General features: G+C 73.6%; 44 protein-coding genes (1 of these 44 only partly in view). 11 read left to right on the top strand and 33 right to left on the bottom strand.

The features are described 5' to 3' along the window. Positions 1-164: 164 nt before the first annotated feature. Entirely contained in the window at positions 165-452 is a 288-nt protein-coding gene (rpsO, locus tag ACFYYT_RS08070) for a 30S ribosomal protein S15 (protein ID WP_008737721.1), read from the bottom strand. 174 nt (positions 453-626) lie between these two features. Continuing rightward, a complete protein-coding gene (gene eccD / locus ACFYYT_RS08065) occupies positions 627-2,141 on the bottom strand; it encodes a type VII secretion integral membrane protein EccD (RefSeq protein WP_351829110.1) in 1,515 nt (504 codons plus the stop codon). A gap of 196 nt (positions 2,142-2,337) precedes the next feature. On the opposite strand from eccD, the gene eccCa reads away from it, so the two are divergent. Together eccCa and ACFYYT_RS08055 are read left to right on the top strand one after the other, a co-directional pair. Next, positions 2,338-6,291, top strand: coding sequence for a type VII secretion protein EccCa (eccCa, locus tag ACFYYT_RS08060; RefSeq protein ID WP_351829113.1), 3,954 nt, complete (start codon positions 2,338-2,340; stop codon positions 6,289-6,291). Between the two features lie 114 nt (positions 6,292-6,405). Then, a complete protein-coding gene (locus ACFYYT_RS08055; protein ID WP_351829116.1) occupies positions 6,406-6,639 on the top strand; it encodes a DUF397 domain-containing protein in 234 nt (77 codons plus the stop codon). Between the two features lie 81 nt (positions 6,640-6,720). Here the strand turns inward: ACFYYT_RS08055 and ACFYYT_RS08050 are convergent, their stop codons facing one another. The 4 genes from ACFYYT_RS08050 to eccB form a co-directional block, all read right to left on the bottom strand. Beyond that, the gene (locus tag ACFYYT_RS08050) at positions 6,721-7,029 is read right to left on the bottom strand and encodes a WXG100 family type VII secretion target (protein WP_351829118.1); all 309 of its coding nucleotides are present in this window, start codon (positions 7,027-7,029) and stop codon (positions 6,721-6,723) included. A 42-nt stretch (positions 7,030-7,071) separates the two neighbouring features. Next, on the bottom strand, positions 7,072-7,407 hold the full coding sequence (locus ACFYYT_RS08045) for a WXG100 family type VII secretion target (RefSeq protein WP_351829119.1): 336 nt from the start codon (positions 7,405-7,407) through the stop codon (positions 7,072-7,074). A 212-nt stretch (positions 7,408-7,619) separates the two neighbouring features. Further along, entirely contained in the window at positions 7,620-8,843 is a 1,224-nt protein-coding gene (gene mycP, locus ACFYYT_RS08040) for a type VII secretion-associated serine protease mycosin (protein ID WP_351829122.1), read from the bottom strand. An 11-nt stretch (positions 8,844-8,854) separates the two neighbouring features. Beyond that, positions 8,855-10,435, bottom strand: coding sequence for a type VII secretion protein EccB (gene eccB / locus ACFYYT_RS08035; protein ID WP_351829124.1), 1,581 nt, complete (start codon positions 10,433-10,435; stop codon positions 8,855-8,857). A gap of 252 nt (positions 10,436-10,687) precedes the next feature. Between eccB and eccE the strand changes: the two genes are divergently transcribed. The 3 genes from eccE to ACFYYT_RS08020 all read left to right on the top strand — a co-directional run bounded on the left by eccE (position 10,688) and on the right by ACFYYT_RS08020 (position 15,418). Next, on the top strand, positions 10,688-11,962 hold the full coding sequence (gene eccE / locus ACFYYT_RS08030) for a type VII secretion protein EccE (RefSeq protein WP_351829127.1): 1,275 nt from the start codon (positions 10,688-10,690) through the stop codon (positions 11,960-11,962). Continuing rightward, the gene (locus ACFYYT_RS08025; protein WP_351829130.1) at positions 11,959-12,681 is read left to right on the top strand and encodes a hypothetical protein; all 723 of its coding nucleotides are present in this window, start codon (positions 11,959-11,961) and stop codon (positions 12,679-12,681) included. The genes eccE and ACFYYT_RS08025 overlap by 4 nt, the downstream gene beginning before the upstream one ends. Positions 12,682-12,880: 199 nt before the next feature. Then, positions 12,881-15,418, top strand: coding sequence for an SCO5717 family growth-regulating ATPase (locus ACFYYT_RS08020; protein ID WP_388607134.1), 2,538 nt, complete (start codon positions 12,881-12,883; stop codon positions 15,416-15,418). 84 nt (positions 15,419-15,502) lie between these two features. Here the strand turns inward: ACFYYT_RS08020 and ACFYYT_RS08015 are convergent, their stop codons facing one another. From ACFYYT_RS08015 to rimP, 9 genes are all read right to left on the bottom strand, one after another. Then, on the bottom strand, positions 15,503-16,462 hold the full coding sequence (locus ACFYYT_RS08015; protein ID WP_351831556.1) for a bifunctional riboflavin kinase/FAD synthetase: 960 nt from the start codon (positions 16,460-16,462) through the stop codon (positions 15,503-15,505). A gap of 130 nt (positions 16,463-16,592) precedes the next feature. After that, positions 16,593-20,228, bottom strand: coding sequence for a serine protease (locus tag ACFYYT_RS08010; RefSeq protein WP_388607132.1), 3,636 nt, complete (start codon positions 20,226-20,228; stop codon positions 16,593-16,595). A gap of 284 nt (positions 20,229-20,512) precedes the next feature. Further along, complete coding sequence (gene truB / locus ACFYYT_RS08005; protein ID WP_351818429.1) at positions 20,513-21,421, bottom strand: tRNA pseudouridine(55) synthase TruB; 909 nt, start codon at positions 21,419-21,421, stop codon at positions 20,513-20,515. Further along, complete coding sequence (gene rbfA, locus ACFYYT_RS08000; RefSeq protein ID WP_351818426.1) at positions 21,418-21,876, bottom strand: 30S ribosome-binding factor RbfA; 459 nt, start codon at positions 21,874-21,876, stop codon at positions 21,418-21,420. Before rbfA ends, truB begins: the two co-directional genes overlap by 4 nt. Before the next feature lie 40 nt (positions 21,877-21,916). Then, the gene (locus ACFYYT_RS07995) at positions 21,917-22,210 is read right to left on the bottom strand and encodes a DUF503 domain-containing protein (RefSeq protein WP_351818423.1); all 294 of its coding nucleotides are present in this window, start codon (positions 22,208-22,210) and stop codon (positions 21,917-21,919) included. Positions 22,211-22,398: 188 nt separating this feature from the next. Beyond that, positions 22,399-25,524, bottom strand: a complete 3,126-nt coding sequence (gene infB, locus ACFYYT_RS07990) for a translation initiation factor IF-2 (RefSeq protein WP_351818420.1) — start codon at positions 25,522-25,524, stop codon at positions 22,399-22,401. Between the two features lie 148 nt (positions 25,525-25,672). Beyond that, entirely contained in the window at positions 25,673-25,960 is a 288-nt protein-coding gene (locus tag ACFYYT_RS07985) for a YlxR family protein (protein WP_351818417.1), read from the bottom strand. 133 nt (positions 25,961-26,093) lie between these two features. Then, positions 26,094-27,254 (bottom strand): transcription termination factor NusA, encoded by a 1,161-nt coding sequence (nusA, locus tag ACFYYT_RS07980; RefSeq protein ID WP_351818414.1) that lies wholly within the window; start codon positions 27,252-27,254, stop codon positions 26,094-26,096. Positions 27,255-27,256: 2 nt separating this feature from the next. Continuing rightward, positions 27,257-27,754: a ribosome maturation factor RimP gene (gene rimP / locus ACFYYT_RS07975; RefSeq protein WP_351818412.1), complete on the bottom strand. Its 498-nt coding sequence runs from the start codon at positions 27,752-27,754 to the stop codon at positions 27,257-27,259. 156 nt (positions 27,755-27,910) lie between these two features. Here rimP and ACFYYT_RS07970 point away from each other — a divergent pair, with 156 nt between their 5' ends. The 4 genes from ACFYYT_RS07970 to ACFYYT_RS07955 are packed head-to-tail and all read left to right on the top strand — an operon-like array spanning position 27,911 to position 30,794. Further along, on the top strand, positions 27,911-28,468 hold the full coding sequence (locus tag ACFYYT_RS07970; protein WP_351818409.1) for a hypothetical protein: 558 nt from the start codon (positions 27,911-27,913) through the stop codon (positions 28,466-28,468). Next, a complete protein-coding gene (locus tag ACFYYT_RS07965) occupies positions 28,465-28,923 on the top strand; it encodes a DUF4439 domain-containing protein (protein WP_351818406.1) in 459 nt (152 codons plus the stop codon). The genes ACFYYT_RS07970 and ACFYYT_RS07965 overlap by 4 nt, the downstream gene beginning before the upstream one ends. 16 nt (positions 28,924-28,939) lie before the next feature. After that, entirely contained in the window at positions 28,940-29,842 is a 903-nt protein-coding gene (locus ACFYYT_RS07960) for an aminoglycoside phosphotransferase family protein (RefSeq protein WP_351818403.1), read from the top strand. 43 nt (positions 29,843-29,885) lie between these two features. Beyond that, positions 29,886-30,794 carry a slipin family protein gene (locus tag ACFYYT_RS07955; RefSeq protein ID WP_351818400.1) on the top strand — a complete coding sequence of 303 codons (909 nt, stop codon included), beginning with the start codon at positions 29,886-29,888 and terminating at the stop codon, positions 30,792-30,794. An 11-nt stretch (positions 30,795-30,805) separates the two neighbouring features. Here the strand turns inward: ACFYYT_RS07955 and ACFYYT_RS07950 are convergent, their stop codons facing one another. The 11 genes from ACFYYT_RS07950 to ACFYYT_RS07900 form a co-directional block, all read right to left on the bottom strand. Further along, a complete protein-coding gene (locus ACFYYT_RS07950; protein ID WP_351818397.1) occupies positions 30,806-32,509 on the bottom strand; it encodes a proline--tRNA ligase in 1,704 nt (567 codons plus the stop codon). A gap of 42 nt (positions 32,510-32,551) precedes the next feature. Next, a complete protein-coding gene (locus ACFYYT_RS07945) occupies positions 32,552-33,124 on the bottom strand; it encodes a GNAT family N-acetyltransferase (RefSeq protein ID WP_351818394.1) in 573 nt (190 codons plus the stop codon). A 134-nt stretch (positions 33,125-33,258) separates the two neighbouring features. Further along, on the bottom strand, positions 33,259-34,104 hold the full coding sequence (locus ACFYYT_RS07940) for a GNAT family N-acetyltransferase (RefSeq protein WP_351818391.1): 846 nt from the start codon (positions 34,102-34,104) through the stop codon (positions 33,259-33,261). A 147-nt stretch (positions 34,105-34,251) separates the two neighbouring features. Further along, complete coding sequence (gene ispG / locus ACFYYT_RS07935; protein WP_351818388.1) at positions 34,252-35,409, bottom strand: flavodoxin-dependent (E)-4-hydroxy-3-methylbut-2-enyl-diphosphate synthase; 1,158 nt, start codon at positions 35,407-35,409, stop codon at positions 34,252-34,254. Between the two features lie 175 nt (positions 35,410-35,584). Continuing rightward, complete coding sequence (locus ACFYYT_RS07930) at positions 35,585-36,886, bottom strand: site-2 protease family protein (RefSeq protein WP_351818384.1); 1,302 nt, start codon at positions 36,884-36,886, stop codon at positions 35,585-35,587. Further along, the gene (gene dxr, locus ACFYYT_RS07925; protein ID WP_351818381.1) at positions 36,883-38,145 is read right to left on the bottom strand and encodes a 1-deoxy-D-xylulose-5-phosphate reductoisomerase; all 1,263 of its coding nucleotides are present in this window, start codon (positions 38,143-38,145) and stop codon (positions 36,883-36,885) included. The genes ACFYYT_RS07930 and dxr overlap by 4 nt, the downstream gene beginning before the upstream one ends. A 12-nt stretch (positions 38,146-38,157) precedes the next feature. Then, entirely contained in the window at positions 38,158-39,474 is a 1,317-nt protein-coding gene (locus ACFYYT_RS07920; protein WP_351818378.1) for a hypothetical protein, read from the bottom strand. 65 nt (positions 39,475-39,539) lie between these two features. After that, positions 39,540-41,492, bottom strand: a complete 1,953-nt coding sequence (locus ACFYYT_RS07915; protein WP_351818375.1) for an acyl-CoA dehydrogenase family protein — start codon at positions 41,490-41,492, stop codon at positions 39,540-39,542. 252 nt (positions 41,493-41,744) lie between these two features. Then, positions 41,745-43,190, bottom strand: a complete 1,446-nt coding sequence (locus ACFYYT_RS07910) for an aldehyde dehydrogenase family protein (protein WP_351818372.1) — start codon at positions 43,188-43,190, stop codon at positions 41,745-41,747. Between the two features lie 197 nt (positions 43,191-43,387). After that, entirely contained in the window at positions 43,388-44,968 is a 1,581-nt protein-coding gene (locus ACFYYT_RS07905) for a PucR family transcriptional regulator (protein WP_351818369.1), read from the bottom strand. A gap of 86 nt (positions 44,969-45,054) precedes the next feature. Beyond that, entirely contained in the window at positions 45,055-47,379 is a 2,325-nt protein-coding gene (locus ACFYYT_RS07900) for an ATP/GTP-binding protein (protein WP_351818366.1), read from the bottom strand. 242 nt (positions 47,380-47,621) lie between these two features. On the opposite strand from ACFYYT_RS07900, the gene gabT reads away from it, so the two are divergent. Together gabT and ACFYYT_RS07890 are read left to right on the top strand one after the other, a co-directional pair. Next, positions 47,622-48,956: a 4-aminobutyrate--2-oxoglutarate transaminase gene (gene gabT / locus ACFYYT_RS07895; protein ID WP_351818363.1), complete on the top strand. Its 1,335-nt coding sequence runs from the start codon at positions 47,622-47,624 to the stop codon at positions 48,954-48,956. 442 nt (positions 48,957-49,398) lie between these two features. Beyond that, positions 49,399-49,968, top strand: a complete 570-nt coding sequence (locus tag ACFYYT_RS07890; protein ID WP_351818360.1) for a phosphatase PAP2 family protein — start codon at positions 49,399-49,401, stop codon at positions 49,966-49,968. Here the strand turns inward: ACFYYT_RS07890 and ACFYYT_RS07885 are convergent. The 7 genes from ACFYYT_RS07885 to ACFYYT_RS07855 all read right to left on the bottom strand — a co-directional run. Further along, positions 49,953-51,767, bottom strand: a complete 1,815-nt coding sequence (locus tag ACFYYT_RS07885; RefSeq protein ID WP_351818357.1) for a glycoside hydrolase family 18 protein — start codon at positions 51,765-51,767, stop codon at positions 49,953-49,955. The genes ACFYYT_RS07890 and ACFYYT_RS07885 overlap by 16 nt on opposite strands. A gap of 99 nt (positions 51,768-51,866) precedes the next feature. Further along, positions 51,867-52,331: a hypothetical protein gene (locus ACFYYT_RS07880; protein WP_351818354.1), complete on the bottom strand. Its 465-nt coding sequence runs from the start codon at positions 52,329-52,331 to the stop codon at positions 51,867-51,869. Positions 52,332-52,498: 167 nt separating this feature from the next. Continuing rightward, on the bottom strand, positions 52,499-53,917 hold the full coding sequence (locus ACFYYT_RS07875) for an FAD-dependent oxidoreductase (RefSeq protein WP_351818352.1): 1,419 nt from the start codon (positions 53,915-53,917) through the stop codon (positions 52,499-52,501). Between the two features lie 30 nt (positions 53,918-53,947). After that, positions 53,948-54,754 carry an ABC transporter permease gene (locus tag ACFYYT_RS07870; RefSeq protein ID WP_351818350.1) on the bottom strand — a complete coding sequence of 269 codons (807 nt, stop codon included), beginning with the start codon at positions 54,752-54,754 and terminating at the stop codon, positions 53,948-53,950. Next, complete coding sequence (locus tag ACFYYT_RS07865) at positions 54,754-55,683, bottom strand: ABC transporter permease (protein ID WP_351818348.1); 930 nt, start codon at positions 55,681-55,683, stop codon at positions 54,754-54,756. Before ACFYYT_RS07865 ends, ACFYYT_RS07870 begins: the two co-directional genes overlap by 1 nt. Continuing rightward, positions 55,680-56,831 carry an ABC transporter ATP-binding protein gene (locus ACFYYT_RS07860; protein WP_351818345.1) on the bottom strand — a complete coding sequence of 384 codons (1,152 nt, stop codon included), beginning with the start codon at positions 56,829-56,831 and terminating at the stop codon, positions 55,680-55,682. The genes ACFYYT_RS07865 and ACFYYT_RS07860 overlap by 4 nt, the downstream gene beginning before the upstream one ends. Positions 56,832-56,928: 97 nt before the next feature. Beyond that, positions 56,929-57,671, bottom strand: partial view of a spermidine/putrescine ABC transporter substrate-binding protein gene (locus tag ACFYYT_RS07855; protein ID WP_351818342.1) — the 3' portion only. Its footprint extends 511 nt past the window's final position; 743 of the gene's 1,254 nt are visible here — the last part of the coding sequence; its start codon lies off the right edge, out of view; its stop codon occupies positions 56,929-56,931.

Below are 57,671 nucleotides of genomic sequence, written 5' to 3'. Positions count from 1 at the left end.
CGGGGCTTTCCGGATGCCACTACCGAGGACCGGCGGCGTAGGGAGGGCGCTCCTCCTCTTCTGTTGTGCGCTGTGTCCCAGCCTACAAAGCGTCGGGCAGGTCGCGCACGTACAGCAAAGGGAGCGGTCCCATCGGTGTGGGAACCGCTCCCTTCACAGCGTCTTTACTTGGCGCCGGCCGCACCGCGACGGATGCCGAGGCGCTCGACCAGCGTACGGAAGCGCTGGATGTCCTTCTTGGCCAGGTACTGCAGCAGGCGGCGACGCTGGCCGACCAGGATCAGCAGACCACGACGGGAGTGGTGGTCGTGCTTGTGGGTCTTGAGGTGCTCGGTCAGGTCCGAGATGCGGCGGGACAGCATGGCGACCTGGACCTCGGGGGAGCCGGTGTCGCCCTCCTTGGCACCAAACTCTGCGATGAGCTGCTTCTTCGTTGCGGCGTCGAGCGGCACGCGTACTCCTCGTAATAGGTCTTCGTTGCCACCGAGTGCCCCAGGTCGAATTCTCTGGGGATCTTCCGTTACTCGGGAGGCGGGGTCCGCTGAGCGCAGCCTCCAGAGGATCTCCGGGGGCGCGTACACAAACGGCCGTCACACAGCGTACCAGGCTGCCGGGTCCCGGCAGTCTCAGCTGGTGAGAGAGCGGGCGCGGACGTAGACGTCGAGCACGGCCAGGGCCAGCGGGGCCAGGCTGAGCAGCACCGCGGCCTCGGTGAGGTCGAGCAGCCTTCCCCAGAAGGGTGACAGGCCCTTGCGGGGGATGACAAGCGCAATTCCCGCGAGGAGGGCCGCGCCGGCGGCGACGGCGGCGGAGAGCCAGATCGTACGGAGGTCCAGGCCGGCGCGGTCGTGGTGCTCGACGAGCTCGGCGGGCACGTGCAGGGCGAGGCCGAGGACCAGCAGGGCGACGGCGGCCAGACCGGCGGCCAGCGCGCAGACCACCTGCGAGGTGTAGCGGAAGAGCCGGGCCCGCAGCAGCATCGCCAGCCCGGCGGCCAGCGCCAGCAGCCGGCCCCAGGTGTTGTCGGAGAAGCCGAGGACGGCGGCGGAGCCCACGACCACGGCGGCGCAGCCCCCGACCAGGCCGAGGAGCATCTCGTGGCCCCGGCGGGCCTGGGCCGCGATCTGTTCGGCGTCCAGCTGGGCGGCCGGGTCGTGGCCGGGGTCGGCGCCGGGGGTGCCGTCGGCGCCGTCGGGGTCCCGGCGGGCCGCGCCCTCGTACCGGTCCGGGGTCTCGTACTCGTCGACGGCGCTGCGCGGGGCCGCGTACCCGATGGGCAGCCGGGCGAAGCGGGCCGAGAGGCCGGGCAGGAAGGCGACGAGCCCGATGGCGACGGGGGCGCAGACGGCGGCGGTCGCGGTGGCGGAGCCGTCGGCGGTGATGGCGGCGAAGGTGGCCAGGGTGCCGGTGGCGGCGAGGAAGGTGGCCGCGACGAAGGGGGCGTCGCCGTGTGGGGTGAGCGCGACCAGGGCGACGGAGGCGACGAGGACGCAGACGCAGCCGAGCAGGAACTGCAGGCGGCCCGGCCCCTGGCCCGCGCCGGCGGCGACGATGCCGGAGCCGGCGATCAGCAGGTGCGGGAGGGCGCCGAGGCCGAGGGCCACGGCGGAGCCGCGGTCGCGGTAGACGCGGGCGCGCACTCCGGCGGCGGCGGTGAGCAGGACGCCGACGGCCCCGGCGATGATCCCGGGCAGGCCGTGCATGTCGTGGCGGACGGGGTCGGCGTACCAGAGGACGAAGCCGAGCAGCACGAGCAGCAGGGCGGCCGCGGCCAGGCCGGCTCCGCGCAGCATGTCGTCGCTCCAGCGGTGCCGGTCGCGCACGACGGCCGCGGCGACGGCGTCGGAGACGTCGTCGAAGACCGCGGGCGGCAGGGACTCGGCGAAGGGGCGCAGGCTGAGCACCTCGCCGTCGAGGACCTGCTGGGCGGCGAGGGTGCGGGCGCCGTCCAGGACGGCGCCGGAGCGGCGTACGAGGTGGAAGCCGGTGGGGGCGCCGACGGGCTGGGTCTGGCCGGTGAGGCGCAGCAGCTCGGGGTAGACGTCCGCGACGGCGATGTCCTCGGGGAGGGCGACGTCGATGCGGCTGTCGGGAGCCACGACGGTGACCCTGCAGAATCCCGTCGCCTCGGCCGTACTCACCTGTGTGACCCCCCTGGTTGGCGCCGGTGGCGGCGGCCGATTCGCGGATGCGCATGCTGCGCGGCGTCACCCTACCCGGCGGGGGTGCGACTGTCGGCAAGTAGGATCACCGGGCGCGGTGGAGACCCCCTCCGCGCCCGGGACTTGGGGGCGCCGGTTGCGATGTCCCGTCCGTTTTCGAGGGATTGATGCTCCGGTGAGCCAGATCGTCGTCAAGCGCCCGCCCCGGTCCCTGCCGCCCGAAGTGCCTTCGGACGAGCTGAGGCTGGAGGCTCCGCCGGAACTCCCCCGGGGTCAGCAGGAGGGCATGCTGATGCAGCTCCTGCCGATGCTCGGCATGGGTTCGTCGGTCGTCTTCTTCTTCATGCCGGGCGCCGCGCCGTTCATGCGCATCATGGGCGTGCTGATGCTGGCGTCGACGGTGGGCATGGTCATCGCGCAGCTGGTGCGCTTCCGGCGCGGTACGCAGGGGCAAATGGCGGACGTGCGCCGGGACTACCTCAAGTACCTGTCGCAGACGCGCCGTCAGGTGCGCAGGACGGCGCGGGCGCAGCGTGACGCGCAGCTCTATCTGCACCCGGCTCCCGAGCAGTTGTGGTCGGTGGTGGCGGAGGGTTCGCGGCTGTGGGAGCGGCGGGTCGGCGACGCGGACTTCGGGCAGGCCCGGCTGGGTCTGGGCGCGCAGCGTCTGGCGACGCCGCTGGTGGCTCCTGACACGGCGCCCGTGGACGAGCTGGAGCCGCTGACGGCGGGTGCGATGCAGCGCTTCCTGAGGGTGCACTCCTCGCTGGACGGGCTGCCGGTGGCGGTGTCGGTCCGGGCGTTCTACCACGTGACGGTGTCCGGGGAGCCGGAGTCGGCGCGCGGTGCGGCGCGGGCGCTGGTGGCGCAGCTGGCGACGCTGCACTCGCCCGAGGACCTGCTGGTCGCGGTGGTGGCGGCGCCGGGTGCGGTGCCTTCGTGGGACTGGGTGAAGTGGCTGCCGCACACGCAGGTGCCGGGGCAGGTCGACGGGGCCGGTACGAAGCGGCTGTTCGGCGATGACCTGGGTGAGCTGGAGGGGCTGCTGGGGTCCCGGCTGGAGGGGCGGCCGCGGTTCAGCCGCGAGGTGTCCCCGGTGCTGGACCAGCCGCACCTGGTGGTGGTGCTGGACGGCGGGATGGTGCCGCCGGATTCGGTGTTCGCGGCGGCGGAGGGCTTGCAGGGCGTGACCGTCGTGGAGGTGGTCGCGGGCGAGCTGGACGATCCGCGCGGGGGGCTGTCGGTCGTGGTGCGGCCGGGCCGGCTGCGGCTGGAGTCGGGTGCGGGGGTCGTGTACGAGGGCGTCCCGGACAGCCTGTCGCTGCCGGCGGCGGAGGCGCTGGCGCGGCAGCTGGCGCCGCTGCGCACGGGCGGCGGTGACGACGACGAGCCGCTGCTGGCGAACCTGGACTTCACCGATCTGCTGAACCTGGGCGACGCGGCGGCCGTCGACGTGTCGCGGACCTGGCGGCCGCGGTCGGCCGGGGAGCGGCTGCGCGTGCCGATCGGCGTGGGCGAGGACGGCTCGCCGGTGATGCTGGACCTGAAGGAGGCCGCGCAGGAGGGCATGGGCCCGCACGGGCTGTGCGTGGGCGCGACGGGTTCGGGCAAGTCGGAGCTGCTGCGCACGCTGGTGCTGGGGCTGGCGGTCACGCACACCTCGGAGACGCTGAACTTCGTGCTGGCCGACTTCAAGGGCGGTGCGACCTTCACCGGCATGGGGCAGATGCCGCACGTCGCGGCGGTGATCACCAACCTGGCGGACGACCTGACGCTGGTGGACCGGATGGGCGACTCGATCCGCGGCGAGCTCCAGCGCCGCCAGGAGCTGCTGCGTTCGGCGGGCAACTACGCGAACATCCACGACTACGAGAAGGCGCGCGCGGCGGGCGCCCCGCTGGAGCCGCTGGCCTCGCTGGTGCTGGTGATCGACGAGTTCAGCGAGCTGCTGACGGCGAAGCCCGACTTCATCGACATGTTCATCCAGATCGGCCGCATCGGCCGTTCGCTGGGCGTGCACCTGCTGCTGGCCTCGCAGCGGCTGGAGGAGGGCAAGCTGCGCGGGCTGGACACGTACCTGTCGTACCGGATCGGTCTGCGGACGTTCTCCGCGGCGGAGTCGCGGACGGCGATCGGCGTGCCGGACGCGTACCACCTGCCGTCGGTGCCCGGTTCGGGCTATCTGAAGTTCGGTACGGACGAGATGACCCGCTTCAAGGCGGCGTACGTTTCGGGCACCTACCGTTCGGGCGGCCCGGAGCTGTCGGCGGGCCCGTTCCCGGTCGAGCGGCGGCCGGTGCTGTTCACGGCGGCGCCGGTGCCGGTGGTGTACGCGGCCCCGGACCCGGCGTACCTGGCGGCGCGGCCGGCCCGGGAGGACGAGGCGCTCGCGGACACGGTGCTGGACGTGATCGTGGGCCGGCTGGAGGGGCAGGGCGTGCCCGCGCACCAGGTGTGGCTGCCGCCGCTGGACCAGGCCCCGCCGCTGGACCAGCTGCTGCCGGCGCTGGCGACGGGCGCGGAGCGCGGGCTGCACGCGGAGGGGTACACGCGGCCCGGGGGGCTGATCGTGCCGCTGGGTCTGATCGACAAGCCCTTCGAGCAGCGGCGCGAGGTGCTGTACCGGGACTTCTCGGGTGCGGCGGGCCACATGATGGTGGTCGGCGGTCCGCAGTCGGGCAAGTCGACGCTGATGCGGACGCTGATCTCCTCGTTCGCGCTCACGCACACCCCGCGCGAGGTGCAGTTCTACGGTCTGGACTTCGGCGGTGGCGCTCTGTCGTCGCTGGCGGAGCTGCCGCACGTGGGCGGGATCGCCTCGCGGCTGGATCCGGAGCGGGTGCGGCGTACGGTCGCGGAGGTGGCGGGGGTCCTGACCCGTCGCGAGGAGTTCTTCCGGGCGAACGGCATCGACTCCATCGGCACCTACCGGCGGCGGCGGGCGGCGGGCGAGCTGCCGGGCGAGGCCTGGGGGGACGTGTTCCTGGTCGTCGACGGCTGGGGCGGTTTCCGGGGCGAGTACGAGGGCCTGGAGCCGGTGGTGACGGACATCGCGGCCCGGGGTCTGGGCTACGGCATCCACGTGGTGATCACGGCGGCCCGGTACATGGAGGTGCGGGCGGCGCTGAAGGACCAGATGCTGAGCCGGCTGGAGCTGCGGCTGGGCGACGTCATGGACTCCGAGTTCGACCGGCGGGTGGCGGCCAACGTACCGACGGGGATGCCGGGGCGCGGGCAGGTCCCGGAGAAGCTGCACTTCCTGGGCGCGCTGCCGCGCGTGGACGGCTCGCACGACCCGGAGAGCCTCTCGGAGGCCACGGCGGCGTTCGTGGCGGCGGTGCGCGCGGGCTGGGCGGGGCCGGCGGCTCCCGGCGTACGGCTGCTGCCGCGGCTGCTGCACGCGGACCAGCTGCCCAAGGGCGGGGAGTTCCCGGAGCGCGGGATCGCGATCGGCATCGACGAGACGGCGCTGGAGCCGGTGTTCGTCGACTTCGAGACGGACCCGTTCTTCATGATCTTCGGCGAGAGCGAGTCGGGCAAGACCAACCTGCTGCGGCTCATCGCCCGGCAGATCGCCGAGCGCTACACCCCGGACCAGGCCAAGCTGGTCGTCGGCGACTACCGGCGCGGGCTGCTCGGGGCGCTGCCGGAGGAGTACCTGCTGGAGTACGCGCCGATGGCGAGCTCGCTGCAGATGCACATGGAGGCGCTGGGCGGGGTGTTCTCGCGGCGCCAGCCGCCCACGGACGTCACGCCGCAGCAGCTGCGGGACCGCAGCTGGTGGACGGGCCCGGACGTGTTCATCGTGATCGACGACTACGACCTGGTCGCCACCAGTCAGGGCAATCCGCTGGCGCAGCTCGTGGAGTTCCTGCCCTTCGCCCGGGACACGGGGGTGCGCTTCATCGTGGCGCGCAGTTCGGCGGGTGCCTCGCGCGCGCTGTACGAGCCGTTCATGCAGCGGTTCAAGGAGCTGGGCGCCCAGGGCGTGGTGCTGTCGGGCGATCCGTCCGAGGGCGATCTGCTCGGTACGGTCCGGCCGCGGCCGATGCCGCCGGGCCGCGGCTACTTCGTCTCGCGCCGGCGGGGCACCTCGCTGGTGCAGCTCGGCAGGATGCCGGGCCTGTAGGCGCCGCCCGCCCCGGGGGCCGTTTCCCGCGGAAAGGGCCCCCGGGGCGCGCGTTGTGCCGATAATCGGCAGCGAAGACCGAGCAGCACCGCACGACCGAGGGAAGGGCCGCACATGGGCACCCAGCAGGAGAAGGACGAGCTGTACGCGCTCGACATCAGCGGCGTCGAGTGGCAGGGGCCGCCCGGGACCAGCCCGGACGAGGAGCGGGTGGAGATCGCCCGGCTGCCCGAGGGCGCGGTGGCGATGCGGTCCTCGCTGGACCGCGAGACGGTGCTGCGGTACACGGCCGCCGAGTGGGAGGCCTTCGTGCTCGGCGCCAGGGACGGGGAGTTCGACCTCACCTGAGGCGGCCCGTCCGCATGCGCGAAGGGGGCGCGCCCGGTGCGGGCGCGCCCCCTTCGCGCGTCCGCGCGGGTGAGCCGGTGCTCAGTAGGCCTCGGTGAACAGGCGCGAGGCCTTCACGTCGGTGGCGCGGTAGTCGCCCTTGCCCTGCTCGATGATCCGGGCGACCTTTTCGAGCTCCTGCTGCATGTGGTCGGCGCGGCGGTGGTACTTGGTCTGGAGGTTGACGTACTCCATGTGCGCCTCACCGTCCCAGGTGTCGGTGACGACCTTCACGGCCGCCTCCATCTCGTCGAGGTCCTTGAGGATGTTCTTCGAGACGACGCGGATGCGGTCCGCCATCTGCTGGACGCTCTCGTACCGTACCCGGGTGTGGCCGTCGTTGCCGGACATGTTCTTCTCCTTCGCGCTGGGTTGCTGGGGACTACGCCGCGATCAGACGCCGTCGAGGGCGGAACGGCCCCCGCCGCCGGCGCCGATCGAGTTGAACGCGGCGCGCACCTCGTCGTCCTGGGCGTTGGTCAGGTTCTTGGTCTGCGAGACGGCGTTGTGCAGGACGCCGAGCAGCCGGCGGATCTCGTCGTGGTCGATGTTGAGGTCCGACTGGGCCTTCGCGAAGCCGTCGGCGCCGACACCGGTCCAGCCCGCGCTGACGGTGGCCAGGATGTCGGCCAGCTCGCGGGCCTGGGTGGTGACGGCGCTCGCCGTCTCGGAGATCTTGTTGGCCGCCTTGACGACCGGATCGTCCGCAAGTCCGAAATTGTTCGTCATCCGAAGCTCCTCACTTCTCAATTCCCCGGCAGAGCCGGGGGATCGCGCGGCGGAGCGGAGCTGCGCGGCGCGGACCGAAGCCACACGCGCCGCAATTCCCCCTCCGCTTCACGCGTCCCCCGATCACAGTCGTGAAGCCTGCGGTCACTCTAGTCAGTTCGGGTCACACGCCCAACACCGGTGGGCCGCCACCGTCGATGAACCGTGACCGTTCACTGCAAAGGCCGGCGGCGGGAGCGGGCGTCGCGGACCACGGTCGCGGTGGCGGCGATCACCGCGATGAGCACGGCGCCGATGCCCAGAGCGTACGTGCCGATCCGCTCCTCGCGTTCCTGGGCGGTCTCGGAGAGCGCCAGCTCGGCGGCGCGCGGCGCGGCCGCCGGGGGCGGGCCCGGGTCCGGGACGGGGGCCCGGGGCGGCTCGCCGTCCTGGGTGACCGCGCGGACCGGGTCCACCACGCCCCAACCGACGTAGTCGTCACGGCCCTTGACGGAGCGCTCGGCGGTGTTCTGGATCTGCCAGACCACCTCCTGCGGGGTCCACTGCGGGTGCTCGGCGCGCAGCAGGGCCGCCACCCCGGCGACGTAGGGCGCGGAGAAGCTGGTGCCGTTGTCCACGCACTGCCCGAAGCCGGGGACGGTGGAGACCATGTCGACCCCGGGGGCGGCGACGCCGATGAAGTCGCCCGGCTGGGAGAACGCGGCCCGCTCGTTGTTGCGGTCGGAGGAGGCCACGGCGAGGACGCCCGGGAAGGCCGCCGGGTAGGTCCGGTGCTTCTGCCCGGAGAGCCCGTCGTTGCCCGCGGAGGCGACGACCACCACCTTGGCGTCCAGGGCCCGTTGGACGGCCTTGGCGAGTTCGGAGTCGGGGGTCAGCGGGGCGTCGGTGTCCTGGGAGATGTTGATGACCTGGGCGCCCTTGGCCACGGCGTGGTCGATGGCCTGGGCGAGGGTGGCCGCTTTGCCGTTGCCCTGGCCGTCGTTCTGCCGGATGGGGATGACGGTGGCCTCCGGGGCCAGGCCGACGAAGCCGGTGCCCTCCTGGGGGCGGGCCGCGATCAGCCCGGCGACCTTGGTGCCGTGGCCGACGGTGTCGTTGGTGCCGTCGCCGCCCTTGGCGTCGAGGAAGTCCCGCCCGGCGCCGGTGTCGAGGGCGCCGGAGAGCTGCGGGTTGGCGCGGTCGACTCCGGTGTCGATGACGGCGACCCGTACGCCCTTGCCCTTGGTCCGCGCCCACAGGGCGTCGAGCATCAGCCGCTGGAGGGCCCAGGGGCGGTCGGCGATCTGCTTCTTCATGGGGAACGTGCACTCCCCCGCCCCGTCGAGCCCCAGCCCGTACGGGGACCCGGGCGCGGGGACGGCCGAGGCGGGGGCGCCGCTCAGCGCGACGAGGGCGAACGCGGTGCTCACCAGCACGGCGCGGGAAGTCCGGGACACGGCCGCTCTCCTCACGAACCCTGGGGCTGACGCGCCGAGTTGGTGTCGAGCCGGGGCCCCTTGGAGAGGAACTCCGACCAGGCGATGGGCACCCGGACGGGGACGACGCCGCCGTAGCCGAGCCGGATCTGCGCCTGGCTGGCCTCGGGACGGCCGTCCCCGGCGCCGCCGGGCGCCTGCGGGTCGGGAGCCCCGATCTTCGACTGCGCGGCGTCACTGTCGCCGTTGGCCTGGACGGCGTAGCGCAGGCCGGTGTCGGTGACCAGGAACAGCGCGCCGCCGGCGGTGCTCTGGCGGCCCTGGACCTGCGTGTAGAGCAGGCCGGTGCCGGGGGTGACGTAGGAGCTGGTGCCGCTGGCGGCGATGTCCACGGGGAAGCCGGTCCCGGCCCAGGTGCTCAGCGTCTGGCCGCCCTGCCCGTCGACGGAACGCAGCACGTTGCACACCGTGTCGCGGTGCTCGGCGCCCTGCGGGGCCCCGGGGACGTCGGCCACCCGGTTGACCTGCGGGCCGCGCCGGCGCGGCCAGCGGGCGTCGTCCGCGAACGGGGTGGCGTCGGGGTTCAGGGACTGCAGGTCGGTCTCGTGGGGCTTGCCGTGCATGTTGAGGCTGTCGGTGGCGGGCGCGGAGATCAGCAGCCAGGCCACGAACTCCGAGACGGGCGCGACCCGGTCGGGCAGGACGACGTAGTGCTGCGTGCCGGTGCCGGTCTGGGCGGTCAGCACCATGCCGACCTTGGCGTCGGCGCTGCCCAGGCCCTGCACGGCGGCGTTCGCGCCCGGCGTGCCGGGCAGGTGCGGGAAGGCCAGGTCGTCGCCGGCGTTCAGGGTGGCCAGCCATTCCTCGGTGACCGGCTGGGGGGTGGCGCCGGTGCCGACCAGGGCGGTGGTGAGCGTCCCGGAGTCCGGCTTGCCCTCCGGGAAGCGGTACTTGGTGCCCGCCGCGTCGACCAGGTACCGCTCCTTGGCGCCGCCCGTGCTCTGCACGTACAGCACCTGGCCGTCGGTGGTGCGGCGCCCGTCGTCGAGCAGCCCCGCCTCGCGGTCGGCGAGGACGAACGCGGCGGTCTGCACACCGCGCCCGTTGCCGCCGGGCTGCTGGCAGACGGCCCAGCGCTTGGCCTTGCCCGCGTCCTGCCGGGCGGGGAGCCGGTCGGGGGCGTAGGGGATGCCGATGATGGGGCCGCGCGGCGGCTCGCCCGCGTCCAGGACCTTGTCCTCGACCTGGATGACCTTGAACTTCTGCGGGTCGAGGAGGAGCCGCGCGGAGGCCAGGTTGAGCACCGGGTGCAGCCGCGTCTGCTCCTTGCCGCCGGTCTTCGTGGTCAGCACCACGTACCGGGTCGTCGACTGCTTGCCGACGATGACGGCGGTGCCCGGCTCGGCCCAGCCCTTGGGGGCCTGCGGTTTGAACATGCCCCACGCCCCGAAGCCCGCCACCACCAGCGCCGCGATCACCACGGAGGGGACCACGGCGCGCAGCGGCCTGGGCGCGCCTTCCTCGGATCCGGTGGCCGAGGGCTGGAGGAACGCGGCCACCGTGCGCCGCTTCGCGAAGGTGTACGCGTTGAGCTCATCACGTCGTGATGCCATGACCGCCTGCTTCTCCCCGCCCGGCCCGGTCGGTGGGGCCGCTCCCCGGGCCTTCGTCGTCGGACCGGGGACCTACTATGCCTCTTGACGGAGGGTCGGCAGGGGGCGGGTGGGCTGGGACAGCCGCCGGGCGCCTGCCGAGACCGGGAATTCAGGGCGTGCCGGGGTGGATCGGGGAGGTTCCGGAGCCGGGCGGCGGCTGCCGCGCGGCCCCGGGAGCGACGGTCCGCCCCCGAGAGGGGAGGGGCGCGAATGAGTGCCACCGCGACGGAGCCGCGGGCGGCCGCGGCCGCACCCGCGCGCGGCGGTGTGACGCCGCATCCGAAGTCGGGCCCGGGCCGCTTCGGTCCGTTCCGATTGCAACAGCTCGTCCTCCTCCAGCTCGCCGCGGGCGCGCTGCTCGTGGCGTGGGTGGTGCAGCCGCTGCTGCTGGTGCCCGCAGGCGTGCTGGCGCTGGTCCTGGTGCTGCTGGCCCTCGTACGCCGCCACCAGCGCTCCCTGCCGGAGTGGATCGGCGGCGCGCTCGCCCTGCGCGCCCGGCGGCGCAGGGCCGCCGCGCTCGCCGTGCCCGCCGGGACCGAGCCGGGGCTGGCGCCGCTGGTCGAGGCCGATCCGGCGCTGCGGACCCTGACGTTCAACGACCGCGACCGGCGCCCGGTCGGGATGGTCGGGGACGGCACCTTCCTGACGGCGGTGGTCCAGGTGGACACCGACGCCACCGCGCTGCGCCCCGGGCGGACGGACCGGCCCCTGCCGCTGTCCGCCGTACGGGACGTCCTCGAAGTGGACGGGATCCGGCTGGAGTCGGCGCAGTTGGTGCAGCACACCCAGCCCGCCCCGGCCCCGCACCTGCCGGAGCGGTCGATGGCGGCCCGCAATTACGCCCCGCTCCAGGCGCAGACCGGCGCTCCCGCGGTCCGGCTCACGTGGATCGCCCTCAAGCTCGACCCGGAACTGTGCCCGGAGGCCGTCGCCGCGCGCGGGGGCGGTCTGCCGGGGGCGCAGCGCTGCCTGGTGCGGGTGGCGGACCAGCTGGCGAGCCGGCTCGCCGGGGCCGGTTTCCGGGCCACCGTGCTGACGGAGCAGGAGCTGACGGGCGCGCTGGCGACCTCCTCCTGCGCGAACCCGATGGCCATCACGCAGGCCGGGCGGGCGGCGAGCACGGGGCGGCGCACGGAGGAGACCCCGCGGACCTGGCGCTGCGACGACCGGCGGCACACCACGTACTGGATAGCCCGCTGGCCGCAACTGGGCGGCACGGGCGCCGGGCTGCCGCAGTTCGTGGCCCTGCTGACGTCCCTGCCGACCCTGGCGACCAACTTCAGCCTGACCATGGCCCCGGCCGAACGCCAGGGCGTGACGCTGACCGGGCACGTACGGGTGACCGGGCGCAGCGACGAGGAGCTCGTCGCGGCCCGGCGGGAACTGGAGCGCACGGCGCGGGGCGTGAAGACCGGACTGGTCCGGCTCGACCGGGAACAGGTGCCGGGGCTGCTGGCCTCGCTGCCGTTGGGAGGAGCCCGATGAGGGGCGGGGTACGCGGCGGCGTCAGGGGCGGTTTCGGGCTCGTCGGCCCGCGCCGGGAGCGGCACGTGGTGGCGGCGGCCGATCTGGACGGGCTGGCGCTGCCCGTCGGGGACGACGGGGTCGTCATCGGCGTGGACGCGGAGGGCCGCCCGGCGGTGCTCGGCGTGAACCGGCCGACGCCGTACGAGGTCACGCTGATCGGCGGTCTGTGGACGGCCCAGGTGCTGGCGCTGCGCGCGGCCGCGACGGGGGCCCGGGTCGCGGTGGAGACCGGACGCGGGCAGGTGTGGTCCGCGCTGGCCCAGGCGGCCGGCGGCGGACAGCAGTGCGTGACCCTGCACGATGTGGGGCGGGTGCCGCCGCAGGGCGCGTCGGCGGGCAGCCCCGTCCTGGTGATCCGGGACTGCGGGATGCGGCCGCCGCGCGGGCGGGTGGTGGCGGGGCCGTGGCAGTCGGTGCTGACCCTGCTGCCGTACCTGAGCCCGACGGCGCCGCGGCTGCTGCGCAACTCCTCGCTGGTGGGGGTGCAGCGGGTGTCCCCCGACGAGGCGGAGCGGATCGGCGCGCTGATGGCGCTCCCGGGGGCGGCGGTGGAGTCCCTGCCGACCCTCGGGGACGGGGTGACGCTGTGGTGCACGCGGCGGGACCGCAAGTTCGTGATGACGCGGGGTACGGAGACGGAAACGGGCCTGCTGGGGGCCGCGCGGCGGATCGACTGAGGGGGCGGGAGGCGGCGCCGGCGGGTTCGGCGGGCCGGTGGTGGGCCATGACGGTTGCTCAGGGGCCGGGCGGCCTGTAGGCAGGAGTGCGGGGGCGCGACCTCGGGGCTTTCGGAGCGCGGGGCGCGATTAGGCTGAGCGCGGGCGCGGCGTCGAGGTGGGCGCCGACCGGTGTTCGACAGACCAGGAGGACGGACCAGTGAGCGGCGATCGGAACGAGAGGCGCGGCGGGACGTGGGACGTCCCGACGGACGATCAGTCCGACGCGGAGCCCGATGTGACGGGCGAGTTCACCATCGACTACACCCCGCCGGCCTGGTACACGCAGGGCGCGCCCGCGCAGGCCGCGCCGGTGCCGGGGGTTCCCGGGCTGCCCGGGCTGCCCGAGGGCAGCGGCTTCGAGCCCCACCGCCCGTCGGACGTGGTGTCCCCGCCGACGATGCGCATCGCCCCGCCGGCCCCGCGCCCCCCGTCCGACACCCCGGCCCCGGCGCCGGCCCCGGCCGACGCGGCGCCGTCCCCGGAACCGGCCGAGGCCCCCGCGCCGCAGCCCGGCCACGCGCCGGCCCCGGGCCAGGGCGACGCCCCCGCGCCGTACCCGGGCCAGGCCCAGAGCCCCGCCGACGCGGTGGCGTTCCCGGGCCCGGGCGAGGCTCCCGCGCCGCAGTCCGGCCAGGCGCCGGCCCCGGCGGGCGCGGTGGCGTTCCCGGGCCCGGCCCACGCCCCGGCTGACGCGGCACCCTTCCCGCCCGCCGCCGAGGCGCCGTCGCCTTACCCGGGCCAGGGCGAAGCCCCCGGCCGGACTCCGGCCGACGCGCCGCAGTTCCCGAGCCAGGCCCTGAGCCCGACGGACGCGGCGCCGGTCCCGCCCTCCGCCGAGGCGCCGTCGCCGAACCCGGCACAGACCCCGGCCGGCGCGCCGCAGTTCCCGAGCCCGGCCCAGGCCCCGGCCGACGCGGCGCCGGTCCCGCCCTCCGCCGGAGCCCCCGCGCCGTTCCCGGGCCAGGCTCCGGCCGACGCGGCGCCGTCCCCGGCCCCCGCCGAGGCCCCGTCGCCGTACCCGGCGCAGGGCGAAGCCCCCGCGCAGCAGCCCGGCCAGGCCCCGGCGTCGCCCCACCCGGGTCAGGGCGAAGCCCCCGGAGCGGGCCCGGCACCGGTCGACGGTCCGCCCGCCTTCCCCGGCCAGGCACCGGCGCCGTACCCGGCGGCCCCCGGCCCCGTGGCGCCGCCCGCCGCTCCCCCGGAAGGGACCCCGCAGGGGCCGTACGCCCCCGCGCCCGCCCCCGCGGATCCTCCGTTCGGGGGACCCGGGGGTGAACTGCCGCCGCTGCCGCCCGCGTTCCCGTCCTCGGGGCCGCCGCCCCAGGGGTACGGGTTCCCGCCCCTCGGCCGGCAGCAGCAACCCCCGCAGGGCTACGGCTTCCCCCCGCAGCAGGCCCCCGCCGACCCCCGCGCCGCCGCCTGGGCCCCGCAGCCGCAGGCCGCCCAGCAGCCGCCCCAGGCCCAGGTCCAGCCGCAGCCGCAGCCGCAGCCGCAGCCGCAGCCGCAGCCGGGCCCGTACCAGCAGCAGCCCGGCCAGGGCCCCGGCGCACCGCTCGGCTACACCGCCGCCGTCGAGCTGTCCTCGGACCGCCTGCTGCGCGCCAAGCAGAAGCCCAAGCCCACCCGCTCCGGCTTCCGCTTCGGCGGCAAGGCCGCCGAGGCCGACCGCCAGCGCAAGCTCGAACTGATCCGCACCCCGGTGATGTCCTGCTACCGCATCGCGGTCATCAGCCTCAAGGGCGGTGTCGGCAAGACCACGACCACCACCGCCCTCGGCGCGACCCTGGCCACCGAGCGCCAGGACAAGATCCTGGCCATCGACGCGAACCCCGACGCCGGCACCCTCGGCCGCCGCGTCCGCCGCGAGACCGGCGCCACGATTCGGGACCTGGTCCAGGCGATCCCGTACCTGCACTCGTACATGGACATCCGGCGGTTCACCTCCCAGGCCCCCTCCGGCCTGGAGATCATCGCCAACGACGTGGACCCGGCGGTCTCGACGACCTTCAACGACGAGGACTACCGCCGCGTCATCGAGACGCTCGGCCGCCAGTACCCGATCATCCTCACCGACTCGGGCACGGGGCTCCTCTACTCCGCCATGCGCGGCGTGCTGGACCTGGCCGATCAGCTGATCATCATCTCGACCCCGTCGGTGGACGGCGCGAGCAGCGCCAGCACCACCCTCGACTGGCTCTCCGCCCACGGTTACGCGGACCTCGTCTCGCGCTCCATCACCGTGATCTCCGGGGTCCGCGAGACCGCCAAGATGATCAAGGTCGAGGACATCGTGCAGCACTTCGAGACCCGCTGCCGCGGCGTCGTCGTGGTGCCGTTCGACGAGCACCTGGCAGCGGGGGCCGAGGTGGACCTCGACCTGATGCGCCCGAAGACGCGGGAGGCATACTTCACCCTCTCCGCCCTGGTCGCCGAGGACTTCGGACGCGCCCAGCAGCAGGCGGCGCAGGCCCACTGGGGCGCGCCCCAGCAGCCGCAGCCCTACCCGCAGCAGGCGCCCCAGCAGCCCCAGCAGCCACAGGCCTACCCCCAGCAGGCTCCGCAGGCCCCGCAGGCCCCCGGCCCCTACCAGCAGCCGCAGCAGCCCCCGTACGGCGGCGGCCAGCCCTACCCGCAGCCCGGACAGCCCTGGCCGCAGCCCCCGGGCCAGCCCCCGCGCGACCCGCGCCTCGGCTGAGGCCCGCGCCGGCCGGCGCGGCCGCGCACGCGAGAGGGCCCGTACCGTCTCCAGGACGGTACGGGCCCTCTCGTACGCGTGGTCTCAGCGCTCGGCGTCGTCGTACGTCTCCGTCAGCACCCGCGCACGCTTCACGTCGTCCGCGATGGCCTCCAGCAGCCCGTCGAGCGACTCGAACTTCGCCATGCCCCGCACGTAGGCGAGGAAGTCGACCGACACGTGCATCCCGTACAGGTCCAGCCCCACGCGGTCGATCGCGTACGCCTCCACGGTCCGCTCGGTGGCGTCGAACTGCACGTTCGTGCCGACCGAGATCGCCGCGGGCATCCGCTCGCCGTCCGCCGTCAGCCAGCCCGCGTACACCCCGTCGGCCGGGATCGCGGTGTGCGGCTGCGTCTCGACGTTCGCCGTCGGGTAGCCGAGCTCGCGCCCGCGCTGCGCGCCGCGCACCACGATGCCTTCGACCCGGTGCGGGCGGCCGAGGATCTCGGCCGCGCCGTCCATGTCGCCCTCGGCGACGAGCTTGCGGGCGAGGGTGGACGAGAACGGCACGCCGCCGCCCGCCTCGCCGCGCTCCACCAGGTCCACGACCTCGACCTCGTAGTCGTACGTGGCGCCCAGCTCGCGCAGGAAGTCGACGTTCCCGGCGGCCCGGTGGCCGAAGCGGAAGTTCGGGCCCTCGATGACGGCGCGCGCGTGCAGCTTGTCGACCAGCACCTTCACGATGAAGTCGGCCGGGGACAGCTGCGAGAACTCCGCCGTGAAGGGCAGGATCAGCAGCGCGTCCACCCCGAGGCCGGCCATCAGCTCGGCGCGGCGGTCGTAGGGGGCCAGGATCGGCGGGTGGCTGCCCGGCCGGACGACCTCGCTGGGGTGCGGGCTGAAGGTGACGACGACCGAGGGCACGCCGAGCGCCCGCGCCTTCGCCACGGCCCGTCCGATGATCAGCTGGTGTCCCCGGTGCACACCGTCGTACGAGCCGATGGTGACGACGCTGCGTCCCCAGTCCTGGGGGATGTCCTCCAAGCCACGCCAGCGCTGCACTGTGACCGCTCCTCGCCCGAACCCGTTGAGTCCCTGAACTGCTTGCCGATTGCAGGTCTAAGACTGCCATGTCCGTGGCCGGGGCCCCGCATCGGCGTCGGGCTGGGCCGCCGGGGGGACGCCGGAGGGGTCATGTGACGTCCGGTGCGGCCCTGCTGAGGGTCTCCAGCGTGCGCCGGGCTCCGGGTCCGAGGAGCGCCGCGGCCTCCGCCGCCGCGTCCGCGAGCCAGCGGCCGAGGAGCGCCCCGAAGGCCGGCTCGGCCCGGGCCAGCCCGACCGTGCGGTGCTCGAAGACGGCGGGCCCGCCGGGGACGCACAGCAGCCGCCGGCCGGTGCGGCGCAGCAGCTCGCGCGTACGGTCCTCCGGGCGGCCGGACGCCGCCGCGGCGAGCGCCTCCAGGAAGGCGCCCAGGACCGCCGGATCGGGCTCCTCGCGCAGCAGTACGCCGGCCAGCTCGCCCCGCAGCGTCCGCGACGGTTCGCCGCCCGGTGCGGCCAGGACCCGGGCCAGCTCGGCCCGGACCGGCGGCGGGGCGGTGCGCAGCCAGTCCAGTACGAGGGGCCGCAGGACCGGTCCGGCCCCCGGGCCCTGCTCCAGGCGCCGGTCGACGAACGCGGCGGCGTGCGGGGCGTCCTCGGGGCGGGCCGCGAGGTGCTCGCGTACGAGGTCGGCGGCGCGGCGGGCCAGGCCGGGGGTGGTCAGCGCGGCCAGCGCGCGGAGCACCTCCCCGTCGGCCCGGGCCCGCAGCGCGGCGAACACCGCGTCCTGGTCGGGCAGTACGGGCAGCGCGGCGACCAGCGCGGCGGCGGGCAGCCGGGTGCCGTGCTCGGGGTCGCGGAAGCGGTCGAGGGCCTCGGGCAGGTAGCGGGCCCGGACCTGGGGGTCGCGGAGCAGCACGGCGAGGGCGCTGCCGTGCAGGGTGACGTCCCCGGGGCGGGCGAGGAGCGCCTGGGCGGCGTAGCGCAGCAGCTCACGGTCGGCGGGGGTGCGCACGTGCGGGGCGGTGGCGAGCCCGTACGCGGCCGCGGCCACGCGCCGGCCGGGGCGTTCGTCGTGGGCCCAGCGGTCGACGGCGCGGGACAGGGCGGAGGGCTCGTCCTCGGCGAGGACGGCGAGCAGCTCGTCGGCCCGGGGGTGCGCGGCGCTCACGAGGGCCTCGGTGAGGTCGTCGACGGCGAGGGCGCGGTGGGTGTGCAGGAGCGCTTGGGCGGCGGTGGCGACGGTGGCTCCGGGGCGGCCGCGGAGCCGGCGTTCATCGGTGAACCAGGCGCAGATCAGGGGCAGCGCGAGCTGCGGGGCGCGGGCGAGGCGGCGGGCCGCGGCCTCCAGGTAGTGGTGGTCGGAGGGCAGCAGGCGGCGCAGCAGGTCGAGGCGGTCGGACTCGGGCAGCCGGAGCCGGTTCCAGAACCGGCCGTCGAACTCGCCGGGTCCGGCGTGGGCCACGTGCTCGGCGAGGGCGTGCAGGACGGGCAGCTGGGGGGCGGCGTCGGCGGCGCCGAGCAGGGTGCCGCGCAGCAGCCGTGAGGCCCACCAGACGCGGTCGGGGTGGACGGGGCCGTGTTCCGTGAAGGCGTTCAGGGCGCCGACCAGGCGGGTCAGGCAGCTGCGGATCTCGGGGGCCGGCAGCCGCCGCAGGGCTTCCAGGACGGGCCCGGCGCGGTGCCGGGGCACGGGCGGGCCGGGCGTGGCCGGGCCGTGGTGCACGAGGGCGTCGAGGGCGGTGGGGACGTCGAGGTGGCCGGCCTGGAGCCAGTCGGCGAACTCTTCGTGGGCGAAGCGGTAGCCGGAGCCGGCGGGGACGAGCAGGCCCTCGGTGAGGACGGCGGAGGCCCAGCCGGTGCGCCAGGGGAACAGTTCCTCGAAGGCGGCCCGGTCCAGCTGCCCCTGCCCGGGGCCGAGGCACCGCCGCGCGGCCTCGTGCACCCGCCCGGCCACCCGTGCCGCCAGCCGCCCCACCCCGGGCCCGTGAACCCGCCCGCCCCCCGGGCCCGCGCCTGCGTACCCGACCCCACCCGCAGCCGCGAACCCCCCACCCCCGGGCTCCCCCACCCCGGGCTCCCCGCCCCCCGCGCCTCCGGGACCCGACGGGCCCGCCCACCCCGCGCCGCTTTCGCCCCCGCACCCCGCACGCCCGGTGCCCAGGGCGGCCCCGGCGCCGCCGGACTCCCCGCCGCTCCCGGCATCCCGGGGACCGTACGGGTCCCCGGGAGCAGTGTCGGCGGCGATGCGGACGGCCACGCGGAGGGCCACCAGGTCCAGGTGCGCCGCGAAGACCTCGTCACGGCCGGGGCGTCCCGCGGTGACCTCGGCGGCGCGGATCCCGGCGAGCAGGCTCAGGGTGAGGGGGTGCCGGGCGTCGGCCTCGCGCACGGCGTCGTCCGGGATCCCCAGGCGGGCCCGGGCGGCCGCCGCCTCGGCCCGCGTCAGGTCGCCGACGGGCAGCGCGGGCGGCAGCCGCCGCGCGGGGCGGCCGGGGGTGTGCAGCGCCCCGGGCGGGTACAGCGCCCCGGCCCGCTCCCAGTACTCGGGCCGGGCCGCCACGACCAGCCTGGCGCCGGTCCCGCGCAGCCACCCGGCGGTGGCCGCGGTCCACGGCGCGAGGCGGTGCGCGAGCTCCGGCGGCATCTCCTCGGGGCTGTCCAGCACCACCAGCAGCGCCCGCCCGGCGGCGCCCGCGAGCCCGGCGACCCGCTCGGCCGTGCTCCGGTCCACCGGCCCCCCTCCCCCGGCGCCGGCGATCCGGGCCGCCGCCGCGAGCGCCCGCGTCACGGCGTCGGCCAGCGAGGCGTCGTCCCCGCGCAGGTCCGCCCCGCGCAGCCAGAGCGTCGGCGCGGGGCGGGGCCCGCGCGCGCGGTCGGCGGCCAGGGCGGCGAGGGCGGTGGTGCGGCCGGTGCCGGGGAAGCCGACCAGGCCGAGCACCGGGCGGTCCCCGGCGGTGAAGGCGGCCAGACCGGCGGCGATGCCGGGCCGGTGGACGGGTTCCCGCGCGGGCCCGGCCCCGACGGCCGCCGGGAACGCCGAGCCGAGGGTGATCGCGGTCAGCTCCAGCGCGCCGGCGAGGTTGAGGTCGGCCCCGTGGCCCGGCACGGTGGCGGAGTTGCGTTCCAGGAGGTCCGCGAGGGGACCGCCGGGCGCGGCCGCGGCGGCCGCGCGCAGGGGGACGGCGAAGCTTCCGGAGCGGTGCTCCGGGGCGAGAGCGGTGCCGAGGACCGCGAGCACCGCTCCGGTCTCCGCGTCGAGGACCGGCCCCCCGCAGGCACCGCCGCCACACCTCAGGGCGTCCCGGCCGTCCGTGCCGATCGCCAGCTCGACGGTGGCGGGCAGCAGGTGGGCACGGTCCGCCGCGGTATAGGTGACCTCCGCCCCCGCCGCGAGCACCCGCGCCTGGCGCCAGCCCCGCGCGGGGAGGCGTACGTACGTCCCCGGAGCGATCACCTCGCGCATCGCGACGGGCAGCGGCCGCAGCCCCAGCCCGTCGGTGCGCACCAGGGCCAGTCCGAGCTCCGGCAGGGCGGTGACATCGGCCGGGTGCGCCGGCCAGCGCCGGTCCCCCGGGCCGTGCAGCACCACCGGGCCCGGTCCGTCGACGGCCTCGTGGCTGGTGATCACCGTGCCGCGGTCGTCGGCGACGAAACCGCCGCCGCGCGGGCGCCCGGCCTCGTCGCAGACCCGCACGAGCTCCGCCGCACCCACCGGCTCCGCCGCATCCGCGCGGTCCCCGGTGCCGCGCCCACCGCGCGTACCGCCTGTGACCTCGTCCGTCATCGCCGCACCACTTCCCGCCGCGGGACCCGTGGTCACGACGGTAGGCAAGTGAAGATCAGCACGAAAAGCACGCGGGGCGAAAGCGCCCCCTTACGCTCCCTCCATTCACTCCGAGCGCCTGCACGGACGGGTGAATACGGAGCTCCGGGTGGATAAAGACCTACCCGAGGGGGGTCGTGGAGCGGTGAGCAGCAGTCCATGTGCGCTCACCGCTCCACGTCAAAGCGTCAAAGCGTCAAGGCGTCAAGGCGTCAAAGCACCCAGCACCTCAAGGCCCCGCAGCCTCAGACGAAGACCGCCAGCGACTTCGCCTTGCCGCCCTTGCTCTCCACGAGCCCGAGCAGCTGCCCCTGGGGCCCGTAGACGGCGACCGTCCGGCCCTCCTGGTACGCGTCCGGCATCTCGATCCGCACCCCGTTGGCGAGCAGCGAGGCCCGCCGGGAGTCCAGGTCCCAGCGCGGGAACGCGGCCGCGGCGGCCTCGCCGATCGGCATGACGGTCAGCTCCTCCTGGAGCTGGTCCAGCGTCCGCGCCCGGTCGAGCTTGTACGGGCCCACCCGCGTGCGCCGCAGCGCCGTGAGGTGGCCGCCGACGCCGAGGTCGGCGCCCAGGTCGCGGGCGAGGGCGCGGATGTACGTACCGCTGGAGCAGACCACGGAGACGACGAGGTCGACGACCTTGGTGCCGTCCTCGGCCTCCGCCTCCCGCATGTCGTAGACCTGGAACGACGAGATGGTCACCGGCCGGGCCGGGATCTCGAAGTCCTCGCCGTCGCGGGCGCGCTTGTAGGAGCGCACACCCTTGATCTTGATGGCGCTGACCTTGGACGGGACCTGCATGATCTCGCCGCTCAGCTTGGCGATCCCCGCGTCGACGGCCTCGCGGGTCACCCCGGAGGCGTCGGCCGACGAGGTGATCTCGCCCTCGGCGTCGTCCGTGAGGGTGTACTGCCCGAGACGGATCGTCCCGAGGTACTCCTTCTCCGTCAGCGCGAGGTGGCCGAGGAGCTTGGTGGCCTTCTCGACGCCGAGGACGAGGACGCCCGTCGCCATCGGGTCGAGCGTGCCCGCGTGGCCGACGCGACGGGTCTTGGCGATCCCGCGCATCTTGGCGACCACGTCGTGCGAAGTGAAACCGGACGGCTTGTCGACGATGACGAGGCCGTCCGGAGTCTTCCCTGCTTCGGTGCTCATTCCGCGGTTGCGTCCTCGTCGTCGTCCTCGTCCTCGCCCGGCTTCTTGTACGGGTCGGCCTCGCCGGCGTACTGGGCACCGGAGGAGACCTCCCGCACCTGGGCGTCGGAGGAACGCGCCTTGTCGAGGAGGTCCTCGATGGTCTTGGCGTTCTCCGGCAGGGCGTCCGCGACGAAGGTCAGGGTGGGCGTGAACTTGGTTCCCGCCGCCCGGCCCACGGCGGAGCGCAGAACGCCCTTGGCGCTCTCCAGGCCCGCTGCCGCGCTGGCCCGGTCCTCGTCGTCCCCGTAGACCGTGTAGAAGACCGTGGCCTCCCGCAGGTCGCCGGTGACCCGGGTGTCCGTGATGGTCACGTGCGTACCGAGGCGGGGGTCCTTGACTCCGCGCAGCAGCTTCTCGGCCACCACCTCCCGGATGAGGTCCGCCAGCTTCTTCGCCCGCGCATTGTCGGCCACTGGTCCGTCTCCTTCTTCTGTCGTGCAGACAAGCTAAAAGTCAGTCTTCATCACCGTGGTACTGCCGTCTCACGGACAGCAGCTCCACTTCCGGACGCGCCGCGACGAGCCGCTCACAGCGGTCGAGCACGTCCGATACGAACCCCGCGTCCCCACTCACCAGGGCCACCCCTATACGGGCCCTGCGGTGCAGGTCCTGGTCTCCCACCTCGGCCGCGCTCACGGCGAACTTGCGCTGGAGCTCGGCGACGATGGGCCGGACGACGGAGCGTTTCTCCTTCAGCGAGTGGACGTCGCCGAGGAGCAGATCGAAGGACAAGGTCCCCACGTACATGCAGTTCCGGATGTCCCGCCGGTTCGGGTTAGGTGGCCCGCCGGGCCGTCACCCGGAGGGTTCTCCCGGCCGCCGCGCGCCCGGGTCATCAGAACCGTACACGCAACGGCCGGGGCCGATCGACGGATATTCCGCCGACCGGCCCCGGTGTTACAGCTGCCTACGACACACCGCGGTGCGCCTCGCGCTTACGCGCGGGGCTTCTCGCGCATCTCGTACGTCGCGATGACGTCGTCGATCTTGATGTCGTTGTAGGAACCGAGGTTGATACCGCCCTCGAAGCCTTCGCGGATCTCGGTGACGTCGTCCTTGAAGCGGCGCAGACCGGAGATGGTGAGGCTCTCGGCGATGACCTTGCCATCGCGCAGGAGCCGCGCCTTGGTGTTGCGCTTGACCTCGCCGGAGCGGATGAGAACACCCGCGATGTTGCCCAGCTTGGACGAGCGGAAGACCTCGCGGACCTCCGCCGTACCGAGCTCGACCTCTTCGTACTCCGGCTTGAGGAGACCCTTCAGGGCCGCCTCGATCTCCTCGATGGCCTGGTAGATCACCGAGTAGTAGCGGACGTCGACACCCTCGCGGTCCGCCATCTGCGCGGCACGGCCGGCCGCACGGACGTTGTAACCGATGACGATGGCGTCGGAGCCCATCGCCAGCGAGATGTCGGACTCGGTGACCGCACCCACACCGCGGTGCAGGACACGGATGTCGACCTCTTCGCCGACGTCGAGCTGGAGCAGCGAGGACTCGAGGGCCTCGACCGCACCGGACGCGTCGCCCTTGATGATGAGGTTGAGTTCCTGGACCAGACCGGCCTTGAGGACCGAGTCGAGGTCTTCCAGGGACACCCGGCGGACGCGCTTGGCGAAGTTGGCGTTGCGCTCACGCGCAGCACGCTTCTCGGCGATCTGACGGGCGGTGCGGTCCTCGTCGACGACGAGGAAGTTGTCGCCGGCGCCGGGGACGTTGGTGAGACCCAGGACCAGGACGGGGGTCGACGGACCCGCTTCCTCGACGTTGTTGCCCTTGTCGTCGAGCATGGCGCGCACACGGCCGTAGGCGTCGCCCACGACCATCGTGTCGCCGACGCGGAGGGTACCGCGCTGGACGAGGACGGTGGCGACGGCACCGCGGCCACGGTCGAGGTGGGACTCGATCGCAATACCCTGAGCGTCCTGCTCGGGGTTGGCACGCAGGTCGAGCGAGGCGTCGGCGGTGAGGACGACGGCCTCCAGCAGGGAGTCGATGTGCAGACCCTGCTTGGCGGAGATGTCGACGAACATCGTGTCGCCGCCGTACTCCTCGGCGACCAGACCGAACTCGGTGAGCTGACCGCGCACCTTGACCGGGTCGGCACCCTCGACGTCGATCTTGTTGACCGCGACGACGATCGGGACGCCGGCGGCCTTGGCGTGGTTGAGCGCCTCGATCGTCTGCGGCATGACGCCGTCGTTGGCCGCGACCACGAGGATCGCGATGTCGGTCGACTTCGCACCACGGGCACGCATGGCGGTGAACGCCTCGTGACCGGGGGTGTCGATGAAGGTGATGCGACGCTCTTCGTCGTTGACCTCGGTCGAGACCTGGTACGCACCGATGTGCTGCGTGATGCCGCCGGCCTCGCCCGCAACGACGTTCGTCTTGCGGATGGCGTCGAGCAGTCGGGTCTTACCGTGGTCGACGTGACCCATGACGGTCACGACCGGCGGACGCGGCATGAGGTATTCCTCGCCGCCCTCGTCCTCGCCGAACTCGATGTCGAAGCCCTCGAGGAGCTCGCGGTCCTCTTCCTCCGGGCTGACGATCTGAACGATGTAGTTCATCTCGCCGGCCAGCATTTCGAGGGTCTCGTCGGAGACGGACTGCGTGGCCGTGACCATCTCGCCGAGGTTCATCATCACGGCGACGAGCGACGCCGGGTTGGCGTTGATCTTCTCCGCGAAGTCGGTGAGGGAGGCACCGCGCGACAGGCGCACGGTCTCGCCGCCACCGCGCGGCAGCATCACGCCGCCGACGGACGGGGCCTGCATGGCCTCGTACTCCTGGCGCCTCTGACGCTTGGACTTGCGGCCACGACGGGCCGGACCGCCGGGACGGCCGAAGGCGCCCTGCGTGCCACCACGGGCGTTGGGACCACCGGGACGCCCGCCGAAGCCGGGACGACCGCCGCCACCGGCACCGGCCGGGCCGCCGCCGAAGCCGCCGCCACCCGGACGCGGGCCGCCGAAGCCGCCGCCGCCCGGACGCGAGCCCGGACCGGCCGGACGGCCGGCGAAGCCGCCGCCCGCGGGACGACCGGCGCCACCGGGACGGGCACCGCCCGCACCGGGACCACGGCCACCGGGGCCGCCGCCGGGACGGGGACCGGGACCACCGGCAGCGGGACGCTGCGGCATCATGCCCGGGTTGGGACGGTTACCGCCGGGAGCACCACCGGGACGCGGGGCGCCGCCCTGCGGACGGGGCATGCCGCCCGGGGTCGGACGACCCGCACCGGGACCCTGGGGACGCGGAGCGCCACCGGGACCACCCTGCGGGCGGGGAGCACCCTGGCCGCCGCCGGCGCCGGGGGCACCGGGACGGGGAGCGCCGGCCGGACGGGGCGCCTGCGGGCGCGCCATGCCGGTGGAGCCACCAGAGGTGAACGGGTTGTTGCCCGGACGGGGACCGGCCGGACGGCCGCCCTGCGGACGCGGGGCCTGGCCACCGGGACGCGGGGCCTGGGCACCGGGAGCACCGGCCGGGCGCGGGGCGCCGGGACGGGCGCCGGGCTGACCACCCTGGGCCGCCGGACGCTGCTGCGCCGGACGGGGGCCGGGGGCCGCGGCGGGACGCTCGGTGCGCTCGGTGCGCTCAGTGCGCGCCGGGGCGGCCGGGGCCGCCGGAGGCGCGGAGAACTCGGTCGCCACGGGAGCCGCCGGAGCGGGCTTCGGGGCGGCCGGAGCCTTGGGACCGGGACGCGGGCCGGATGCGGCCGGAGTCACGGGGGCGCTGACGGCCGGAGCCTCGGCGACGGGCGGCTTGGGGGCCACCGGCGCACCGGGCTTCGGAGCAGCGGGACGTGCCGCGGCGGCCGGGGAGGGCGCCGCGGGCTTGGCGGGCGCGGCCTTGCGGGGCGCGCCGGGCTTCGCAGCGGACTTGCCGGCGTTGCCGCCGGGCCCCTGCAGTGCGTCAGTCAACTTGCGTACAACCGGCGCCTCGATCGTCGAGGACGCCGAACGGACGAATTCACCGAGTTCTTGGAGCTTGGCCATGACGACCTTGCTCTCGACTCCGAACTCCTTGGCGAGTTCGTATACCCGGACCTTAGCCACTTCGCTCCTTTTAGGTCCGGGTTACGCCGGACCGTCGCTACTTCATGGGCGTACTCATCGCGTACTCATCGAGTGCTCATCGCAATCTCGACCTACTTCCAACTCGCGAGGTACCTGACCGCACGGGGTATCCGTGCCGTACTACTGCTTACGGTGTGGCCTCGGCCTGTGCGGCCAGGGCCGTGTGCAGTGCCGCCGTGTCGAGCGGTCCTGCGGACCTGAGGGCCCGGGGGAACGCTCTGCGGCGGACCGCCTGGTCGAGGCAGACCACGGCGGGGTGCACGTAGGCACCCCGGCCGGGCAGCGTACCGCGCGGATCGGGGACGCATTCGTCTCCGACCGCCACGATGCGCAGCAGATCGCTCTTGGCCGCTCGCTCCCGACACCCCACACAGGTGCGTTCGGGGCATGCGCGGGCTTGCGTCCGGCCAGACACGCTTAAGTCTACCTCCCCGTAGCGACCTCACCCCTTCAGGTGAAAAATCGAACGGATGTCGTTGTGATCGACAGGGACCTTCAAGTGTTTCAGGTCCCTGTCTACCGGCCGGAAACCTCCGACCGGTACCGATTTATTCCCGGCCCCGGCCCTGAGCCTGGCCGCGGTCGTGACCACGGTCGCGGTCCTGACCGCGGTCGTGACCACGGTCGCGGTCCTGACCGCGGTCCTGGCCGCGGTCGCGGTCATGGCCGCGGTCGCGGTCATGGCCGCGGTCGCCGTCCCGGCCGCCCGCGCCCTCCCCGTCCCGGTCCGAGGTGTCCTCGGTGTCGGGGCGGATGTCGATGCGCCAGCCGGTGAGCCGCGCGGCGAGGCGGGCGTTCTGGCCCTCCTTGCCGATGGCCAGCGACAGCTGGTAGTCGGGCACGGTCACCCGCGCGGAGCGCGAGTCCCAGTCGACGACCTCGACCTTGCTCACCCGGGCGGGTGACAGGGCGTTGGCGACCATCTCCGCCGGGTCGTCCGACCAGTCGACGATGTCGATCTTCTCGCCGTGCAGCTCGGCCATGACGTTGCGCACGCGGCTGCCCATCGGGCCGATGCAGGCGCCCTTCGGGTTAAGGCCCGAGCGGGTCGACCGGACGGCGATCTTGGTGCGGTGACCGGCCTCACGGGCGATCGCCGAGATCTCGACGCTGCCGTCGGCGATCTCGGGGACCTCCAGCGAGAACAGCTTCTTCACCAGGTTGGGGTGGGTGCGCGAGAGGGTCACGGACGGACCGCGCACACCCTTCGCCACCCGCACGACGTACGCCTTCAGGCGGAGGCCGTGCGTGTACTCCTCACCGGGGACCTGCTCCTGCACCGGCAGGATGGCTTCCAGCTTGCCGATGTCGACCAGGACGTTCTTGGGGTCCTTGCCCTGCTGGACGACGCCGGTGATGACGTCGCCCTCGCGGCCGGCGAACTCGCCGAAGGTCAGGTCGTCCTCGGCGTCGCGCAGACGCTGGAGGATCACCTGCTTGGCGGTCGTCGCGGCGATCCGCCCGAAGTCCGACGGCGTGTCGTCGAACTCCTTGGGCTCCTGGCCCTCTTCGAGGTCCCTCGGGTCCTCCGTCGCCCACACGACCACGTGACCATTGGTGCGGTCGAGCACGACGCGGGCGCGCCGGAAGCTGCCCTCGGTGCGGTGGTACGCGATGAGGAGGGCCGACTCGATCGCCTCGACGAGCAGGTCGAAGGAGATCTCCTTCTCCCTGACCAGACCCCGCAGGGCACTCATGTCGATGTCCACGGCTACGCCTCCTCTTCCTTCTTGTCCTTGCGGTTGAACTCGATCTCGACACGCGCCTTGGCGATGTCGGTGAACGCGATGCGGCGGGCGGTCGCCTTGCGGCCCTTCACGCCCGGTACTTCCAGGTCCATGCCCTCGTCGTCGACGTCGAGGATGCGGGCGATCAGTTCCCCGCCCTCGGCCAGCTGGAACTTCACCAGGCGGCCCGTAGCCCGAACGTAGTGACGGTGCTCGCTGAGCGGGCGGTCCGCGCCCGGGGAGCTGACTTCGAGGACGTACTCTTCCTCGCCCATGACGTCGGATTCGTCGAGCAGATCGGAGACCTCACGGCTCAGCTCGGCACAGACGTCCAGCTCCACGCCCTCATCGGAATCCACGACGATCCGCAGCATGCGGCGCTTGCCCGCCTTGGACTGCTCGATCTCCTCGAGGTCCAGGCCCTTGGCGGCGACGAGCGGCTCCAGCAATCCGCGCAGCCTGTCGCTCTGGTTGGTGCTCATCCGGGTGACTCCTCGGCCGCGTGTGCTGTTGTGGTTTTCGTCGCGTGTCAGGTCAAAGGGTATCCGGTCGCGGAGGGTGTTGCCGTCCGCGCTGCGGACGGGGCCCCCGGGTACCGTGATCACACCCTGCCCCGACACCACCCCGAGGACGGCGCCGTGCCCTGGACCCTGCCCGTGAGACCCTCGCGAAGGAGCCTGCTCGCCGGAGCCGCCGGAGCGGCCGGGGCCGCCCTGATCACCGGGTGCACCGGTGACGGCGCAGCCTCCGGCGCCGACACCGGTGTTCCACTCGAACGGCGGATGCGCGAGGGCGCCGTCCGTGACAGTGCGCGGCTGCTGGAACGTTACGACGCCACCGCCGCCGCCCATCCGGGCCTCTCGGAGCGCCTCGCGCCGCTGCGCGCGGCCGTCGCCGCCCACGCGACGGCCCTGGCCTTCGCGGAGCCCGCCGGCGGCGGCCGCTCCCCCTCTGCGTCGGCGTCGGCTCCCGCCCCCGCGCCGTCCGGAGCGTCGGCGGCCGCCCGGGACGCCGTCGCGCCGCAGCCCGCCGAGGCGCTGAGCGCGCTCGCCGACGCCGAGCGGAGCCTGTCGCAGGCGCGGACCATCGCGCTGGCCGGGGCGCCCGGGGAGCTGGCCCGGATGCTGGCCTCCGTCGCGGCCTGCGGCGCCGTCCACGCGTACCTGCTGACCTCGAACTCCGGAGCCGCCTCGTGAAGCCCGAACCCTCCCCCGCCGGCCGCTCCCTCCAGGCCGCCCAGGCCGCCCTGGCCGCCGAGCACGCGGCCGCGTACGGGTACGGGGTGATCGGCGCCCGGGTCGCGGCGGAGCGCGCGACCGAGGCCCGCGAGGCGTACGGCAACCATCTGGCGCGCCGGGACGCGCTCACCCGCAAGGTGCGCGAGCTGGGCGGCGCGCCCGTGGCCGCCGAGGCCGCGTACGCCCTGCCGTTCGAGCTGCGCACCCCCGAGGACACGGAGCGGCTGGCCGCGGTGATCGAGGACCGGGTGGCGGGGGCGTATTCCGATCTGGTCCGGGCGGCGGACGGCCAGTTGCGCCGCGAGGCGGCCGACGCACTCAGCGCCGCGGCCGTGCGCGCGGCACGCTGGCGCGGGGTCGGCGTAGCCTTCCCTGGGCTCGCTGAACGCTCCGACCGAGCCCCGACCAGCTGAAAGGGACCACGCACGCATGGCTTTCGAACCGCCGCAGCGGCTCGTACGGGCGCTCGGCGAGCTGCCGGCGACGGCGCAGGACACCGACTGGCTGGGGCGGTTGCCCGGGCTCGCCGAGGAGGCACTGGAGCGCCGCGAGGTCGTGGCCCAGCGGGTCCAGGCCCCGGGGGGCCGCAGCAGCCTGGTGCTCCTCGTCCGGTACGCCGACGGCACTCCGGCCGCCCTGAAGCTGGCGCCGCCGGGGGCCCGGCCGGCCCGGGAGCTGGCCGCGCTCGCCCACTGGGGCGGTTTCGGATCCGTACGGGTCCTCGACTCGCGCCATCACGAGGCCGACGGCGGGATGCTGCTGGAGCGCCTGCACCCGGAGGTGTCGCTGCGCTCGCTGCCGGACGCCAAGGCCCTGCTGGAGGCGTGCGGCACGCTGCGGCGGCTGTGGGTGGAGCCGCCCGCGGGGCACCCCTTCGAGACGGTGGCCGCGCACACGGAACGCCAGGGCGGGGCGCTGCGCGCGGCACCCGCCGAGGTGCGCGCCCTCGCGGACACGGCGCTGGCCCTGCGTGCGGAGCTGACGGCGCTGCCGGGCGAGGAGCTGCTGCTGCACGGCAACTTCCGGCAGGGCAAGGTGCTGGCCGGGGAGCGGGCGCCATGGCTGACGGTGGGCCCGGAGCCGCTGGTCGGCGAGCGGGCGTACGACCTGGCCCGGCTGGTGCGGGACCGGCTGGAGGACCAGGTGGCGACCTCGGCGGGGGCGGCGGGGGCCCGGCGCCGGGTGAACCGGCTCGCGGACTCGCTGGAGGTGGACCGCGACCGGCTCCGGGGCTGGACGGTGTTCCGGGCGGTGGAGTCCGGGGTACGGGCCCTGGCCGCGGGGCGGCGCCGGGACGCGGAGCTGCTGCTGGAGTTCGCGGCCTGGCTGTAGGGCATACCGTAGGTAAGAGGTGTATGTCCGGCAGGGGGCCGTCATGGTCGAAGAACTGCTGACAGCGGGAATCGCGGCCGCCGCGGGCGCGGCGGTGTACCTGGTGGCCGCCGCCCGGGTGGTGAAGCAGTACGAGCGGGGCGTGGTGCTGCGCTTCGGCCGGCTGCGCGAGGGTGTGCGCGGACCCGGTTTCACGATGGTGGTGCCGTTCGCGGACCGGCTGCGCAAGGTGAACATGCAGATCGTGACGATGCCGGTGCCGGCCCAGGAGGGCATCACCCGGGACAACGTCACGGTGCGGGTGGACGCGGTCGTGTACTTCAAGGTCGTGGACGCGGCGAGCGCCGTCATCGAGGTCGAGGACTACCGGTTCGCGGTCTCCCAGATGGCGCAGACCTCGCTGCGCTCGATCATCGGCAAGAGCGACCTGGACGATCTGCTGTCGAACCGGGAGCAGCTCAACCAGGGGCTGGAGCTGATGATCGACAGTCCGGCGGTGGGCTGGGGCGTGCAGATCGACCGGGTGGAGATCAAGGACGTGTCGCTGCCGGAGACGATGAAGCGGTCGATGGCCCGGCAGGCGGAGGCGGACCGCGAGCGGCGGGCCCGTGTGATCAACGCGGACGCGGAGCTCCAGGCCTCGAAGAAGCTGGCGGAGGCGGCGGCGGTGATGTCGGAGCAGCCGGCGGCCCTCCAACTGCGGCTGCTCCAGACGGTGGTGGCGGTCGCGGCGGAGAAGAACTCCACGCTGGTGCTGCCGTTCCCGGTGGAGCTGCTGCGCTTCCTGGAGCGGGCCGCCCCCGCTCCGGGGGCCCCTGCGGCGACCGCGCCCCCGCAGCCGGCCGCGGCCCCGGCTCCGGAGCCCGCCCCGCCGGAACTCGGGCCGGGCGGCGCGGCGTTGCCCCCGGCGCCCCCGCCGCCCCCGGCGGAGCCGGAGGGGCGGGCGGCGTAGCACCGTACGGGTCAGGCGCGGGCGGTCAGCCGGGACAGGGCCTCGGCCAGGGGGAGTTCCTCGCGGGTGCCGGCGGCGCGGTCCTGGAGTTCGACCACGCCGTCGGCGGAGCGGCGGCCCGCGACCAGGATCCACGGCACGCCGATCAGCTCCGCGTCGGTGAGCTTCACGCCCGGGGAGAGCCCGGGCCGGTCGTCGAGCAGGACCCGCTGCCCGGCTGCGGCCAGGGCCTGCGCGGCCTCCTCCGCGAGGGCCAGCGGGACGGCCTTGCCCGCCGCCACCACGTGTACGTCGGCCGGCGCCACGGCGGCGGGCCAGCACAGGCCCCGCTCGTCGGCGCTCTGTTCGGCGAGGGCGGCCACGGCGCGGGAGACGCCGATGCCGTAGGAGCCCATGGTGACCCGGACGGGCTTGCCCTCCTTGCCGAGGACGTCGAGGCCGAAGGCGTCGGCGTACTTGCGGCCGAGCTGGAAGATGTGCCCGATCTCGATGGCCCGGTCCAGGCGCAGTCCGCTCCCGCAGGAGGGGCAGGGGTCGCCCGGCTCGACGACGACCACGTCCAGGTGGCGGTCCACCTCGAAGTCCCGGCCGCAGACGACGTTGCGCGCGTGCGTGTCGGGCTTGTTGGCGCCGGTCACCCAGGAAGTGCCGGGCGCGACACGGGGGTCGGCGATGTACGGGACCTTGTCGAGGCCCTGCGGGCCCACGTAGCCGCGTACCAGGTCGGGGCGGTCGGCGAAGTCCTCCGCGGTGACCAGCTCGACCACGGCGGGGGCCAGGTGCTCGCCGAGCTTGCCGAGGTCCACCTCGCGGTCGCCGGGCACGCCGACGGCGGTGATCTCGCCGTCGACCTTGACGAGGAGGTTCTTCAGGGTCGCGGAGGCGGGGACGCCCAGGTGCGCCGCCAGCGACTCGATGGTGGGGGTGTCGGGGGTGTCCACCTCCTCGATCGGCGGGTGTTCGGCGGTCACGGGGGCCAGGGCGAAGGTGACGGCCTCGGTGTTGGCGGCGTAGTCGCAGGAGGGGCAGTCCACGAAGGTGTCCTCGCCCGCCGCGGCCGGGGCGAGGAACTCCTCGGACGCCGAGCCGCCCATCGCCCCGGAGACCGCGGAGACGATCCGGTGGTCCAGGCCGAGGCGCTCGAAGATGCGGACGTAGGCCTCGCGGTGGAGCCGGTAGGACTCCGCGAGGCCTTCGTCGGAGACGTCGAAGGAGTAGGAGTCCTTCATCTGGAACTCGCGCCCGCGCAGCACTCCGGAGCGGGGCCGGGCCTCGTCGCGGTACTTGGTCTGGATCTGGTAGAGCATGACCGGCAGGTCCTTGTACGACGTGCACTGGTCCTTCACGACGAGGGTGAAGATCTCCTCGTGGGTGGGGCCGAGCAGGTAGTCGGCCCCCTTGCGGTCCTTCAGCCGGAACAGCAGGTCGCCGTACTCGGACCAGCGGCCGCTGATCTCGTAGGGCTCCTTCGGCAGCAGCGCCGGGAGCAGCACTTCCTGCGCCCCGATGGCGTCCATCTCCTCGCGGACGATGCGGGAGACGTTGTCCAGGACCCGCTTGCCGAGCGGCAGCCAGGTCCACACCCCGGCGGAGCTGCGGCGGACGTAGCCGGCCCGCACCAGGAGGCGGTGGCTGAGGGTCTCGGCGTCGGCCGGGTCCTCGCGGAGGGTCTTGGCCATGAGGCGGGACATGCGCTGCACGTGTTGCGTTGACATGCCGGGAGCCTAGCCGGGGCCGCGCGGCGGCCGGAAACGGATTCAGGGCCTGCGCAGCGGCAGCGGGGCGCCCATGACGGCGTACGGGAGGCTCGCGCTCGGGAAGTGGACGCGGCGGGCCAGGTCCCGGTAGCCGAGGGCCGCGTACAGGCCGCGGGCCGGGCTGTCGGTGTCGATGGCGGAGAGGATCGAGCGGGGCTCCGCGGCGGTGTCGGTGATCCGGGTGATCAGGGCGCGGCCGACGCCGCGGCCCTGGAAGCCGGGGTGGACGTGCAGTTCGGTGATGACGAAGGAGCCGTCGAGCCAGTGGTCGGCGCCCTCGGCGCGCAGGTAGGGCTCGACGATGGTGGACCACCAGTGGGCGCGGTCGTTGGGCATGCCGTAGACGAATCCGGCGAGGGATCCGTCGTCGGTGTAGGCGCCGAGCGCGCGGGCGCCGGGGCAGGTCATGTGGCGCTGGACGATGTAGCGCCGGATGCCGACCTCCTCCTCGCTGAGCCCGAAGGCCACGGCCTGGACGCGCAGGGCCTCGTCCACGCGGCCGACGAGGTCGAGGTGCCCGATGCGGAGTCCGGCGGGCCGTACGGGGTCGTCGCCCCCGGGGGTAGGCAGCATGCGGCGACCTTACTGCGGGGTAGTGCCGCTCCGGTACGGCTCGGGCGGGGAAAGCGGGGCGGCGGTGGGGGCGGTGGGGCGGGCTGTGGGGCGGGCGGGAGGGCGGCCGGTGGCGCGGGCCGGGGGGCGGGCCGTCAGAACAGCACGCTCATGAAGGCGCCGACCTCACGGAAGCCGACCCGCCGGTAGGCGGCGCGGGCGGCGGTGTTGAAGTCGTTGACGTAGAGGCTGACGATGGGCGCCACGTCCCGCAGGGCGTACGCGACGACGGCGGCCATACCGCTCTCGGAGTACCCGCGGCCACGGAACTCGGGGGCCACCCACACGCCCTGGATCTGGCAGGCGCGCGGGGTGGCGGCGCCGATCTCGGCCTTGAAGACGACCTTGCCGTTCTCGATGCGGGCGAAGGAGCGGCCGGTGCCGACGAGCTCGGCGACGCGGGCCTGGTAGAGCAGGCCGCCGTCGGCGGCCAGCGGGGAGATGCCGACCTCCTCGGTGAACATGGCCACGCAGGCGGGCATGATCTGGTCCATCTCGTCCTTGCGGACGCGGCGGACCAGCGGGTCGGCCCCGATGTCGGCGCAGGGCTGCTCGGTGACCATGAGCGGCTGGTGGGCGCGGACGTCGCGGGCCGGGCCCCAGCTGGGTTCCAGGAGCTTCCACAGCAGCCGGGTGGCCTCGGCGGGGCCGACGATGGAGGAGCAGCGGCGGCCGGTGCGGCGGGCCCGGTCGGCGAAGGCGCGGACGGCGTCGGGTCCGGCGCAGACGGGGACAAGGTTGGCGCCCGCGTAGCAGAGGGAACGGAGCTCGCCGTCGGCGTACCAGCCCCACATCTCCCCGCCCAGGCGCCACGGGTCGAGCCCGGCGACCTGGACCCGGGAGGTGACGAAGGCGTTCTCGACCGGCTCGCGTCCGAGGATGTCGAGCGCGGCGTCGAGATCACTGGGCTCAAGGACCCGGGTGGTGGTCTGCGTCAACACTGGGGCCTCACCATGCAAGTCTGCTGATCTCCGCACTGTACCCGGCGTCGCCTGGGGATGCCCTGCCCCACGGGTCACGAAAAGGCTCCGGCCCCGCCCCCCGAACTGCGGGAACGGGGCCGGGGCCGGTGGCCGGATCCGGGTCGGTCAGACCCCGATGGCGACGGTGGGCTCGCCGGAGGCGACGCCGTCCCGCTCCATCTGCTCGGCGATCTTCAGCGCCTCTTCGATGAGGGTCTCGACGATCTTCGACTCGGGGACGGTCTTGATGACCTCGCCCTTCACGAAGATCTGGCCCTTGCCGTTGCCGGAGGCGACGCCGAGGTCGGCCTCACGGGCCTCGCCGGGGCCGTTGACGACGCAGCCCATGACCGCGACGCGCAGCGGGACCTCCATGCCCTCCAGGCCCGCCGTGACCTCCTCGGCCAGCTTGTAGACGTCGACCTGGGCACGGCCGCAGGAGGGGCAGGAGACGATCTCCAGGCGGCGGGGCTTGAGGTTCAGCGACTCCAGGATCTGGTTGCCGACCTTGACCTCCTCGACCGGCGGCGCGGACAGGGAGACGCGGATGGTGTCGCCGATGCCCTCGGAGAGCAGCGCGCCGAAGGCCACGGCGGACTTGATGGTGCCCTGGAAGGCGGGGCCGGCCTCGGTCACGCCGAGGTGCAGCGGGTAGTCGCAGGCGGCCGCGAGCTGGCGGTAGGCGTTGACCATGACGACGGGGTCGTTGTGCTTGACGGAGATCTTGATGTCCCCGAAGCCGTGCTCCTCGAAGAGGGAGGCCTCCCACAGCGCGGACTCGACCAGCGCCTCGGGGGTGGCCTTGCCGTACTTCTTGAGCAGGCGCGCGTCGAGGGAGCCGGCGTTGACGCCGATGCGGATCGGGGTGCCGGTGTCCTTGGCGGCCCGCGCGATCTCCTTGACCTTGTCGTCGAACTGCTTGATGTTGCCGGGGTTCACGCGGACGGCGGCGCAGCCGGCCTCGATCGCGGCGAACACATACTTCGGCTGGAAGTGGATGTCGGCGATGACCGGGATCTGCGACTTCTTCGCGATGACGGCCAGCGCGTCGGCGTCGTCCTGGGTCGGGCAGGCGACGCGGACGATGTTGCAGCCGGCGGCGGTCAGCTCGGCGATCTGCTGGAGCGTGGCGCCGATGTCGGAGGTGCGGGTGGTGGTCATCGACTGCACCGAGATCTGTGCGTCACCACCGACGGCCACGGAACCGACCTGGATCTTGCGGCTGACCCTGCGGTCGGCAAGCTTCGTGGGTACGGACGGAATTCCGAGAGAGATGGCAGTCATCTGCTGTGCTACCCCAAGGTGTGGATCGAGGTCCCGAGATCGGCGGGCTCCAGTCTTCGAGATTACGCCAATCAGCACGCTCCCCCCGCATCCGAGGGGGTGCGCCACCCGAACGTAGGGAGCCGGGCACGATGTGTGCCCGGCTCCCGTGTCCGTCCTGTACCCGGCGCGGCGGCTAGGTGATCTTGATCGGGTTCACCACGTCCGCCACGAGCACCAGCAGCGTGAAGCAGACGAAGACTCCGGCGACCACGTACGCGGCGGGCATCAGCCTCGCCACGTCGAACGGGCCGGGGTCGGCGCGCCGGAAGAGCTTCGCGACGCCGCGGCGCACGGACTCCCACAGGGCGCCCGCGACGTGTCCGCCGTCCAGCGGGAGCAGGGGCAGCATGTTGAACAGGAACAGGGACAGGTTGAACATGCCGAGCACGTTGAGCAGGATCGAGAACTTCTGCTCGCCGGGCAGGTCGAGGGCGGCGATGTCGCCGCTCATGCGGGCCGCGCCGACGATGCCCATCGGGGAGTCGGGCTCGCGCTCGGCTCCGTCGAAGGCCGCGTTCCACAGGGCGGGGATCTTGGCGGGGAGCTTGACCAGGCCCTGGATGCTGCCGTCGACGATCTCGCCCATGTGGTCCACGGACTCGCCGAAGGACAGGGCCGCGATCTCGGTCTTCGGGCTGAAGCCGAGCCAGCCCGCCGTCACGTACTCGCCCTTGACGTAGCCGCCGTGCCCGTCGGTCTTGGCGACCCGGTTCTCGATGAGGTTCACGGGGACGGTGACCCGCTGGCCGTCGCGCACGACGGTGAGGGTGGCGGGTCCGATGGTGTCGCGGATCTTCTTCTGGAGGGCGGCCCAGTCGGTGACGGGGCGCCCGTCGAAGGCGACGATCCTGTCGTCGGCCCGCAGGCCGGCCTTCTTGGCCGGGGCCACCGGGTCGGTGCTCTTGCAGACCTCGCGGTTCTCGCTCTGCTGGATGACGCAGGGCGAGACGCCGGAGATCTGGGTGGTCGTGCGGTTGATCCCGAAGGTCATCCAGACGCCGAAGAAGAGCGCCAGGGCGAGCACCAGGTTCATGAAGGGGCCCGCGAACATCACGATCACGCGCTTCCACGGCTTGCGCGTGTAGAACAGCCGCGTCTCGTCCCCCGGCTGGAGCTCCTCGTACGCCGCCGAGCGGGCGTCCTCGATCATGGAGCGGAACGGCGAGGTGGAGCGCGCCGTGACCTTGCCGTCCTCGCCGGGCGGGAACATCCCGATCATGCGGATGTAGCCGCCCATGGGGATGATCTTGAGCCCGTACTCCGTGTCGCCCTTCTTGCGCGACCAGATGGTCTTGCCGAAGCCGACCATGTACTGGGGCACGCGGATGCCGAAGAGCTTGGCCGTGGAGAGGTGGCCGAGCTCGTGCCAGGCGATGGAGAAGAGCAGCCCGCCCACGAAGACGAGCACACCGATCAGGTTCAGCACCAGCGTCATGCGCCCGCCTCCACGGCGGCCCGCGCCGCCATCTCCCGTGCCCGGGCCCTGGCCCAGGTCTCCGCTTCGAGGACGTCCGCCACCGTCAGGGAAGTTCCCGATTCCGGCGTCCCGTGCTCGTCGACCACGGCAGAGACGGTATCCATGATTGCTGTGAACGGCAGCCGACCGGCCAGGAAGGCCTCCACGCACTCCTCGTTCGCCGCATTGAAGACGGCGGGCGCCGTACCGCCCAGGGTGCCGACGTGCCGGGCCAGGCCGACCGAGGGGAAGGCCTCGGTGTCCAGCGGGAAGAACTCCCAGGTCGAGGCCTTGCTCCAGTCGAAGGCGGGGGCCGCGTCCGGGACCCGCTGGGGCCAGCCCAGACCGATCGCGATGGGGCCGCCCATGTCCGGCGGAGTGGCCTGGGCGAGGGTGGAGCCGTCGGTGAACTCGACCATGGAGTGCACGTAGGACTGCGGGTGGACGACGACCTCGATGCGGTCGAAGGGGATGTCGTAGAGCAGGTGCGCCTCGATGACCTCCAGTCCCTTGTTCACCAGGGTCGACGAGTTCACCGTGATCACCGGGCCCATGGCCCAGGTGGGGTGCGCGAGGGCGTCCTGGACCGTCACGGAGGCCAGCTCGGCGCGGGTGCGGCCGCGGAAGGGCCCGCCGGAGGCGGTCACCACGAGCTTGCGCACGTCGGCCCGGGTGCCGGCGGCGAGGGCCTGGAAGAGGGCCGCGTGCTCGGAGTCCACGGGGACGATCTGGCCGGGCTTCGCGAGGGCCTTGACCAGCGGGCCGCCGACGATCAGCGACTCCTTGTTGGCCAGGGCCAGGGTCCGGCCGGCGCGCAGCGCGGCGAGGGTGGGCGCGAGGCCGATGGAGCCGGTGATGCCGTTGAGGACGGTGTGGCACTCGGAGGCGGCGAGTTCCGACGCGGCGTCGGGCCCGGCCAGGATCTCGGGCAGCGGCTCGGCGGGCCCGTACTCGGCGCCGAGCGCCTCCTTGAGGGCCGGTACGACGTCCTCGCGGGCGACCGCCACCGTCTTGACGCGCAGCAGCCGTGCCTGCTCGGCCAGCAGGGCGACGCGGCCGCCGGCGGCGGACAGCGCGGTGACCCGGAAGCGGTCGGGGTTGCGCAGGGCGAGGTCGATCGCCTGGGTGCCGATGGACCCGGTCGACCCGAGGATGACGATGTCCCGGCGGCCGGCCGCGGCATCGAAGACGAGGTGCGGGTCGGCGAGGGGGGCTGGACTGTCGCTCATGCCCCCCATTGTTGCCGCAACTCAGGGCCGCTTGGACACGGAGTCCCCGTCCGTGACGCGCAGCAGCAGGTGCGGGAGCGTTCCGGCGAAGTCGGGCAGGGTCCGGGCCACCCGCCACCAGGCCTGCGCGTCCTGCCCCAGGGCCAGCGCGAACAGCCGGCCGGCCTCGGCGCGCGCGGCGAGCACGGCCTCGGGGCGGTCGTAGCGGTCGGGGTGGTCGACGTCTCCGAGCCAGTGGTCCTCGTCCAGGGCCCAGCAGGCGGGCAGCTTGTGCCGGATGACGTCGGTGCCGGTGAGGAGCCCGCGGTCCAGGCAGTCGCGGACCCAGCGGATGTCCTCCTCGACGGTCTCCATGGGCACGGCGAGGCTGGCCAGGGCCAGCTCGCGCTCCACGTCCCCGACCGGTTCGACCGGGGCGGGGGCCATGGCGCGGACCGCCTCGGCGAGGCCGGGCACCGGCGGCCCCGGCGGCGGCGCGGGCAGGGCGCCGTGCGCGACGCCGGCCGCGAGGGCGCCCAGCGTGCCGGGGAAGGCCGGGGCCTGCCGCAGCAGTTCGGCCCACAGCCGCGGGTCGTCCCCCAGCGGGGCCAGTTCCCGGGCGGCCGCGGCGCGCAGCTCGGCCTCTTCGGACAGGTTCCAGCGCAGGCCGCGGATCCCGGTGGGGCGGCACAGCAGCAGGGTCCGGTGCGCGGGGGCGAGGCAGCCGGCCAGCTCGGCCGGGGTGAGCAGGCCCATCCGGACGGCGCGGACGGCCGGCCGGTGCCAGTTCCTCCCGTACGCGTCGGTGCCGGCGGTCTCCAGCAGGGCGCGCACGGTCTCCCGGGGCAGCTCGCCGCGCATCAGCAGGGCCTCCACCGCGCCGGGCGGCAGCGGCCGGCGCAGGTGTGCGGCGGCCAGTTCCTCCGGGTCGGGGGCGGCGGCGAGCGCGAGGATGTCGAGCGGCACCCGGGGGCGGTGCGTGCCGTGGGCGCGGAGCAGGGCGATGAGCTCCCGCGTGCTCAGGGGGGCGTCGGCCGGGTCGCGGCCGAGCCGGGCGCGCAGCAGGGGCAGGAGCGCGTCCGGGGTGCGGCGGGCCGCGTAGCGGGCGGGGCCGGGCAGTCCGGGCAGCGGGCGGCCGCGTACGTAGGGGTTGCGGGCGACGAAGTGCCGGTCGCGGTCGGTCCCGTCGCGCACGAGGAGGGTGACGGCGCAGGCGGGCAGGCGTTCGTCGCGGCAGAGGTGGTCACGGGTGGCCGGGTCGAGACGCCGGAGCAGGTCCGCGGCGATGTGCTGGGGTGCGTGGCGCAGGACCAGCGCCACGCACCAGGCCCGCCGTCGGCTGTCCCTGTCCTCGTCCATGCCGTGCTCCGTACCGCTCGTACGCCTGTCCGCTTCCGCTTCCCCTGTGCGGCGATGATCGCAGGTCAGCGCAGCGGACGGTGCACGTTTTCGTGCGTGGAGGGGCCGGGGGCGGCGTCCGCGATCCACGGGCCGTCGCCCGAGGGGTCGAGGACCCCCTCCTCCAGCCACGTGTAGGTGCCGCCGAGGACCCCTTCGACGACCTTGCGGTCGAGGTCGTCGGTGTTGGACCACAGGCGGCCGAAGAGCTCCTCGACGCGAAGCCGGGACTGGCGGCAGAAGGCGTCGGCGAGCTGGTAGGCCTCGCGGCCGTGTTCCCCGGTGGCGCGCAGGTGCTCGGCGCGGACGCAGGCCGCGCTCATGGCGAAGAGCTCGGCGCCGATATCGACGATCCGGCCGAGGAAGCCCTGTTTGGTCTCCATGCGGCCCTGCCAGCGGGCCATCGCGAGGAAGGTGGAGCGGGCGAGCCGGCGGGCGCCGCGCTCGACGTAGCGCAGGTGGGTGGCGAGGTCGGGGTGGCCGCCGGGGTGGAATTCGCGGTAGGTGCCGGGGACCTGGCCGGGGCCGGTGGCGAGCTTGGGCAGCCAGCGGGCGTAGAAGCCGGTGGCGCGGGCGCCCGCCTTCGCCTTCTCGGCCAGCGCCTTGTCGGGGTCGATGAGGTCCCCGGCGACGGAGAGGTGGGCGTCGACGGCCTCGCGGGCGATCAGCAGGTGCATGATCTCCGTCGAGCCCTCGAAGATCCGGTTGATGCGCAGGTCGCGGAGCATCTGCTCGGCGGGCACGGCCCGCTCGCCGCGCGCGGCCAGCGATTCGGCGGTCTCGAAGCCGCGGCCGCCGCGGATCTGGACCAGCTCGTCGGCCATCAGCCAGGCCATCTCGGAGCCGTAGAGCTTGGCGAGGGCGGCCTCGATGCGGATGTCGTTGCGGTCCTCGTCGGCCATCTGGGAGGCCAGGTCGACGACCGCTTCGAGGGCGAAGGTGGTGGCCGCGATGAAGGAGATCTTGGCGCCGACGGCCTCGTGCCGGGCGACCGGCCGCCCCCACTGCTCGCGTACGCCGCTCCACTCGCGGGCGATCTTCAGGCACCACTTGCCGGCGCCGACGCACATGGCGGGCAGCGACAGCCGTCCGGTGTTGAGGGTGGTCAGCGCGATCTTGAGGCCGGCTCCCTCGGCGCCGATCCGCTGCGCGGCGGGCACCCGGACCCGGTGGAAGCGGGTGAGGCCGTTCTCCAGGCCGCGCAGGCCCATGAAGGCGTTGCGGTGCTCGACGGTGATGCCCGGCGAGTCGGCCTCGACGACGAAGGCGGTGATCCCGCCGCGGTGGCCCTCGCTCTTCGGGACCCGGGCCATGACCACGAGGAGGTCGGCGACGACCCCGTTCGTGGTCCACAGCTTGACCCCGTCGAGCACGTACGCGTCCTCGCCGTCGGGGACGGCGGTGGTGGCCAGCCGGGCCGGGTCGGAGCCGACGTCGGGCTCGGTGAGCAGGAAGGCGCTGATCGCGGAGGTGGCGCAGCGCGGCAGGTAGGCGTCCTTCTGTTCCTTCGTGCCGAACATCTTCAGGGGCTGCGGGACGCCGATGGACTGGTGGGCGGAGAGCAGCGCGCCGATGGCGGGGCTGACCGAGCCGACCAGCGCGAGGGCCTTGTTGTAGTAGACCTGGGTCAGGCCCAGGCCCCCGTACTCGGTGCCGATCTTCATGCCGAGGGCGCCGAGCTCCTTGAGCCCGCGCACCGTCTCGTCGGGGATCCGCGCCTCGCGTTCGATGCGGGGACCGTCGATCTCGTTCTCGCAGAAGACCCGCAGCCGGGCCAGGAAGGCCTCCCCGCGCCGGACGTCCTCGTCGGCGGGGAGCGGGTGGGGGTGGATCAGGTCGAGCCGGAAACGCCCGAGGAAGAGCTCCTTGGCGAAGCTGGGCTTGCGCCAGTCCTGTTCCCGGGCCGCCTCGGCGACCTGCCGTGCCTCGCGCTCGGTCACCTTGGGCTGTACGGGCTGTACGGGCTGCGTCGCTGACATCCGGGGGCTCACCTCACCGCATCGGGGGACTGCCGGTCGGTGCTACTCCGGAGTCGTACCCGTTTCGGGGGCGCGGGAAAAGGTCCGGTCGGGTGCCTTCGCGGGCGCCTTCGCGGTCGCCGGGGCGCGGCGCCCGGCGAAGCCCTGCCGGAGCGGCCGGGCGAAGCCCCCGGCAGAGCCCGGGAAAAGGGGGACGGCCGGAGCCCCCGCACAGTAGGCTCCGGCCGTCGGTCTGGTGACCGTACGAGCAGGTCAGAGGTCGAGGCCCGTGAGGACCAGGACGCGCTCGTAGGTGTAGTCGTCCATCGCGTAGCGGACGCCCTCGCGGCCCACGCCGGACTGCTTGACGCCGCCGTACGGCATCTGGTCGGCGCGGTAGGACGGGGCGTCGCCGATGATCACGCCGCCCACCTCCAGCTCGCGGTGGGCGCGGAAGGCCACCTGGACGTCGCGGGTGAAGACGCCGGTCTGCAGGCCGAACTTCGACTCGTTGACGGCGGCGAAGGCCTCGTCGGTGTCCTCGACGCGCAGCAGGGTCAGGACCGGGCCGAAGACCTCTTCGGTGGCGAGCTTCACGCCGGCCGGGACGTCCGCGAGGACGGTCGGCTCGACGGTGGCGCCCTCGCGCTTGCCGCCCGTGAGCAGCTTCGCGCCGGCCGAGACGGCCTCCTCGACCCAGGCCTCGACGCGCTTGGCGGCGTCCTCGGAGACGAGCGGGCCGACGTCGGTGGCGTCGTCCGCCGGGTCGCCGGTGACCTGCGCCCGCACCTTCGCGACGACCTTCTCGGCGAGACGGTCGTAGACGGAGGCGTCGGCGATCACGCGCTGCACGGAGATGCAGGACTGGCCGGCCTGGTAGTTCGAGAAGGTCGCGATACGGGTCGCGGCCCAGTCGAGGTCGGCCTCGGAGGACCAGTCGGCGAGGACCACGGCCGCGGCGTTGCCGCCGAGCTCCAGCGTGCAGTGCTTGTGGGGCACCGACTGCTGGATGGCGTAGCCGACGGTGTCGGAGCCGGTGAAGGAGATGACGGGCAGGCGCTCGTCCTTGACCAGGGCCGGCATCTTCTCGTTGGCGACCGGCAGGACCGACCAGGAACCGGCCGGCAGGTCGGTCTCGGCGAGGATCTCACCCAGGATCAGACCGGAGAGCGGGGTGGCCGGGGCGGGCTTCAGGATGATCGGCGCGCCGACGGCGATGGCCGGGGCCACCTTGTGGGCGCACAGGTTCAGCGGGAAGTTGAACGGCGCGATGCCGAGCACGGGACCCTTGACGAAGCGGCGGGTCAGGGCCAGACGGCCGACGCCACCGGCGTCGGTGTCCAGCCGCTGGGCCTCTCCGCCGTTGAAGCGGCGGGCCTCTTCGGCGGCGAAGCGGAACACGGACACCGCACGGCCGACCTCACCGCGGGCCCACTTGACGGGCTTGCCGTTCTCGGCGGAGATCAGCTGGGCGATCTCTTCGGTGCGCTCGGCGAGCCGCTTGGACACGTGGTCCAGCGCGGCGGCCCGTACGTAGGCGGGCGTCGCGGCGAACTCCGCCGTCACGGCGTGCGCCGCGGCCACGGCCTCTTCGACCTGGGCGTCGGTCGGCACGCTGACGGCGGCGACCAGGCGGCCGTCCCACGGGTTGTGGACGTCGAAGCTGTCCTCGCCGGTGGCCAGGCGGCCGGCGAGCCAGAAGGCGTGGGTGGAAGTCATGCGAATCCCGGCCCTTCGAATGTGTGCGGTGGGTCCTTGTCCCCACCACCGTAGGACTCAGCCGGGGTTTCGGTGTTTATCCGGCGTGGAGCACCGCCCGCCCGCCCTGCGCCGCTTTGTCACTGTCGCGGGCCGGACCGGCCGTGCGGAGGGTGCGCCCGGTAGCCCCCCGCGGGGTCCGGGGGGCGCCACGGGGGCTACGGGGTCGCGGAGGACGCCTTCAGGGCCAGCCACAGCTCCATGCGCACGTCCGGGTCGTCCAGGGAGCGGCCGAGGATCTCCTCGACCCGCTTCATCCGGTAGCGCAGGGTGTGCCGGTGCACCCCCAGGTCGGCCGCCGCCGCGTCCCACTGGCCGTGGCGGGAGAGCCACGCCTGGAGGGAGGCCACCAGGTCACCCCGTCCGGTCGCGTCGTGCTCCCGCAGCGCCCGGAGGGTGCCGTCCGCGAAGGCCCGTACCGCGTCGTCGGCCAGCAGCGGCAGCACGGAGCCCGCCGCGAGGTCCTCGTGCTCGACCAGGGGCCGCCCCCTGCGCCGGGCCACCGCGAGGGCCTGGTCGGCCTGTTTGAGGGCGGCCGCCACCACCGCCGGCCCGGCCGGCGCCGACAGGCCGACCACCAGTTCGTCCGGCTCGGGGCCCGTCGCGTCACGGCCGCGCCGCGACTCCAGCGCCTCCGCGTGGTCGGCGCACGCCTGCACCGCCGAGCCCCCGTCGGCGGCGAGCACCACCAGCCGGCCCTCCTCGGGCACCACCAGCAGCGTCTCCCCGGTCCGCGCGGCCGCCGACTCCACCGCGTCGGCCAGCAGGGCCAGCCCCTGCGGCTGGGCCGTCCCCGGCAGGGCCGGCTCGGCGGCGATGATCCGGAACGGCGCCTCCAGCAGGGCCCCGTACAGGTCCCCGGCCACCGCCCGGGCGTGCTCGGGCTGACCCTCCAGCAGCATCCGCAGCACGGCGGCGCCGAGCCGGGACTCCGCCTCGTGCAGCGACCGGGAGCGCTCGGTGGTGAGGGTGAGCAGGGCCACGGCGGAGTGCACCGCGTACCGCTCGGCGGTGCCCAGCGGGGCCCCCGTACCGACGGCCAGCGCACCCCGGGCCCGGCGCCCGGTGCCCAGCGACTGCAGCTCGACCCGGTCCTCGGAGCCGCCGACCACCGCGCTCGCGGGCGCGGGCCTCTCCCGCAGCCGCTCCACGTCGGGGGTCAGCCGGGCGGCCCGGCGCGCGGCCCAGTCGGGGGCGGCGGCGACGACCGCGCCCGAGGTGTCGTAGAGCGCGGCCCAGCCGTGCACGTGCGCCGCCAGCTTCGCCAGCAGGTCGGCGGGGCCGTCGGCGGAGAGCGCGGCCCGGGTCAGCTCCCGCTGCGCCTCGAAGCCGGCGGTGACGGCCCGGTACTGGTCGGCGGCCAGCGCCGCCGAGACGGCCTTGCTGATGGCGAGGAACGGGGTGCGCCGGGGCACCTCCAGCAGCGGCAGGTCCTCCTCGCGGGCGGCGTCGACCAGCGCCTGCGGCACCTCGTCGTAGTTCACCCCGACGGCGAAGCCGATCCCCACGACCCCGGCGGCCGCGAGGCGGCGTACGTAGCGGCGCATCTCCTCGGGGTCCTCGGCGTCCAGCTTCATGGCGGTGACGAGCAGCAGCTCGCCGCCCTCCATGTAGGGGACCGGGTCGGCGAGCTCGCTGACGTGGGCCCAGCGCACGGGGGTGTCGAGGCGGCCCTCACCGGCCCGGACGCTGAGCTTGAGCGTCGAGTGCTGGAGGAGGGAGGCGAGGGTGAGCGGCATCGGGTACCAGGTGCCTTCGGTCGATCGGGATTTCGCCGTGTCGTATGAACGGCCCCTCTCGATTCTGCCACCCCGTACGGGTCCGCTCAGCCGGATCCGGCCAGCCGGACCAGCAGCGGGGCCGCCCGCTCCCCCTTGACGGAGGTCAGCGACAGCACCGCGCACCCGGGCGGTACGGCGTGCGCCAGCTCGGAGGCCGACCAGCGCTCGCGCTCCACCTGGCGCACGGTCACCGCGTCGGTGGTGACGGCCTTGCCGGTGACCAGCTTGCGGAAGGCGTGGATGGCGCGGGTCAGCGGCTGGTCGGCGAAGACGGTGCGGTGCGTGACGTCCCGGGTCTCGACCCACTCGGTGCCCCAGGCCTCGGCGAACCGCTTCCCGTCCCAGGTGGTGACGCCGGAGAAGGCCATCCGGCAGCCGACCGCGCCGAGCAGCGGCGTGCGCAGGGCCTCCGGTACGTCGTCCAGCGCGCGCAGGGTCAGCAGGACCCCGGCGTTCGCCGAGCGGAGCCGCTGCACGCCCCGGACGGTCTCCGGGGTCAGGGTGTGCGAGGCGTCGTCGAGGGCGAGGAACGCGAACAGCGAGCGGTCGCTGCGGGCCGCGGCGCAGGCGTTGAACTGCGCGAGGAGCAGCCGGGCCAGCATCCGGGAGGCCTCGGCGTGGCCGCGTTCGGGGAGGTCGATCCGGACCCGCACCGGGTGCTCCAGGGCGCGCATGGAGAAGGGCCGGCCCTGGCCGGTGGGGTCGAAGAACCCGGCGAAGGCGGGCCGGTCCAGCAGGGCGAGCCGGTCGGCGAGGGCCGGGCCGGGGTCGCCGGGGGCCCCGTACTGGCGGACCCGCGCGTCGAGCTCGCGGAGCATGGCCTGCTGCCCGGTGCCGTCGAGCGCGTGGCGCAGCGCGTCGAGGGCGGCCGGCAGCCCGTCGAGCAGCTCGCGCAGCTCGGGGACGCCGGGGAAGCGGCCGTGGGCGGCCCGGAAGGGGCCGAGGAGCTGCGCGAGGGCGGTCGCGGCGCGGCGCACGTCGAGGCCGGGGAGGTCTCCGACGAAGGCCTCGGCGAGGAGGGTGGCGGCCTCGTCGGGGTCGGCGGCGCCGCCGTAGAGGTCGAGGTCGTGCACGGAGGCGGGGTCGCCGACGCGGACGACGACGTCGTAGGCGGCGTCGGGGCCGAGCTGCGCCCCCGCCGAGCCGACGGCGACGACGGCGGCCTGTCCGGCCAGCGCCTGCAGCGCGAGGGACTCGACGACGGGCCGCACCAGCCGGGCGCTCTTGCCGGTCCCGGAGGGCCCGACGGCCAGCAGGGAGGTGCCGAGCACGTCGGGGTCGAGGGCGAGGGAGGTGCCGCGGCGGACGTAGGGGTTGCGCTCCTGGTCCTCGACGGTGCCGAGGAGCACCTGCCGGGCGAGCAGATCGTGCCGGGCGGCCCGCACGGGCAGGTCCCGGTCCCCGGAGGGGTGCACACAGGCACCCCCGCCGTCGGCCATGACGGCCGCCCCGAAGGCCCGCAACCGCGCCGGATCGGCCCGCACCCCGCTCCAGGCCCGCCGGATCCGCACGAAGTCGACATCGTTCATCCGCCCGCCCTCGGCCTCCCCCCGCAGCCGCTCGGCCACCTCCCCGAGCCCCCTCTCCCGCAGCTCCCCCCACTCCCGTGGATCCCCCCCGGACGCGGGGGCGGGCGAGGTCGCGGCGGGCCGCTGCCCGGGCGCCGCCTTGCGGGCCAGCCGGGCGAAGAAGACGACGACGGGCGCCGAGACGACCGCGTACACGAGGTAGGTGACCAGGGTGACCGTGCCCGCGCTCATCTCCTCGTAGGGCAGATGGCCGCCGACGAGGCCCAGCACCGTCAGGGTGTTCGTCCAGATCAGCATCTCCACGAAGAGGCCGCCCGCCGCCGCTCCGGCGATGCGGGCGCGCGTCCCGCGGGCCGCGACGAGCCGTTCGAAGGCCAGGCGCCAGGAGCCGAGCCGGCTGAACCAGATCACCAGCAGGACGGTCACCAGCAGCATGTACGCCTGCAGCGCGGCGGTGCCCCGGCCGTCGACCGGGGCACCGCCCAGCTGCCACCAGTCGCGCGGTGTGAAGAGCTTGAGGGGGACGTCGAAGTAGGGGATGTAGTTGTTCGACACGAGCGACCAGACGAGGACGCACGCCAGGAACGAGATCACCGCCCCGGTCAGCACCGACCGGTCGGTCGTCGCCTCCGCCGCGTCCGCCCGCCGCGGCTCGTGCCCGAAGCGCCAGACGCCGGGATCCGCCGCCGGCCGCGGCGTACGGATCCACACCGCCAGCGGCGATCCGGCCGACGGCGCGTGCGCCGGCTTCGGCGGAACCTGTCCGCGAGAGGGTCCCGCGGGGCGCGGGACGTGACCGGCGCTCGCCGTCCGTCCGTCGTACGTGCCTTCGGTGTCCATGAACCCCTGCCCCCTACCCGTGCCATGCGCGCGCACCGCGGCGCTCAATCTAGTGCCCGGCCCACGCCTTGGGCCCGTACCCCGCCGTGATCCGCACGACGCGTCCCGCCCCCCTCCTATGGCCGCCGCGGACAAGGACACGCGGACACCACTCCCGATCGGCGCATGCCTTACCCCCTCCCCCGGGCCTAGCCTGCGGACAAAGAGACACGTGCGTCCGAAAACACCCCCAGGAGCCCCCTATGACCGCTGTCCCGCAGGAGCGCCGCATCGTCACCGCGATCCCCGGCCCCAAGTCGCAGGAGCTGCAGGCCCGCCGTCTCGACACGGTCGCCGGCGGCGTGGGCTCCGTGCTGCCCGTCTTCACGGCCCGCGCGGGCGGCGGCATCATCGAGGACGTCGACGGCAACCGCCTCATCGACTTCGGCTCCGGCATCGCCGTGACCTCCGTCGGCGCCTCCGCCGAGGCCGTCGTGCGCCGCGCCTCCGCGCAGCTCGCCGACTTCACCCACACCTGTTTCATGGTCACCCCCTACGAGGGCTACGTCGAGGTCTGTGAGGCCCTCGCCGAGCTGACCCCGGGCGACCACGCCAAGAAGTCGGCCCTGTTCAACTCGGGCGCCGAGGCCGTCGAGAACGCCGTCAAGATCGCCCGTTCGTACACCAAGCGCCAGGCCGTCGTCGTCTTCGACCACGGCTACCACGGCCGTACGAACCTCACCATGGCGCTGACCTCGAAGAACATGCCGTACAAGCAGGGCTTCGGCCCGTTCGCCCCCGAGGTCTACCGCGTCCCGGTCGCCTACGGCTACCGCTGGCCCACCGGCGCCGAGAACTGCGGCCCCGAGGCCGCCGCCCAGGCGATCGACCAGATCAGCAAGCAGATCGGTGCCGAGAACGTCGCCGCGATCATCATCGAGCCGGTCCTCGGCGAGGGCGGCTTCATCGAGCCGGCCAAGGGCTTCCTCCCGGCGCTCGTGAAGTTCGCCAACGACAACGGCATCGTCTTCGTCGCCGACGAGATCCAGTCCGGCTTCTGCCGCACCGGCCAGTGGTTCGCGTGCGAGGACGAGGGCATCGTCCCCGACCTGATCACCACCGCCAAGGGCATCGCGGGCGGCCTGCCGCTCGCCGCGGTGACCGGCCGCGCCGAGATGATGGACGCGGTCCACGGCGGCGGTCTGGGCGGCACCTACGGCGGCAACCCGGTGGCCTGCGCCGGTGCGCTCGGCTCCATCGAGACCATGAAGGAGCTCGACCTCAACGCCGCGGCGAAGAAGATCGAGTCCGTCATGAAGACCCGCCTGACGGCCATGCAGGAGAAGTACGACATCATCGGCGACATCCGCGGCCGCGGCGCCATGATCGCGATCGAGCTCGTCAAGGACCCGGTCTCCAAGACCCCGTTCCCGGAGGCGGCCGGCGCGCTCGCCAAGGCCTGCCACGCCGAGGGCGTCCTCGTCCTCACCTGTGGCACCTACGGCAACGTGCTCCGCTTCCTCCCCCCGATCGTCATCGGCGAGGACCTCCTGAACGAGGGCCTGGACGTCATCGAGGCCGCTTTCGCGGCCATCTGATCGAGCGTCCGAACACACTGGCCCGTCCCTACCGTTGGTAACGGTCGGGCACTGTGAAGAAGGTGTGGGGGGCCGATGGCGGGAGCGCTTTCCCGCTGTCGGTCCCCCTTTCGCTGGCGTACGGTTTCTGCAGATGAGTGAGACAGACCGCTCCCGGGAAACCGGGAGCGATACCGGTACCGGGCTTCCCCAGCGCCGTACTGGGCATGCGTTCGCGCACACTCCTCTCAGATCGGACGGCCGTCCGCCCCAAACCCCCCGGGGCGCACGGCAACCCGATCCGGCCGGCCGTCCCGGAACCACCCCCCCTGTTCCGGGACGGCCGGCCACATCTCCCGCCACGTCTCCCGCCGCGCTCGCGGCCCCCCGCGCCGTCCCGTACGCAGCCCTCTGCGCCGGCCTGTGCGCGATCCTCTTCGCCCTGGTCACCTGGCAGGTCCTGGTGTCGGGGCCGCTGCTGACCCCGGACCACGCGCTGAGCCGCGCCCTGGTGCGCACCGTCCCGGACTCCGTCACCGAGCGCCTCGCGGACCTCGGCAACATCCCGGTCGCCGTACCCGTCCTGGCCCTCGCCATGGCCTACGCCGCCCGGCGCGGCCGGGGCCGGGCGGCCCTGGTGGCCGGCCTGGCGATGGCGCTGGTCCCGGCGCTGATCGTCCCCCTCAAGGACTGGACCGCCCGCCCGGGCCCCCTGGAACCCTGGGCCGCCGGCTACTTCCCCTCGGGGCACACGGCCACGGCCCTGACGGCCTACACCTGCGCCGCGCTCCTCGTCGCGCCCGACACCCGCCGCCCCTGGCCCCAGGCGCTGGCCGCCCTCCTGACGGCCCTCACCGCGACGGGCCTGATCCTGCGCGGCTTCCACTGGCCCCTGGACGTCCTGGCCAGCCTCCTGCTGTGCACCCCGCTGCTCCTCGCCGTCCGTGCGGCCGTCCCGAAGCGGCCGGGCGGGAGCGGGGCCCCGCTCCGGCCCGGCCGCCGCCCAGGGGTGAGCGGTCAGCGGCCGAAGTAGGCGTCGAAGTTGCGGCTGAACTCGGCGCCGCCGTAGCGGTCCCAGTTGATCGACCAGGTCATCAGGCCGCGCAGGGCGGGCCAGGTGCCGTGGGTCTGGTAGTTGCCGCAGTTCGTCTTCTTCGTCAGGCAGTCCAGGGCCTTGTTCACCTCGGCGGGCGGGGTGTGGCCGTTGCCCGCGTTCGGGGTGGCCGGGAGGCCGATCGCCACCTGGTCGGGGCGCAGCGGCGGGAAGACCCGGGCGGTGTTGCCCGCGACCGGGAAGCCGGTGAGCAGCATGTCGGTCATGGCGATGTGGAAGTCGGCGCCGCCCATGGAGTGGTACTGGTTGTCCAGGCCCATGATGGAGCCCGAGTTGTAGTCCTGGACGTGCAGCAGGGTGAGGTCGTCGCGCAGGGCGTGGATGACCGGGAGGTAGGCGCCGGCGCGCGGGTCCTGGCCGCCCCAGGGGCCGGAGCCGTAGTACTGGTAGCCGAGCTGTACGAAGAAGGTCTCGGGGGCCATGGTCAGGACGAAGTCCGGGCCGTACTTGGCCTTGAGGGTCTTCACGGCGGAGATCAGGTTGACGATCACGGGGGTGGTCGGGGCGCGGAAGTCGGTGTCGCCCGTCGCGAGGGAGAGGGAGTGGCCCTCGAAGTCGATGTCGAGGCCGTTGAGCCCGTACTCGTCGATGATCTTGCCGACGGAGGAGACGAAGGCGTCGCGCGCGGCGGTGGTCGCGAGCTGGACCTGGCCGTTCTGGCCGCCGATGGAGATCAGGACCTTCTTGCCCGCGGCCTGCTTGGCCTTGATGGCGGCCTTGAACTCGGCCTGGGTCTCCACGTTCGGGCACTCGGTGACCGGGCAGAGCTGGAAGCGGATGTCGCCGGAGGTGACCGAGGTGGGTTCGCCGAAGGCGAGGTCGATGACGTCCCAGGAGGCGGGGACGTCGGCCATGCGGACGTAGCCGGAGCCGTTGGCGAAGCTGCTGTGCAGGTAGCCGACGAGGGCGTGCGCGGGCAGGCCCGGATTGCCCGGGTTGCCGCCGCCGGGGCCGGTGGTGACGGTGACCGGCGGGCTCTGCGGGGATTCGCCCGCCGCGTTCACCGCGGCGACCCGGAAGGTGTACGGGGTGGCGGCGGCCAGGCCGGTGACGGTGGCCGAGGTGGTGGTGGCGGTCACCGGGGCGGCGCCGTCGCGGTAGACCTTGTACGAGGTCGCCCCGGTGGCCGCCGCCCAGGACAGGGCCACGCTGGAGGCGGAGGCGGCGGAGCCCGTGAGGCCGGTGGGGGCGGCCGGGGGCTGGGGCTGGCCGGGGCCGCTCCCGCCGGGGTCGGGGCCGGTCAGGGTGACGTCGTCGGTGAGGTGGGCGCCCTGGCCGTACCAGCCGTGGGTGTAGACCGTCACGGAGGTGGTGGCGGGGCCGGTGCGGAAGGTGGTGGTGAGCTGCTTCCAGGCACCCGGGGTCTGGGTCCAGGTGGAGACGTCGGTGGTGCCGGTGCCGCTCGCGCCGAGGTAGACGTAGGGGCCCTGCACCCAGGCGGTGAGGGTGTACGCCGAGTCGGGCTTGACGGTGACGTTCTGGGAGCAGCGGGCGTTGTCCTGGCCGGCCGGGGTGGCCCTGAGGGCGGCGCTCCCGCCGTGGACCGGGGAGGCGACGACCGCTCCGGATCCGCCGGAGCAGTTCCAGCCGTCGAGGCCCGCTTCGAAGCCGCCGTTGCGGACGAGGTCGGCGTCCGCGGCCGCCGCGGGTGGGCCCGCGGTGAGGAGTCCGGCCGCCGCCAGGGCGACGGCCGTGAGGAGGGGGAGCACTTTGCGCACAACTGCCTCCGGGGCATGGGGGGATGGCGCGGGGGACGGCGCCGCCCCCTGGCGTGGGAGCGGCGGCGGCGCCCAAGATGGTCCAGACCAATCCCCTTGTCAAGGGGTCCGGTCCTCCCCCGCCCGCACGCCCGCCGCCGCCTCGTGCATCGCGAGCTCCAGCGCGACCGGGTCGGTGAGCGTCCCCTCCCCGTCCGGGACCACCAGCCAGCGGACCCCTCCCGTCGCCCGGCCCGGGTACGGGACCACGATCCAGCTCCCGCGCCCGGCTCCCCGTACGCCCGTGCCGAGCCAGCGGGACGCCGTGCCCGGCGGCACGAAGAAGCCCAGCCGGCTGTCCCCGAAGTCGGAGAGCACGGGGCCGGGCCGGGCGGTGAGCAGGTGCAGCACGTCGAGGGTGCCCTGACCCAGCTCCCCCGGCAGGATCAGCACGTCCCAGCGCCGGCCGGCGGGCAGCAGGGCCACCCCGAGGGGGTTGCGCTCCCATTCCCACCGGCAGGCATCGGGGTCCGGCGCCACCGATACCAGCCATTCCACTGCCGCCTTGGCGCCCGGGAACGTCATCGCCCGGCCTCCGTTCGTCTCGTGTGCGGTGAAGCCTTCTCACCGGGAGAGAGCGGGGCCGGGCGGCGTTATGACGCGAGTTCCGTTACTCCGTGGTAGTGAACCGGGTCACAGGGTCCGTACGGGTGTGCGCCGGGGGCGTGCGGCGGCCCCGGGCGCCGTAGGCGTCAGCTGTCGAAGCCGAGCCCGAAGCGGTCCAGGGTGCGCAGCCAGAGGTTGCGGTGCCCGCCGCGGGCGTCGGAGCGGGCCAGCGACCACTTGGTGAGGGTGATCCCGGTCCACGCGAACGGCTCCGGCGGGAACGGCATCGGCTTGCTGCGCACCATCTCCAGCCGGGTGCGCTCGCTGCGCACCCCGTCCAGCAGGTCCAGCATCACGTCGGCCCCGAAGCGGGTGGCGCCGACACCGAGCCCGGTGAAGCCGACCGCGTAGGCGACCCGGCCCTTGTGGGCCGTGCCGAAGAAGGCCGAGAAGCGGGAGCAGGTGTCGATGGCCCCGCCCCATGCGTGGCTGAACTTCACCCCCTCCAGCTGCGGGAACGCGGTGAAGAAGTGCTCGGCGAGCTTGAGGTAGGTCTCGGGCCGGTGGTCGTACTCGGAGTCGAGCTTGCCGCGGTAGGGGTAGATGGCGTCGTAGCCGCCCCAGAGGATCCGGTGGTCCTTGGTGATCCGGAAGTAGTGGAACTGGTTGGCGCTGTCGCCCAGGCCCTGGCGGCGCTTCCAGCCGATGGAGGCCAGCTGGTCCTCGCTGAGCGGCTCGGTCATCAGCGCGTAGTCGTACACCGGCACCGTGAAGGGACGGATCCGCTTGACCAGGGAGGGGAAGATGTTGGTGCCCAGCGCGACCCTGCGGGCCAGGATCGTGCCGTACGGGGTGGTGACGGCCATCCCGGCGCCGACCGCGGACATCTTCAGGCCGCGGGTGTTCTCGTAGATCCGCACGCCCAGCTCCAGGCAGGCCCGCTTGAGGCCCCAGGCGAGCTTCGCCGGGTTGAGCATGGCGACGCCGTCGCGGTCCCACAGGCCCGCGAGGAAGGTCGGGGAGTCGACCTCGGCGCGCAGGGCGTCCCGGTCCAGCCATTCGGATCCGTCGGCGAGGCCGAGCTCCCGCGCCCGCTCGTGCAGTTCGCGCAGCTCCTCGACCTGGTGGGGTTCGGTGGCCACGTCGATCTCGCCGGTGCGCTCGAAGTCGCAGTCGATGCCGTAGCGGGCGACCGCCGCCTCGATCTCGTCGAGGTTGCGGGCGCCCATCTCCTCCAGCCTGGCGAGTTCCCCGGGCCAGCGGGCGATGCCGTTGGCGAGCCCGTGGGTGAGCGAGGCGGCGCAGAAACCGCCGTTGCGGCCGGAGGCGGCCCAGCCCGCCTCCTTGCTCTCGATCAGGACCACGTCCCGGCCGGGGTCGCGCTCCTTGGCGATCAGCGCGGTCCACAGACCGCTGTAGCCGCCGCCGACGACGAGCAGGTCGCAGCGCTCGTCGGCGGTGAGGGCCGGCTGCGCGGCGGGCTTGCCGGGGTCGTCCAGCCAGTACGCGACCGGCTTCGCTTCGGAAAGGGATTTCGCAACACTACGCATGGCGACTGGGGCCATGGCTTCCAACTCCCTACGGAACTGAACTGATTACTTCGGTTGTGCCTTCTTGCGGCGGTTGCCGGCCCACTGGCCGGCGAGCACCACCAGGACCGCGATGACGAACATCGCCGTGCCGATGACGTTGATCTGGACGGGCGTACCGCGCTGGGCCGATCCCCACACGAACATGGGGAAGGTGACGGTGTTGCCCGAGTTGAAGTTGGTGATGATGAAGTCGTCGAACGAGAGCGCGAAGGAGAGCAGCGCGCCGGCCGCGATGCCGGGGGCGGCGATCGGCAGGGTCACCCGCAGGAACGTCTGCACCGGTCCGGCGTAGAGGTCGCGGGCGGCCTCCTCCAGCCTCGGGTCCATCGACAGGACGCGCGCCTTGACGGCGGCGACGACGAAGCTGAGGCAGAACATCACGTGGGCGATCAGGATCGTCCAGAAGCCCAGCTGGATGCCCATGTTGAGGAAGAGGGCGAGCAGGGACGCGGCCATCACGATCTCGGGCATGGCCATGGGCAGGAAGATCAGCGAGTTGACCGCGCCGCGCCCGCGGAACCGGTAGCGGACCATCGCGAAGGCTATGGCGGTGCCCAGCACGGTCGCCCCGATGGTCGCCCAGAGGGCGATCTGGAGGGAGAGCGAGAGGGATCCGCACAGGTCGGCGACCCCGCAGGGGTCCTTCCAGGCGTCGAGCGAGAACTCCTGCCAGGCGTAGTTGAAGCGCCCGGCGGGGTTGTTGAAGGAGAAGACCGTGACGACGACGTTCGGCAGGATCAGGTACGCGAGCGTGCCCAGTCCCGCGATGACGACGGCGTTGCGGCGGAGCCAGCCAAGGGGCTTGTCCATCAGACCAGGTCCTCCGTCCCCGCTCGGCGGATGTAGATGGACACCATGATCAGCACGATGGCCATGAGGATGAAGGACAGCGCGGCCGCCGTCGGGTAGTCGAGGATGCGCAGGTACTGCGACTGGATGACGTTGCCGATCATCCGGGTGTCCGTGGAGCCGAGCAGTTCGGCGTTGACGTAGTCACCGCTGGCCGGGATGAAGGTGAGCAGGGTCCCGGAGACGACGCCCGGCATCGAGAGCGGGAAGGTCACCTTCCGGAACACCGTGGCGGGGCGTGCGTACAGGTCCCCGGCCGCTTCGTGGAGGCGGGTGTCGATGCGCTCCAGCGAGGTGTACAGCGGCAGGATCATGAAGGGGAGGAAGTTGTACGTGAGACCGCAGACGACCGCGAGCGGCGTGGCCAGCACGCGGTCCCCCTCGGTCATGCCGAGCCAGCTGGTGACGTCCAGGAAGCCGACCGCGTTGAGGGCGCCGACCACCGGGCCGCCGTCGGCCAGGATCGTCTTCCAGGCCAGGGTGCGGATCAGGAAGCTGGTGAAGAACGGGGCGATGACCAGGATCAGCAAAACGTTTCGCCAGCGGCCCGCCCTGAAGGCGATCAGGTAGGCGAGGGGGTACCCGAGCAGCAGGCAGAGCGCGGTCGCGGTGCCCGCGTAGAGCAGCGAGCGCAGGAACTGCGGGTAGTAGCCGGTGAAGGCGTCCCAGTAGGTCTGGAAGTGCCAGGTGATCTTGAAGCCCTCTTCGAGGGAGCCGGTCTGCACCGAGGTGGAGGCCTGGTAGACCATCGGCAGCACGAAGAACACGAGCAGCCACAGGATGCCGGGGAGCAGCAGCCAGTACGGGATCAGGCGCTTGCGCAGCGACGCCTTGTGCACCGGGGGTGCGGCCGGAGCGGGCGCCTCTGGCGGCGCGGCCACGGCGGTCACGCGTTCTCCTCGACGGTCTCGATGCCCGCCTCGATGTCCTGGGCCGCGTCCAGGCCGAAGGTGTGCTCGGGGTTCCAGTGGAGTATGACCTCGGCGCCGGGTATGAGGCGGGCGTCGCGCTCGATGTTCTGCACGTACACCTCCAGCTCCGGGCAGACGGGGCTGTCGATGACGAACTGGGTGGAGACGCCGATGAAGGAGGAGTCGGCGATCCGGCCCGCGATCTTGTTGCGGCCGGCCGCGACGGTGTCCTCGTCGTCCGCGTGGACCAGGGAGATCTTCTCCGGACGCACCCCGACCAGCAGCTTTCCGCCCGCGCGGGGCGTGGTCGAACATCGCCCGGCGGGCAGCCGGAGGGTGGCGCCCGCCGAGCTGACGGTGACGTCGGTGGCGCCGGCCTCCAGGACTTCGGCCTCGATGAGGTTGGAGGTGCCGAGGAAGTTGGCGACGAAGGTGGTCCTCGGGTTCTCGTAGAGCTCGGCGGGGGCGCCCAGCTGCTCGGCCCGTCCGCCGTTCATCACCGCGACCGTGTCGGCCATGGTCATGGCCTCCTCCTGGTCGTGCGTGACGTGGACGAAGGTGATGCCGACCTCCGTCTGGATCCTCTTCAGCTCCAGCTGCATCTGGCGGCGCAGCTTGAGGTCGAGGGCGCCCAGCGGCTCGTCGAGGAGGAGCACCTGGGGGTGGTTGATCAGGGCGCGGCCGACGGCGACCCGCTGCTGCTGGCCGCCCGAGAGCTGGTGCGGCTTGCGCTGGGCGAACTGGCCGAGCTGCACCAGCTCCAGCATGTCGTCGACCTGCTTCTTGACGGACTTGATGCCGCGCCGGCGCAGTCCGAACGCGATGTTCTCGAAGATGTTCAGGTGCGGGAACAGCGCGTAGCTCTGGAAGACGGTGTTCACCGGCCGCTTGTACGGCGGCAGGTGGGTCACCTCGCGCTCGCCCAGGCTGACGGTGCCGGTGGAGGGCTCCTCCAGGCCGGCGATCATGCGCAGGGTGGTGGTCTTCCCGCAGCCCGATGCGCCGAGCAGGGCGAAGAAGGAGCCCTGGGGGATGGTGAGGTCCAGCGGGTGCACGGCGGTGAAGGAGCCGTAGTGCTTGCTGAGCCCGGCGAGGCGGACGTCGCCGCTCGCGGTCTTGTCAGTCATGGGTCGCGGCCTTCGGTGATGGTGTCGGAAGGGTGCGGGAGCGCGGGGGGAAAAGAGAACGGGGTGGGGTGGGGTGGGGTGGGGTGGGGCGGGGCGGTCAGGCGCCGATGAGCTTGGTGAACTTCTCCTCGTACGCCGTCTCTTCCTCGGCGCTCAGGGAGCGGAAGGCGTGGGACTTGGCGGTCATCGCCTTGTCCGGGACGATCAGCGTGTTCTCCGCGAGCGCCGGATCGATCTTGGCGAGCTCGTCCTTGACCCCTTCGACGGGGCAGACGTAGCTGATGAAGGCGGCCAGCCGCGCGGCCACGGGGAGCTCGTAGTAGTAGTCGACGAGCCGCTCGGCGTTGGCCTTGTGCCGGGCCTTGGCGGGCACCAGCAGGTTGTCGCTGGAGGTGATGTACCCGGCGGCCGGGACCGCGTACTTGATGTCGGGGTTGCCGGCCTGGAGCTGGATGACGTCGCCCGCCCAGGCCAGGCAGGCCGCGATGTCGCCCTTGTCGAGGTCGGCGGTGTAGTCGTTGCCCGTGAAGCGGCGGATCTGCTTGCTGTCCACGCCCTTCTGGAGCCGGCCGACGGCCGCGTCGAAGTCCGCGGTGGTGAAGTTCGCCGGGTCCTTGCCCTGGTCGAGCAGGGTCATGCCGACGCTGTCGCGCATCTCGGTGAGGAAGCCGACCCGGCCCTTGAGGGTGGGGTCGTCGAGCAGTTGGGTGACGGAGTCGACCTTCCTGCCCTCGGTGGCCTTGGCGTTGTAGGCGATGACGGTCGAGATGCCGGTCCAGGGATAGCTGTAGGAACGGCCCGGGTCCCAGTCGGGGCTGCGGAACTGCGGGGAAAGGTTGG

This window comes from Streptomyces sp. NPDC002032, assembly GCF_042890765.1.
Lineage (GTDB): Bacteria > Actinomycetota > Actinomycetes > Streptomycetales > Streptomycetaceae > Streptomyces.
The sequence above is the reverse complement of the archived record's forward strand: the minus strand, read 5'-3'. Positions and strand labels throughout refer to the sequence as shown.

What these genes read in the sequence shown, in the direction of transcription:
- ACFYYT_RS08055 (WP_351829116.1), top strand. Translation starts at nt 6,406, where the DNA reads ATGGGCACCCAGCAGGAGAAGGACGAGCTGTACGCGCTCGACATCAGC.
- ACFYYT_RS08050 (WP_351829118.1), bottom strand. Translation starts at nt 7,029, where the DNA reads ATGTCCGGCAACGACGGCCACACCCGGGTACGGTACGAGAGCGTCCAG.
- ACFYYT_RS08045 (WP_351829119.1), bottom strand. Translation starts at nt 7,407, where the DNA reads ATGACGAACAATTTCGGACTTGCGGACGATCCGGTCGTCAAGGCGGCC.
- eccB (WP_351829124.1), bottom strand. Translation starts at nt 10,435, where the DNA reads ATGGCATCACGACGTGATGAGCTCAACGCGTACACCTTCGCGAAGCGG.
- eccE (WP_351829127.1), top strand. Translation starts at nt 10,688, where the DNA reads ATGAGTGCCACCGCGACGGAGCCGCGGGCGGCCGCGGCCGCACCCGCG.
- ACFYYT_RS08025 (WP_351829130.1), top strand. Translation starts at nt 11,959, where the DNA reads ATGAGGGGCGGGGTACGCGGCGGCGTCAGGGGCGGTTTCGGGCTCGTC.
- ACFYYT_RS08010 (WP_388607132.1), bottom strand. Translation starts at nt 20,228, where the DNA reads ATGACGGACGAGGTCACAGGCGGTACGCGCGGTGGGCGCGGCACCGGG.
- truB (WP_351818429.1), bottom strand. Translation starts at nt 21,421, where the DNA reads ATGAGCACCGAAGCAGGGAAGACTCCGGACGGCCTCGTCATCGTCGAC.
- ACFYYT_RS07995 (WP_351818423.1), bottom strand. Translation starts at nt 22,210, where the DNA reads ATGTACGTGGGGACCTTGTCCTTCGATCTGCTCCTCGGCGACGTCCAC.
- rimP (WP_351818412.1), bottom strand. Translation starts at nt 27,754, where the DNA reads ATGAGCACCAACCAGAGCGACAGGCTGCGCGGATTGCTGGAGCCGCTC.
- ACFYYT_RS07960 (WP_351818403.1), top strand. Translation starts at nt 28,940, where the DNA reads ATGGCTTTCGAACCGCCGCAGCGGCTCGTACGGGCGCTCGGCGAGCTG.
- ACFYYT_RS07955 (WP_351818400.1), top strand. Translation starts at nt 29,886, where the DNA reads ATGGTCGAAGAACTGCTGACAGCGGGAATCGCGGCCGCCGCGGGCGCG.
- ACFYYT_RS07950 (WP_351818397.1), bottom strand. Translation starts at nt 32,509, where the DNA reads ATGTCAACGCAACACGTGCAGCGCATGTCCCGCCTCATGGCCAAGACC.
- ACFYYT_RS07945 (WP_351818394.1), bottom strand. Translation starts at nt 33,124, where the DNA reads ATGCTGCCTACCCCCGGGGGCGACGACCCCGTACGGCCCGCCGGACTC.
- ispG (WP_351818388.1), bottom strand. Translation starts at nt 35,409, where the DNA reads ATGACTGCCATCTCTCTCGGAATTCCGTCCGTACCCACGAAGCTTGCC.
- ACFYYT_RS07930 (WP_351818384.1), bottom strand. Translation starts at nt 36,886, where the DNA reads ATGACGCTGGTGCTGAACCTGATCGGTGTGCTCGTCTTCGTGGGCGGG.
- dxr (WP_351818381.1), bottom strand. Translation starts at nt 38,145, where the DNA reads ATGGGGGGCATGAGCGACAGTCCAGCCCCCCTCGCCGACCCGCACCTC.
- ACFYYT_RS07920 (WP_351818378.1), bottom strand. Translation starts at nt 39,474, where the DNA reads ATGGACGAGGACAGGGACAGCCGACGGCGGGCCTGGTGCGTGGCGCTG.
- ACFYYT_RS07915 (WP_351818375.1), bottom strand. Translation starts at nt 41,492, where the DNA reads ATGTCAGCGACGCAGCCCGTACAGCCCGTACAGCCCAAGGTGACCGAG.
- ACFYYT_RS07910 (WP_351818372.1), bottom strand. Translation starts at nt 43,190, where the DNA reads ATGACTTCCACCCACGCCTTCTGGCTCGCCGGCCGCCTGGCCACCGGC.
- ACFYYT_RS07905 (WP_351818369.1), bottom strand. Translation starts at nt 44,968, where the DNA reads ATGCCGCTCACCCTCGCCTCCCTCCTCCAGCACTCGACGCTCAAGCTC.
- ACFYYT_RS07900 (WP_351818366.1), bottom strand. Translation starts at nt 47,379, where the DNA reads ATGGACACCGAAGGCACGTACGACGGACGGACGGCGAGCGCCGGTCAC.
- gabT (WP_351818363.1), top strand. Translation starts at nt 47,622, where the DNA reads ATGACCGCTGTCCCGCAGGAGCGCCGCATCGTCACCGCGATCCCCGGC.
- ACFYYT_RS07880 (WP_351818354.1), bottom strand. Translation starts at nt 52,331, where the DNA reads ATGACGTTCCCGGGCGCCAAGGCGGCAGTGGAATGGCTGGTATCGGTG.
- ACFYYT_RS07875 (WP_351818352.1), bottom strand. Translation starts at nt 53,917, where the DNA reads ATGGCCCCAGTCGCCATGCGTAGTGTTGCGAAATCCCTTTCCGAAGCG.
- ACFYYT_RS07870 (WP_351818350.1), bottom strand. Translation starts at nt 54,754, where the DNA reads ATGGACAAGCCCCTTGGCTGGCTCCGCCGCAACGCCGTCGTCATCGCG.
- ACFYYT_RS07860 (WP_351818345.1), bottom strand. Translation starts at nt 56,831, where the DNA reads ATGACTGACAAGACCGCGAGCGGCGACGTCCGCCTCGCCGGGCTCAGC.